The organism is Acinetobacter sp. ANC_7682 (assembly GCF_056779795.1).
The window spans coordinates 1-47495 of record NZ_JBWYIQ010000024.1; the positions used below are offsets into that span (position 1 = coordinate 1).

Annotated in this window: 41 protein-coding genes and 1 riboswitch; of the genes, 23 read left to right on the forward strand and 18 right to left on the reverse strand. The window is 38.8% G+C overall.

Going from position 1 to position 47495, the window contains the following annotated elements; all coding sequences use genetic code 11:
* Positions 1-520 precede the first annotated feature (520 nt).
* Positions 521-1321 carry a tetratricopeptide repeat protein gene (locus tag AC1M9D_RS10050; RefSeq protein WP_092767509.1) on the forward strand — a complete coding sequence of 267 codons (801 nt, stop codon included), beginning with the start codon at positions 521-523 and terminating at the stop codon, positions 1319-1321.
* A 108-nt stretch (positions 1322-1429) separates the two neighbouring features.
* On the opposite strand, the gene AC1M9D_RS10055 is transcribed toward AC1M9D_RS10050, so the two are convergent.
* Together AC1M9D_RS10055 and AC1M9D_RS10060 are read right to left on the reverse strand one after the other, a co-directional pair.
* Entirely contained in the window at positions 1430-2353 is a 924-nt protein-coding gene (locus tag AC1M9D_RS10055) for an AEC family transporter (RefSeq protein ID WP_481612091.1), read from the reverse strand.
* Positions 2354-2450: 97 nt separating this feature from the next.
* Positions 2451-3569, reverse strand: a complete 1119-nt coding sequence (locus AC1M9D_RS10060; protein WP_481612092.1) for an NADH:flavin oxidoreductase/NADH oxidase — start codon at positions 3567-3569, stop codon at positions 2451-2453.
* A 247-nt stretch (positions 3570-3816) separates the two neighbouring features.
* Between AC1M9D_RS10060 and mutM the strand changes: the two genes are divergently transcribed.
* Positions 3817-4671, forward strand: coding sequence for a bifunctional DNA-formamidopyrimidine glycosylase/DNA-(apurinic or apyrimidinic site) lyase (gene mutM, locus AC1M9D_RS10065; RefSeq protein ID WP_481610141.1), 855 nt, complete (start codon positions 3817-3819; stop codon positions 4669-4671).
* Complete coding sequence (locus AC1M9D_RS10070) at positions 4668-4952, forward strand: peptidylprolyl isomerase (RefSeq protein ID WP_180028291.1); 285 nt, start codon at positions 4668-4670, stop codon at positions 4950-4952. Before mutM ends, AC1M9D_RS10070 begins: the two co-directional genes overlap by 4 nt.
* 170 nt (positions 4953-5122) lie before the next feature.
* Here AC1M9D_RS10070 and mscL read toward each other — a convergent pair whose 3' ends face one another.
* Together mscL and typA are read right to left on the reverse strand one after the other, a co-directional pair.
* Positions 5123-5557 carry a large conductance mechanosensitive channel protein MscL gene (gene mscL / locus AC1M9D_RS10075; RefSeq protein ID WP_035270698.1) on the reverse strand — a complete coding sequence of 145 codons (435 nt, stop codon included), beginning with the start codon at positions 5555-5557 and terminating at the stop codon, positions 5123-5125.
* Positions 5558-5790: 233 nt separating this feature from the next.
* The gene (gene typA, locus AC1M9D_RS10080) at positions 5791-7623 is read right to left on the reverse strand and encodes a translational GTPase TypA (protein WP_035270590.1); all 1833 of its coding nucleotides are present in this window, start codon (positions 7621-7623) and stop codon (positions 5791-5793) included.
* Between the two features lie 177 nt (positions 7624-7800).
* Between typA and AC1M9D_RS10085 the strand changes: the two genes are divergently transcribed.
* The 3 genes from AC1M9D_RS10085 to AC1M9D_RS10095 all read left to right on the forward strand — a co-directional run bounded on the left by AC1M9D_RS10085 (position 7801) and on the right by AC1M9D_RS10095 (position 11717).
* Positions 7801-9165 (forward strand): uracil-xanthine permease family protein, encoded by a 1365-nt coding sequence (locus tag AC1M9D_RS10085; protein WP_035270592.1) that lies wholly within the window; start codon positions 7801-7803, stop codon positions 9163-9165.
* Positions 9166-9226: 61 nt separating this feature from the next.
* Positions 9227-10252 carry a methyltransferase gene (locus AC1M9D_RS10090; RefSeq protein ID WP_481612093.1) on the forward strand — a complete coding sequence of 342 codons (1026 nt, stop codon included), beginning with the start codon at positions 9227-9229 and terminating at the stop codon, positions 10250-10252.
* A gap of 10 nt (positions 10253-10262) precedes the next feature.
* On the forward strand, positions 10263-11717 hold the full coding sequence (locus AC1M9D_RS10095; RefSeq protein WP_481612094.1) for an amino acid permease: 1455 nt from the start codon (positions 10263-10265) through the stop codon (positions 11715-11717).
* Positions 11718-11766: 49 nt separating this feature from the next.
* Here the strand turns inward: AC1M9D_RS10095 and AC1M9D_RS10100 are convergent, their stop codons facing one another.
* Both AC1M9D_RS10100 and omp38 read right to left on the reverse strand, forming a co-directional pair.
* A complete protein-coding gene (locus tag AC1M9D_RS10100; RefSeq protein WP_481612108.1) occupies positions 11767-11997 on the reverse strand; it encodes an OmpA family protein in 231 nt (76 codons plus the stop codon).
* Positions 11998-12333: 336 nt separating this feature from the next.
* On the reverse strand, positions 12334-13386 hold the full coding sequence (omp38, locus tag AC1M9D_RS10105; protein WP_481612095.1) for an outer membrane protein Omp38: 1053 nt from the start codon (positions 13384-13386) through the stop codon (positions 12334-12336).
* 372 nt (positions 13387-13758) lie between these two features.
* On the opposite strand from omp38, the gene AC1M9D_RS10110 reads away from it, so the two are divergent.
* Both AC1M9D_RS10110 and AC1M9D_RS10115 read left to right on the forward strand, forming a co-directional pair.
* A complete protein-coding gene (locus AC1M9D_RS10110) occupies positions 13759-14289 on the forward strand; it encodes a GspH/FimT family pseudopilin (protein WP_481612096.1) in 531 nt (176 codons plus the stop codon).
* 101 nt (positions 14290-14390) lie between these two features.
* Positions 14391-15566: a thiolase family protein gene (locus AC1M9D_RS10115; RefSeq protein WP_481612097.1), complete on the forward strand. Its 1176-nt coding sequence runs from the start codon at positions 14391-14393 to the stop codon at positions 15564-15566.
* A gap of 164 nt (positions 15567-15730) precedes the next feature.
* On the opposite strand, the gene AC1M9D_RS10120 is transcribed toward AC1M9D_RS10115, so the two are convergent.
* From AC1M9D_RS10120 to AC1M9D_RS10145, 6 genes are all read right to left on the reverse strand, one after another.
* Positions 15731-16717 carry a diaminopimelate dehydrogenase gene (locus AC1M9D_RS10120; RefSeq protein WP_092767536.1) on the reverse strand — a complete coding sequence of 329 codons (987 nt, stop codon included), beginning with the start codon at positions 16715-16717 and terminating at the stop codon, positions 15731-15733.
* Between the two features lie 401 nt (positions 16718-17118).
* Positions 17119-17604 (reverse strand): DUF934 domain-containing protein, encoded by a 486-nt coding sequence (locus AC1M9D_RS10125; RefSeq protein WP_481587188.1) that lies wholly within the window; start codon positions 17602-17604, stop codon positions 17119-17121.
* Positions 17597-19240 carry a nitrite/sulfite reductase gene (locus AC1M9D_RS10130; protein WP_481591714.1) on the reverse strand — a complete coding sequence of 548 codons (1644 nt, stop codon included), beginning with the start codon at positions 19238-19240 and terminating at the stop codon, positions 17597-17599. The genes AC1M9D_RS10125 and AC1M9D_RS10130 overlap by 8 nt, the downstream gene beginning before the upstream one ends.
* 230 nt (positions 19241-19470) lie before the next feature.
* A complete protein-coding gene (locus tag AC1M9D_RS10135) occupies positions 19471-19983 on the reverse strand; it encodes a DUF1543 domain-containing protein (RefSeq protein WP_481612098.1) in 513 nt (170 codons plus the stop codon).
* A 553-nt stretch (positions 19984-20536) separates the two neighbouring features.
* Entirely contained in the window at positions 20537-21781 is a 1245-nt protein-coding gene (trpB, locus tag AC1M9D_RS10140; RefSeq protein ID WP_035265544.1) for a tryptophan synthase subunit beta, read from the reverse strand.
* Positions 21762-22406 (reverse strand): phosphoribosylanthranilate isomerase, encoded by a 645-nt coding sequence (locus AC1M9D_RS10145; protein ID WP_481612099.1) that lies wholly within the window; start codon positions 22404-22406, stop codon positions 21762-21764. Before AC1M9D_RS10145 ends, trpB begins: the two co-directional genes overlap by 20 nt.
* Positions 22407-22548: 142 nt before the next feature.
* A riboswitch (cobalamin riboswitch) is annotated at positions 22549-22764 on the forward strand.
* A 37-nt stretch (positions 22765-22801) separates the two neighbouring features.
* Between AC1M9D_RS10145 and AC1M9D_RS10150 the strand changes: the two genes are divergently transcribed.
* From AC1M9D_RS10150 to AC1M9D_RS10180, 7 genes are all read left to right on the forward strand, one after another.
* Positions 22802-24649 carry a TonB-dependent receptor plug domain-containing protein gene (locus tag AC1M9D_RS10150; protein WP_481612100.1) on the forward strand — a complete coding sequence of 616 codons (1848 nt, stop codon included), beginning with the start codon at positions 22802-22804 and terminating at the stop codon, positions 24647-24649.
* 96 nt (positions 24650-24745) lie between these two features.
* The gene (locus tag AC1M9D_RS10155) at positions 24746-25330 is read left to right on the forward strand and encodes a cob(I)yrinic acid a,c-diamide adenosyltransferase (protein ID WP_481612101.1); all 585 of its coding nucleotides are present in this window, start codon (positions 24746-24748) and stop codon (positions 25328-25330) included.
* 139 nt (positions 25331-25469) lie between these two features.
* Positions 25470-26183: a glycerophosphodiester phosphodiesterase gene (locus AC1M9D_RS10160; protein WP_180028285.1), complete on the forward strand. Its 714-nt coding sequence runs from the start codon at positions 25470-25472 to the stop codon at positions 26181-26183.
* A gap of 230 nt (positions 26184-26413) precedes the next feature.
* The gene (locus tag AC1M9D_RS10165; RefSeq protein ID WP_035265557.1) at positions 26414-27580 is read left to right on the forward strand and encodes an acyl-CoA desaturase; all 1167 of its coding nucleotides are present in this window, start codon (positions 26414-26416) and stop codon (positions 27578-27580) included.
* A gap of 147 nt (positions 27581-27727) precedes the next feature.
* The gene (locus AC1M9D_RS10170; RefSeq protein WP_481612102.1) at positions 27728-29173 is read left to right on the forward strand and encodes a protein adenylyltransferase SelO; all 1446 of its coding nucleotides are present in this window, start codon (positions 27728-27730) and stop codon (positions 29171-29173) included.
* Positions 29174-29242: 69 nt separating this feature from the next.
* Positions 29243-29611: an MmcQ/YjbR family DNA-binding protein gene (locus AC1M9D_RS10175; protein WP_481589239.1), complete on the forward strand. Its 369-nt coding sequence runs from the start codon at positions 29243-29245 to the stop codon at positions 29609-29611.
* A gap of 384 nt (positions 29612-29995) precedes the next feature.
* Positions 29996-30409, forward strand: coding sequence for a DUF6988 family protein (locus tag AC1M9D_RS10180; protein ID WP_481612109.1), 414 nt, complete (start codon positions 29996-29998; stop codon positions 30407-30409).
* A 148-nt stretch (positions 30410-30557) separates the two neighbouring features.
* Here the strand turns inward: AC1M9D_RS10180 and AC1M9D_RS10185 are convergent, their stop codons facing one another.
* Together AC1M9D_RS10185 and baeS are read right to left on the reverse strand one after the other, a co-directional pair.
* Positions 30558-31244, reverse strand: coding sequence for a response regulator (locus AC1M9D_RS10185; RefSeq protein ID WP_092767563.1), 687 nt, complete (start codon positions 31242-31244; stop codon positions 30558-30560).
* An 18-nt stretch (positions 31245-31262) separates the two neighbouring features.
* Positions 31263-32924 carry a sensor histidine kinase efflux regulator BaeS gene (gene baeS, locus AC1M9D_RS10190; protein WP_035265564.1) on the reverse strand — a complete coding sequence of 554 codons (1662 nt, stop codon included), beginning with the start codon at positions 32922-32924 and terminating at the stop codon, positions 31263-31265.
* 133 nt (positions 32925-33057) lie between these two features.
* Here baeS and AC1M9D_RS10195 point away from each other — a divergent pair, with 133 nt between their 5' ends.
* From AC1M9D_RS10195 to AC1M9D_RS10210, 4 genes are all read left to right on the forward strand, one after another.
* Entirely contained in the window at positions 33058-33684 is a 627-nt protein-coding gene (locus AC1M9D_RS10195; RefSeq protein WP_481612103.1) for a hypothetical protein, read from the forward strand.
* Positions 33685-33994: 310 nt separating this feature from the next.
* The gene (locus AC1M9D_RS10200; RefSeq protein ID WP_180028280.1) at positions 33995-35797 is read left to right on the forward strand and encodes an acyl-CoA dehydrogenase C-terminal domain-containing protein; all 1803 of its coding nucleotides are present in this window, start codon (positions 33995-33997) and stop codon (positions 35795-35797) included.
* 170 nt (positions 35798-35967) lie between these two features.
* Positions 35968-37749: an acyl-CoA dehydrogenase C-terminal domain-containing protein gene (locus tag AC1M9D_RS10205; protein WP_481612104.1), complete on the forward strand. Its 1782-nt coding sequence runs from the start codon at positions 35968-35970 to the stop codon at positions 37747-37749.
* Between the two features lie 160 nt (positions 37750-37909).
* On the forward strand, positions 37910-38407 hold the full coding sequence (locus AC1M9D_RS10210; RefSeq protein WP_035265636.1) for a phosphate-starvation-inducible protein PsiE: 498 nt from the start codon (positions 37910-37912) through the stop codon (positions 38405-38407).
* Between the two features lie 33 nt (positions 38408-38440).
* On the opposite strand, the gene AC1M9D_RS10215 is transcribed toward AC1M9D_RS10210, so the two are convergent.
* Entirely contained in the window at positions 38441-38908 is a 468-nt protein-coding gene (locus AC1M9D_RS10215; RefSeq protein WP_481593538.1) for an RcnB family protein, read from the reverse strand.
* A gap of 199 nt (positions 38909-39107) precedes the next feature.
* Between AC1M9D_RS10215 and AC1M9D_RS10220 the strand changes: the two genes are divergently transcribed.
* The gene (locus AC1M9D_RS10220; RefSeq protein WP_035265570.1) at positions 39108-39554 is read left to right on the forward strand and encodes a hypothetical protein; all 447 of its coding nucleotides are present in this window, start codon (positions 39108-39110) and stop codon (positions 39552-39554) included.
* A 31-nt stretch (positions 39555-39585) separates the two neighbouring features.
* Here AC1M9D_RS10220 and AC1M9D_RS10225 read toward each other — a convergent pair whose 3' ends face one another.
* Positions 39586-41049, reverse strand: a complete 1464-nt coding sequence (locus AC1M9D_RS10225) for a phospholipase D family protein (protein WP_481594989.1) — start codon at positions 41047-41049, stop codon at positions 39586-39588.
* 87 nt (positions 41050-41136) lie between these two features.
* Complete coding sequence (gene znuD, locus AC1M9D_RS10230) at positions 41137-43284, reverse strand: zinc piracy TonB-dependent receptor ZnuD (RefSeq protein ID WP_481612105.1); 2148 nt, start codon at positions 43282-43284, stop codon at positions 41137-41139.
* A 180-nt stretch (positions 43285-43464) separates the two neighbouring features.
* Here znuD and AC1M9D_RS10235 point away from each other — a divergent pair, with 180 nt between their 5' ends.
* The 3 genes from AC1M9D_RS10235 (at position 43465) to AC1M9D_RS10245 (ending at position 46490) form a co-directional block, all read left to right on the forward strand.
* Positions 43465-44235, forward strand: a complete 771-nt coding sequence (locus AC1M9D_RS10235) for a DUF4184 family protein (protein WP_481593535.1) — start codon at positions 43465-43467, stop codon at positions 44233-44235.
* 147 nt (positions 44236-44382) lie between these two features.
* Positions 44383-46167, forward strand: coding sequence for an aspartate--tRNA ligase (gene aspS, locus AC1M9D_RS10240; protein ID WP_481612106.1), 1785 nt, complete (start codon positions 44383-44385; stop codon positions 46165-46167).
* Positions 46168-46274: 107 nt separating this feature from the next.
* On the forward strand, positions 46275-46490 hold the full coding sequence (locus tag AC1M9D_RS10245; protein WP_035265580.1) for a hypothetical protein: 216 nt from the start codon (positions 46275-46277) through the stop codon (positions 46488-46490).
* A gap of 114 nt (positions 46491-46604) precedes the next feature.
* On the opposite strand, the gene AC1M9D_RS10250 is transcribed toward AC1M9D_RS10245, so the two are convergent.
* Entirely contained in the window at positions 46605-47321 is a 717-nt protein-coding gene (locus AC1M9D_RS10250) for a hypothetical protein (protein ID WP_481612107.1), read from the reverse strand.
* Positions 47322-47495 lie beyond the last annotated feature (174 nt).

The following is a 47495-nucleotide window of genomic DNA, read 5'->3' on the forward strand; positions in this document are numbered from 1 at the left end:
CATTGAGATGTGTCATAGTATTCGTCGTTAGAAAACAATTATTGTGACATTATTTCAATGAGTTATCTATTTTTGTCGTGTACAGAGGGAATACATACACTCTATTCTCCTGACTCACCAAATACTGCTCCCCAAGTTTCAATAAGAGCGCATCTATCTTTTGTTCATCTGGGATTGAATCATCTTGAAAAACTTTATCGTAATTACGTTTAATGCCTTTTATAAACATCGTTGACCACCTCATTGCACAATGCGTATTTAAGCAAAACCATCGAAGAACTACTAGTGGATTAAAATTTTGGTTAAATCCATATATTCAAGGCTGAACAACATAAATCCAGTGTCGTTTATATGCTTATACTGCAATACACACACTTTATTCACAAAGCGAAGATAAATTTGAAGGATGTATACATATTCTATATTTACATTCACATAATTCGGACTATGATGAAATGGTATAAAACTCTATTTACATCAAATAAATAGGGTTGCTTTTTAAGATAGGTATAAAACAATTATGAAAAAAATATTATGTGGTGCTTTACTCGCTGTTGCCACCTCATTTAGCTTCGCTGCCGCACCAGTCGATCCTGCATTCAGCAAAGTACAGGAACTGATTCAAGCAAAGAATTACAATGCGGCCTACCAAGAGCTTGAACGCTTATCAAAAGCAGGGAATCCTCAAGCGACTTATAACTTGGCATATCTCACTCAAGCTGGTCAAGGAACCAAACAAGACAACAAAAAAGCAGTACAACTCTATGAACAAGCTGGCACTGCAGGCTATCCTTTAGCCAATTATGTATTGGCGCAAAACTATGCCACTGGCGGCTTGGGTCTGACCAAAAATGAAAAAAAATCTCGTGAATACTTAGATAAAGCTGCAGCTCAAGGTTTTGAAGATGCGATTGTTGAATCTGCTGTTCTACTGTTCTCTGAAGGTAAAGAACAATCTGATAAGCTCGCTTTGCAAAAACTTGATCCTTTAATTAAGAAAGGAAGTTATCCAGCCATTCATGCTCGTGCTTTATACGATATTTCATTAGGCTTCAAAACCAAAACTGAAGCGCCTGTGAAAAAAGGTTTAGCGAGCATTCAAGATTTAGGTAAAAAAGGATACATCCCTGCGCTTATGGCCATTGGTAACATGTTCGTAAACGGAAATATCGTTCCGCAAAACCTACCTGAGGCAAAAAAAATATTTAGTGCTTTAGCAGATGAAAATATTCCTCAAGCCAAAGAAAATCTAGCGATCGTGAACAAACTGATAGCTGAGAATGCAAAAAAACCTGCAGCAAATACGAAAGCTAAATCTTAAGCATTAATTTAAATTTTAAACCGATGCTCAAATACAAAAACCCTATCGCAAGATAGGGTTTTCTTATATGAAAAGGAGATTTATGATTAAATTCTAAGTTTTATTCAATTACCACCATAAAATAATTAATCCAGCAGTCACAATAAATCCAATCACTGTACTCATCAATAAAGGTGTAATTGCACGATCATTGAGCCCATACTCTTGTCCCAACATTCCAAATAATGCAGGTGTAGGTAAAGCTGCAATCAATGTCCCTACATACACGATATCCATCGGTGCTTGAGCAATAAATCGTAGAGTCAAATACATGAGTATTGGAAAAATAAAGTTGGATGATAGAACAATATAAAGACTCTGCTGGTTGACATATTTTAAGGTTAAACCTGCGACGCTCCCGCCAATCACAAATAACGCCAAAGGAGATGCCGTCTGACCAATCATTAAGAAAACTTGATCTATATAATGCGGCAGTTTAATCTGAAAAACCGCGCACAAAATTCCGATTAACACACCAATAAACAATGGATTTTTACATAGGTTTATAAAGTTATTTTTTAATGTATTGAGTAGTGCTTGCTGATTTTGAGCTTGCAATCCCGCAATAAATAAAGCTGCTGGAACAAGAAAAACACTTTCGATAATTACAATTAAAGAAGTAAAAGCAAGCGCAATATGACCAATCAATAGACTTAAAATGGCCGTACCAAGTAGTCCAGTATTAGACATTGACGCTCCAATCGAGAGGATGGCAGCATCACTTAAATTGTTTTTAAAATGCTTTACCAAAATCCCTAAAGCGATTGCAAATACAAAGGCGGTCACCACAATATAACTGTAAAAAAGTTCAGGTTGCCATATCGCATCAAGATCTTTTGATGAAAGCGCTTGTAAAAATAGAGCAGGTAAAGCGACTCGAATGACGAATGTACCGACAATGGAGACTTGCTCTTTGCTAAGTAAATTCAGTTTAACCGAAGCATATCCCGAAAAAAGCAGTAAAAAAATCGGAATAATGACCGATAAAACCATGACTTAGCATCCCTAGCTATTGTATGAGTTAGTCAAATTATCATACAACAGCCGTCATTACCCAAGATGACTTTTTAAGTATACCTTTATGCCTATTTTATCTATCAGCATATGGCTTAAATAATGATTTCACATCATGCGGTTGGCATCGTAAATATTGCGGACTAATTTCGACCTCTGCTTTTAATTGAGCAGCAGCATGCCATGACCATCTAGGATTGAATAGTATTGCCCGTGCGAGCCCGATTGCATCAGCTTTGGCTTGTTGTAAGATATCTTCCGCCTGTTGAGGTTCAGTGATCAGCCCAACAGCAATCACTGGAATGTCTACGTGTTTCTTGATTGCTTCCGCAAATGGAACTTGGTAATTAGGACCAATCTGAATATTTTGATCGACATGTAATCCACCAGATGATGCATGGATATAAACTGCACCAAGTTTTTCTAATGCCTTTGATAACCCAATTGAGTCATCAATATTCCATCCCTTTTCTTGCTCCATCCAGTCTGTTGCAGACAAACGAACACCGATTGGATAGTTGTCTGGAACAGCATTTTTGATCGCCTGAAAAACCTCTAAAGTTAGACGAATGCGATTCTCAAAACTTCCACCATATTCATCTGTTCTTCGATTAGATAAAGGGGACATAAATTGATGTAATAGATAACCATGAGCCGCGTGGACTTCGATGAGATCAAAACCTGCATCTACAGATCTGACTGCTGCAGTTGCAAAGTCATCGATAATTTTTTTGATTTCCTCGATACTTAATTCATGAGGAGCCTGATCATCTGGATTAAATGGTAAATCACTTGCAGATACCGTTTGCCAGCCATGTTCATGATTCGATGAGAATTGACCACGTCCCAACCATGGTTTATCAGTTGAAGCTTTACGTCCCGCGTGCGCTAACTGAATGGCGATTGGCGTTGGAGCAATCGATTTTACCTTATCAATCAATGCTTTTAATTGTGCACGTTGTAAATCATTCCATAACCCTAAATCTGCAAAGCTGATACGACCTACAGCTTGTACCGCAGTTGCTTCAATAATATATAATCCAGCACCCGACAATGCATAACTCGCCCATTGTTGCTCATGCCAAAAACTATGCTCCCCTGCTTCATTCGCAGAATACTGACACATGGGAGCAATAATAATTCTATTTTTGAGTGATAAATTTCCGAATTGAATTGGCTCAAATAATTTTGCCACACTGAATCTCCCTGATTTTAAATTGATTTATTTGTAGCAGTGTACAACGCATTTACGTGATAAATCATCTAAGTTCATTTCATCATTGAATGCTTTAAAAAACATTTTAAAACTTAACCATGAAGGCACTAGATGGATTGTGTATCATATTCTGCTCAAGCGTAATATCTTGTAGTTCACTCGATGCTGCTTGCAATATCCTCATTTAACCCAATATTTTTCTACTCGCCCATTTAACAGAGTTTCCATGCCTGAATTACCTGAAGTTGAAACCACGAAAACCAGCTTGCTCCCTTTGCTGAATCAAAAAGTACTTTCTGTTCAAGTCAATAATTCAAGTCTGAGATGGCCTATACCAAATGATGTAAATCAATTGGTCGGTCAACGACTGATAGGGCTAACACGTCGATCCAAATATATTTTGGCACAATTTGAAAATGTGACCATGTTATGGCACTTGGGAATGTCTGGAAGCTTTCGTTTGAGTGATTCACGTGATGCGTTGAGAAAGCATGATCATTTTATCATTCAATTCGATGATATCCAATTACGCTACCACGATCCTCGTCGTTTTGGTTGCATTTTATGGCTGGATGATCATGCTCAATCCAAACTTTTAGATACGCTTGGACCTGAACCTTTAAGTGAATCTTTCAATGCTGACTATCTAGAGCAGAAATTTAAAAATAAGAGTGTTGCAGTCAAAGTTGCAATTATGGATAACCACATTGTTGTGGGTGTTGGAAATATTTACGCAACTGAAAGTCTGTTTAATTTGGGCATTCATCCTGCACAACCCGCCTCTAGTCTTACACGGTCACAAATTGAAAAATTTGTCATTGAAATCAAACGAATCCTTAAACAAGCAATTGATTTAGGCGGATCTACTTTACGTGATTACACCAATGCCATGGGCGAAAATGGCTACTTTCAACAAACGCTATTGGCTTATGGGCGCGCTGGTGAAATGTGCATCAACTGTGAAACAACTTTAGAAAATATTAAGCTCGGGCAACGTGCTTCTGTTTTTTGCCCTGAGTGTCAACCGCTTAAGCGACCTCAAGCCTCAAAGAATCCTGTATCAAAGGTAAAATCCAAATGAAATCAGCAATTGTTCGGCATATTTTAGTCAAAGATAAAGACCTGTGTATCCAACTTAAACAAAAGCTTAAAGACGGTGCTGATTTTGCTAAAATTGCTAAGCAACACTCAACTTGTCCCTCAGGAAAAAAAGGAGGGGAATTAGGTGAGGTTAAGAAAGGACAATTGGTTGGTCCTATCGATAAGGCAGTTTTTAGTTTGGCTGAACGTGAATTACATGGACCAATTAAGAGTCAATTCGGCTGGCATTTACTCGAAATTAAATTTCGTATGGATTTTTAAACTTCCTGGATTTCCCTCTCCTTTTAGGAGATGAGAAGCATCGCTTCGCAAGAAAGAGCTAAGAATCAATCCCTCCCAGCCTCCCTTTGACAAAGGGGGATTTCGGGCGATTTAAAAAATGATGAGATATAAAAAACGGCGCATTTAGCGCCGTTTTCGTTGTAAAAGCATTAACCTTTACGTTTTAATTCGTCACGAATTTCACGAAGTAATTCGATATCTTCTGGAGTAGCTTCAGGTGCTGGAGCTTCCTCCTCTTGCTTACGACGCATTTTATTCATCAATTTCACTAACCAGAATACCACCCATGCAAGCAGGATAAAGTTGATGAGAATCGTCAAGAAATTACCGTAAGCCAAAACATTTAAACCCGCTTCTTGAGCGGCAGCAAGCGTTGTAAGGTTATTTGGATTATCGCCTAATACAACAAACCAGTTTGAATAATCAACATCACCGCCTAAGATCCAACTGATAATTGGCATGATGACATCTTTAACCATTGAATCGATGATTTTACCAAACGCCCCACCAATGATCACACCGACCGCCAGATCCATTACATTGCCTTTCACGGCAAATTCTTTAAACTCTTTAATAATGCTCATTTTTTCTCCAAAATTTTTCTATGCATTAATGTGACATAATATACATTATTCTTAATGATATTTCCGTCTAAACTCGTTGGTTTTCCACCAAAATCATAAGTATCTCTGTTTAAATAAACAAGATCTTGTCCAAATCAACTACAACAATTCAACAACTTTTATTTCATATCTTAAATGATGTAGTCAAGATATAAAAAAACCGCTCTTTTGAGCGGTTTTTTTATTTAAATCAATTAAGATTTATTACGTTTACGTTCGTTTTCAGTCAACCAACGCTTACGAATACGAATTGATTTAGGTGTAACTTCAACAAGCTCATCATCTTGAATAAATTCAAGTGCTTGTTCTAACGTATATTCAATCGCAGGAACAAGTGTTAATGCATCATCAGTACCTGATGCACGAACGTTTGTTAATTGTTTCGCTTTAGTTGGGTTTACAACCATATCGTCAGAACGAGAGTTAATACCAATAATCATACCTTCGTAAACTTCTAACTGAGGTTTAGCGAATAGACGACCACGGTCTTGTAAACTGAACAATGCATAGCCCAAGCATGTACCTTGAACCATAGAAATCAACACACCGTTTTGACGTTTTGCAACAGAACCTTGTTTCATTGGTCCATAGTGCGAGAAACTTGAGGTCATGATACCAGTACCTGAAGTCATGGTCATGAATTCTGAACGGAAACCAATCAAGCCACGTGAAGGTACAGTTGCTTCAATACGAATACGACCTTTACCGTCGACTTCCATATTGGTCATTTCACCTTTACGGTTACCCATTTGTTCCATTACAGCACCTTGATGCTGTTCTTCTACGTCAAATGTTACGTTTTCGTATGGCTCTTGCATTTCGCCGTCAATCTCTTTCAAGATTACTTGCGGACGAGATACACCCATCTCGAAGCCTTCACGACGCATGTTTTCGATCAATACCGAAAGGTGAAGTTCACCACGGCCCGACACTTTAAAACGGTCAGGACTGTCAGTATCTTCTACACGAAGTGCTACGTTGTGAATTAATTCGCGATCAAGACGTTCACGGATGTTACGTGAGGTCACAAACTTACCTTCTTTACCGGCGAATGGTGAGTTGTTAACTTGGAATGTCATCGATACTGTAGGCTCATCTACAGAAAGCGGTGGCAATGCTTCAACATGTTTAGGATCACAAATCGTGTCAGAGATATGAAGTTCGTCCATACCTGTTACACATACGATGTCACCTGCAGAAGCAGATTCAACGTCGATACGCTCTAAACCATGGTAACCCATGATTTTTAAGATACGACCGTTACGTGTTTTACCATCTTTGTCGATTACCGTTACAGGTGTGTTCAATTTCACTGAACCACGTTGGATACGACCAACACCAATAACACCAACGAAGCTGTTATAGTCAAGTGAAGACACTTGCATTTGGAATGGACCATCAACATCCACTGCTGGCGGCTCAACGATGTCTACGATTGTTTGGAACAACGGAGTCATGTCTTCAGCCAATTCTTCTGGTGAAGGACCTGCTACACCACGAAGACCAGAAGCATAAACCACAGGGAAGTCTAACTGTTCGTCAGTACCACCAAGGTTATCAAATAAATCGAATACTTGATCGATTACCCAGTCAGGACGCGCATTAGGCTTGTCAACTTTGTTGATAATTACGATTGGTTTTAAACCACGTGCGAACGCTTTTTGCGTTACGAAACGAGTTTGTGGCATTGGACCTTCTTGTGAGTCTACCAAAAGAAGTACACAGTCAACCATCGACATTACACGTTCAACTTCACCACCGAAGTCGGCGTGTCCCGGGGTATCCACGATGTTGATACGGTATTCAGTATCAGTACGTTTATCTAACCATTTGATTGCAGTATTTTTTGCAAGAATGGTAATACCACGTTCACTTTCAATAGCGCCTGAATCCATGACACGCTCGATCTCACCCGCGCGTTCACCCAAAGCACCTGATTGTTGTAAAAGTTTGTCGACAAGAGTCGTTTTACCATGGTCGACGTGTGCGATGATGGCAATATTACGGAGAGTTTTAATATCTGACATGTAAATTCGATACGCTTTAAATTTGAGGGCAAATTATACAGAAAAATCCTAAACTTTTATAGTGACTGTTTCTTTACAATTTCATTTTTTTTGACGAATGGTTATGTTTCGGTTTTGTAAACGCATGTAACTCGATTAGAATGTCGGCACTTTCGCTTAATCTAGATGGTATAGACCATGTCTGCTCCCGACCAATCTCAAGAACCGAAACTCGATCTTGTTTATGGTTTAGACGATAAACCAAAACCGTTCATCGCTTTTCTCGCTGCCATTCAGCATTTACTTGCCATTATTGTTCCGATTGTTACTCCTGGTCTATTGATCTGTTTGGCTTTAGGTGTTTCTAAAGAAGATACAAACATGATCCTCTCCATGTCATTGGTGATTTCAGGTATTGCGACATTCTTACAAAGTAAAAAGGTTGGTCCTTTCGGTGCAGGCTTACTAATTGTTCAAGGTACAAGTTTTAACTTTATCGGTCCTATTATTGGGATTGGCTCAGCAATGGTTGCCGCGGGAACTCCAGTTGAAACTGTTATGGGTTCAATTTTTGGTGTCGTGATTGCAGGCTCATTCATTGAAATGGGAGTTTCACGCATATTACCATGGGTGAAAAAACTCATTACTCCACTTGTGACTGGTATTGTTGTACTTCTCATTGGCTTAACCTTGATTAAAGAAGGTTTAATCTCAATGGGTGGTGGTTACCAAGCGATGGGGAATAACACTTTTGCCAATACAGACAATCTCATTATGTCTTGTACTGTTTTGGCATTAATCATTCTCTTAAACCGCTTAAATGTTACATGGGTTAAGAGTAGTGCGATATTAATTGCACTGATCGTAGGTTATGCGCTAGCAGGCTTCATGGGCCATTTAGATTTTTCTGGCTTAGAAAATGCACCTTTGGTTCAAATCCCTACACCAATGCACTTTGGCTTAGACTTCTCTTGGAGTTTATTTATACCAATGGCATTTATTTATCTGGTTACTTCATTAGAAGCGATTGGTGATATCACCGCGACTTCTAAGTTATCTAATCAACCTGTTGATGGTCCGAAATGGATGGAGCGCATTAAAGGTGGTGTACTCGTCAACGGTGCAAACTCCTTACTCGCAGGCTTATTTAATACTTTCCCGAGTTCTGTTTTTGCTCAAAACAACGGAGTAATCCAATTAACTGGTGTCGCTAGTCGCCACGTGGGTATATGGATCGCCGCGCTATTAGTTATTTTGGGTTTACTACCTGCAGTGGCTGCCATCATCCAAGCTGTTCCTCAAGCTGTACTGGGGGGCGCTGTCATGGTGATGTTTGGGGCTGTTGCAGCATCAGGGATTAATATCCTTTCTGGTATTCAGCTTGACCGCCGTGCATTGCTTATTATTGCAATTTCACTTGCTCTTGGTTTAGGTGTTGCTCAAGTTCCACAGATTCTTGAACATATGCCTGAACTCATTCGTAATATATTTAGCTCTGGTGTAGCAACTGGCGGCATTGCAGCCTTGATCTTGAACTTCGTTCTACCTGAAGCAAAGAAATAATTTAGATTGAATCAAAGACTGCCCAGCATTGTCTGGGCTCTTTTATTCTGTGGAGAAATATATGGTTCCTCAAAGTGAAGTTGTTATTCGTCAACATAACTTTCTGAAAGGTCGAATATTATTAGTCAATGCACCAACTGATGACTTAACTACTCAGCTCGATAAAAACATTCAGGCTTCAGTATGGACATGGAATTATAATGACTTTCTATTTTTCCAAAATCAAAATATTCCTGTTCATTTTGGGACGGATATCCCTGAAGCAGAATATGATCAAGTCATTGTTTTTGTGCCTAAAGCCAAAGAGCTTTTGAATTACTTACTACACAGTGTGGTATTAAAACTCGGTCTTGGTGGATCAATTTTTCTTGTGGGTGAAAAGAAAGGTGGCGTTGAACGAGCAGCAAAACAACTCGTTCCATTTGGCAAATGTGTCAAACTAGATAGCGCTCGTCATTGTCAAATGTGGCAATTAATTATCGATCAGACTCCTACGCCTCGAGCTTTAGAAAATTGGGCTCAACAATATACAATTCAAACACCGAATGGCGAATTACAGATTTATGCTTTACCTGGTGTATTTAGTCAAAATAAACTTGATATTGGTACAGCTGTATTTCTCCCCTACCTCAATCGAGTGAGTTCAGGTAAAATCGCTGACTTCGGTTGTGGTGCTGGCATTATCAGTGCATATTTAGCCAAATTGAATCCCAAAAATCGTATTTTTGCGCTTGATGTGGATGCTTTTGCGCTCGCCTCCACCCGCCTAACATTTGAAAAAAATAATTTGTCACCAGAACAGCTCGAAATCAAAGCTGTGACTGGCATTGAAGATGCGCCACTATTTTTACATGCCATCGTCAGTAACCCTCCTTTCCATCAGGGTATATACACTGATTACAATGCGAGTGAGAATCTTTGTAAGACATCACGTCGCCATCTAAAGTCTGGTGGTGAACTTTGGATCGTGGCAAATCGTTTTTTAAACTATCCAACTCTCATTGAGCAAAATTTTGGTCAATGTGAAACTTTGACTGATCAACATGGCTTTAAAGTACTATTTGCAAGTACTCAAAAGAAATCATAAGGAACTTTCGATGAGCGAAACCGGTCAACTTAAGCGAAAGCTTGGAGCACGCCATCTTAATATGATCGCCATTGGTGGTTCTATCGGTACAGGACTATTCCTAGCTTCGGGTGCAACAATTGCCAATGCTGGCCCTGGTGGTGCATTACTTGCCTATTGTTTAATTGGCGTAATGATTTACTTCCTCATGACCAGCTTAGGCGAACTCGCAACACACAATCCAACATCAGGTGCTTTCTTCACCTATGGCACCAAATATGTCGAAGGTGGATTTGGATTCGCACTAGGCTGGAACTATTGGTACAACTGGGCGATAACCGTCGCATTTGAACTTGTTGCAGTTCAATTCATCATGAAATTTTGGTTTCCTGATATCCCAGGTTTCTATTGGAGTGCTATTTTCCTTGCTATCGTTTTTGGTATTAATGCCTTAACAGTCAAAGGTTTTGGTGAGTCAGAGTTCTTTTTCTCACTCATTAAAGTTCTTGCCATAATTGCATTCATCATCATTGGTATTTTCATGATTGCCAAAATCATGATGACACCCAATGTTGCAACTTTCGCAAATTGGTCAAAGGGAGAAGCGCCATTTGTAGGTGGTTTTTCGGCATTAATTGGTGTTGCGATGATCGCAGGATTCTCATTTCAAGGTACTGAAATGGTTGGTGTTGCCGCTGGTGAGTCGAAAGATCCGAAGAAAACCATTCCTATTGCGATTAAACAGATCTTCTGGCGTATTCTCTTATTCTATATCGTTTGTATTTTTATTATCGGTACATTGATTGCATATGATGATCCTCGTCTAATGCAAGCCGCATCAGATGAAAATATTGCATTATCACCTTTTACACTACTCTATGAACAAGCAGGCTTCGCTTTCGCTGCAAGTGTCATGAATGCGGTCATTCTTACGGCTATCCTTTCTGCCGGAAATTCAGGAATGTACTCTTCCACGCGAATGCTGTTTGATATGGCAAAAAATGGCAGTGCACCTAAAGTGTTCTCTAAACTTGATGGTCGCGGTGTTCCAATGAATGCACTTTATGCTACGACAGTAATTGCAGCACTATGCTTCTTGACGACATTTATTGGTGAAGAGGAAGTATTTAATTGGCTTCTAAATATGTCTGGTATGTGTGGCTTTATCGTATGGCTTGGGATTGCAATCTCTCATTACCGATTTAGAAAAGGCTATTTGGCTCAAGGGTATAAGTTAGAAGATCTAGCATATCGTGCAAAGTTCTTCCCTTTTGCACCATGGTTCGCTTTTGTTTTGTGTGCAATCGTGGTGTTAGGTCAAAATTATCAAGCCGTACTAGATGGTGAATGGATTGCCGTTATCTCTACTTATATTGGGATCTTCTTATTCTTAGCAATATGGTTAGTTTATAAGTTTAAGTACAAAACCAAGTTGATTGAATATCAAGATATGGATGTGAAACCGATTCAAGTCGAACAAGACTAATAAAAAAACAGCTCAAATTGAGCTGTTTTTTTATTATTAGATTCTGATCTTATTGTATTTTTAAGGTTAAATTCACTCGACGATTCAATGCTCGACCCTCTTCTGTCGTGTTATCAGCGATTGGCTGATTTGGGCCATAACCTTGAGTCGAAATTTGTTTAGGATCAACATTATATTGCATCACCAATTCATTACGGACAGCATTTGCTCGCTCAAGTGATACTTTTTGATTCGCTGCTATAGACCCTCGATTATCTGTATGCCCATCTACTTGAATTATAAAACTTTTATTCTACGCCAGAATTTTTGAAGCTGCTGTTAAATAAGGTTCATATCGGACATCTATTTGACGGGAATTGTGATTAAAATACAGCGGTAGACCTTGTTTTAATTCAATTAGTATCTTTTGATCCAAGTCTTGTACACTATTAGTTGATTGTATCTTTGTCGTTGCACAAGCTGTCAAAGTTAAAGTAATGCATAGGCTTGCTATTAAACTATATTTCATCTTTATTCTCATTGTGTTGTTGATTATATTTTGTGAAATATATCACATTTATAAAAAATGGGTAAAAAAAACAGCTCCGAAGAGCTGTCTTTTATAATCTAGTAAAGATTATTGAGCTGCTGCTTCAGGTTGAGCAACTACTGTACGGCTACCAGAAATCGTAGCGAATACACGACGGTTCATCGCACGACCTTCTTTAGTTGCGTTGTCAGCAATTGGTTGATCCCAAGCGAAACCTTGAGTCGCTAAACGAGAAGCGTCAATGTTGTATTCGCTTACAAGAGCAGATTTCACAGAGTTAGCACGAGCTAAAGATAAACGTTCGTTCAACGCACGCGGACCAGTATTATCAGTGTGACCTTCAATACGAGCAGTTGCATTTGGATATTCGTTTAATTTTTCAGCTACTTTAGCAATTTCAGGCTTGTACTGATCTTTGATGTTAGACTTGCTCGTATCGAAGAATACGCGAAGTTCCATGTTAAGATCTTCAGTCAACTCTTGTGGAGCTGGTTGAACTGGAGCTGGAGCTGGTTGAACTGGAGCAACTTCTACTACTTCAGCAGCTGGCTTCAAGTGACCGCCTAAAACTACGTTAAGACCAGCAAGTGCTGTGTAGTTCCAGAAATCTTCGTCGATGTTATAAGTTGCACGAGCTTCTGTACGAACAGATAGAGCATCGTTCAAGCGCCAGAAAGCACCCACACCCGCATTACCTAAAGTACCTTCATCATCTTTAAGATTTACACCATCGTATTCATATTTGTAGTGACCAGCACCTAAAAGAACGTATGGCTTAATTTTGCTGTCATAGTTCTTAGTGATTAAATCAGAAGTAACATAGAAGTTACCATTGATTTGAGTTTGCTTGTATTCGCCAACATCAGTACCAGTAATTGTGCCTTCGATATCACCTTTTACTTGGTTATATTCAGCTTCAAAACCTAACCATGGAGTAAGCTCAATACCTAACGCAGCACCAACGAATAAATCGTCTTGTAATTCGATATTACTGTCAGATAAATGATCAGCAGCACCGTTATTATGTTGAGTGTCTTGGAATGTGTAACCCACTAATAGTGGAGTAACAGTTACACCAGCATTAGCAGCAGCGAATGGAGCAGCAACAAGCATAGCAAGTGCGATACGACTCAATTTCATGGATATCCTCCAGAGATAACAATTGTTTTTCAAGCTCAGCCTAAAATAATTATGGCTTCCTGAGATAGGCTTTTTTATACCCCAGTATTTTTTTTAAGCTACTCATGTTGAATCATACAAACACTTAAAGTGAATTCCAAGTGTTTGATTACTTTAATCAAGTAAATTATTGACAAAATTACTTACAATTTCCGTTGTAATTCGGTAATTTTTTACTCAATTTATCAGCATGAATAACTTATCTTTTCATTTTTGGTATATTAACAGCATTCAAAGGTGAGAGTAATCATTTTTTAGCACTTCAGCTTATAATATAACTTCACCAAGATTATCTATAAATTCAAATAATTAACAAATACTAGAAGCTTTAAAATGTATTCCTATTGTAAATCTCTTGCTTTTACCCTTTTAGAACTCATTTTCACGATCGTCATTATTAGTATTCTTGTGATGATAGCACTCCCTCATTATCATGAATTTCGTGAAAATCAAGAAAGGGCGCAAATTCTTAGCACGGTACGGCAGGCCATCAGCCAAGCTAAAGCCAATGCTGTAAGTTACCGAAGCCCTGTGATTATCTGTGCTTCTCAAGATTTAAAATCGTGTACGAACAGTCAATGGCATAAAGGGTTTATCATCTTTCTAGATCAGAATCACAATCAAGAATTCGATCCTCACGAAAAGCTTATTCAAGCAACCTCGACAGATTACCAATATGGTGATTTCAGTTGGAAAGATGGTGTTACCAGCAAGAATACGATCACCTTCCAACCAGACTCTGGTTTACCACGTGGATCAATGGGACATTTTAAATACTGTGCACATTCAAATAAATCAAATCTAATCGTTAGACTTTCAATGATGGGACAGACTCGTCTTGAAGAAACTAAGACATGTGAATGACAACTTATCAGTCACATTTTACACACTATAGCCAATATTAATTGGCCTGATATTACATATACTCAAGCTGTAAAACAAAGCTAAATAAATTGGAGAGAATAATGACTGATATCGTCATCCTTAATGGTGCACGTACAGCAATGGGCGGCTTTCAGGGAAGTTTATCAAGTGTGACTGCACCAGAACTGGGTGCAGTGACCATTAAAGAGGCTATCTCACGCTCGGGTTTGCAGCCAGCAGACATTGAAGAAGTCATTATGGGTTGCGTTTTGCCTGCAGGTTTAAAACAAGGCCCTGCTCGCCAAGCTATGCGCAAAGCTGGACTACCTGACTCGACAGGTGCAGTGACAATCAATAAATTATGTGGGTCAGGCATGAAAGCTGTGATGCAAGCAGCTGATATGATTAAAGCTGGTTCAGCAAATTTTGTGGTTGCAGGCGGTATGGAGTCTATGACCAACGCTCCTTACGTCTTACCTAAAGCACGTGGTGGTTACCGCATGGGTCATGGTGAAATCAAAGATCATATGTTCTTCGATGGTTTAGAAGATGCTGAAACTGGTCGTTTGATGGGCTCATTTGCTCAAGATATGGCCAACACTAAAGGCTATACGCGTGAGCAAATGGATGACTTTGCAATACGTTCATTAAGACGCGCTCAAACTGCGATTACTGAAGGTTACTTCAATGATGAAATCGTTCCTGTGACTGTTTCAACTCGTAAAGGAGATGTCATTGTAGATAAAGATGAGCAACCTTTTAACGCAAACATCGATAAAATCCCAACTCTACGTCCTGCTTTTGCTAAAGATGGTACGATCACTGCTGCCAATGCCAGTTCGATTTCTGATGGTGCTTCAGCCTTGGTTATCAGCTCATCTGAGCAAGCACATGCAAAGGGTTTAAATCCTTTAGCAAAAATTGTGGCATATGCCTCTAATTCACAACATCCCTCTGAGTTTACGATTGCACCAGTCGGTGCAATCCAAAAGGTTCTCGATAAAACAGGTTGGAATGTTGAAGAAGTCAACCTTTGGGAAATCAACGAAGCTTTTGCAATGGTCACGATGTGTCCTATTGACGAGTTCAAACTTGACCCTGAAAAAGTAAATATCAACGGCGGAGCATGTGCTTTAGGACATCCAGTAGGATCTACAGGTTCACGGATTATTTTAACGCTAATCCATGCACTTAAACGCACAGGTGGTAAACGTGGTATTGCTGCGCTTTGTATCGGTGGTGGTGAAGCAACTGCAGTGGCGATTGAGTTAATCTAAAGCGTCTAAAGCCCCTATTTTTCAAAGAGGGGCTTGAGGGAGATTTAAATCATCAATCCTCCCCTAAACCCTCCTTGACTAAAGGAGGGTAAATAAAAAAGCCTCTACTTAGCTAGAGGCTTTTTTATAATCTCAATTCAAAGCATAACTTTGAATTATTAGACTTAAAGAATTTCTTTACGTAGTTGCTCTGGAGATTTCATTGACAATAAGCCTGGTGCAACGTCAAATGCAGTTTTCGCGCCATATTGACCCATTTGATTCATGCGGTAGCATGCACGTGCATAAGCCACAAGTACACTTGCAGTAAACTCAGGATTGCTATCTAATTTCAACGAAAACTCCATTACTTGAGTCTGCTCTGCACTACTATTACCACTGCGAATGACAAATCCACCATGGGGCATACGATTATGCTCGTTACGAAGCGTTTCTTCATCAATGAAGTTCACAGTCGTGTTGTACTCTGCAAAATAGTCTGGCATGGTCACAATCGCCTGCTTTACGGCTTCAGCGTCAGCACCATTTTCAAGCACAACATAACATTCACGAGTATGCTTTTCTTTAGTGGTTAATACAGGACGTGAACCACTACGAACTTTATCAATCGCATCTTGTGATGGAATAGTATATTGAACACCTGCTTTAACACCCGCCACACGGCGAATCGCATCTGAGTGACCTTGACTCAAACCCTTACCCCAGAAAGTATAGGTTTCACCATCTGGTAATAATGCCTCACCAAATAGACGATTAATTGAGAACATGCCTGGATCCCATCCAATCGAAATCATTGCCGTTTTTTTGTTAGCAAGTGCAGGCTCATTCACTGCTTCAAAAAACTCAGGAATACGTGCATGCGTATCAAAACTATCTACTGTGTTGAATTTACTTGCCAATTCAGGTGTTTGTTTTGGAAGATCATCTTTAGATCCACCACATAAGATCAACACATCAATTTTGTCTTGAAGGTCATTTAAGTCATCCATATGAAAAACTTTCGTGTCACTAAAGCAAGGAGACACTGATTCAGGTGCACGGCGTGTAAAAATTCCCACAAGCTCTAAATCTGGGTTCTTTTGAATTGACGTTTCAACGCCACGACCGAGGTTGCCATAACCGACAATACCAATACGAATCAAATTTTGCATAACAACTGCTTCACTATTTAAATGATGGCAAGATCACTAGACTGAGTACTAAACATATACCGCAAAACAGTCTGATTGAATGGAGAAAAACCCGCACCAAAAATGATCAAATGAATACTAACATACTACAATAAACTGCACTTTTTTGGAGCAAATTTATCATTTAAATCAGTGTTAATCGATCAATTGAATCATATAAAAAACCGCTGCACTAAAGGCTTTGTCGCTATATATTTCTGAATGAATTAAAAAATTCTGCTCTAAATAGACATATGATTAAACTTTGACCTTCTATGTGTCATTTTGAATAGCGCTTAGGCTGAACTATGAATACCTAAATCTTGTTTCCATTAAATAAAAAAAGCTGAACCTAAGTTCAGCTTTTTTATCACTTAATAAAATTAAGCACCCGTTTGATAATTTGGTTTTGGTACAGCAGTCGACGCTTGGTAAGGCTGAGTAAAGTCGTTTAAACCTGCCGCTGCTTCTGCAATGTCTTTACCTTCTTTAATCACGAAAGTATCGAAACCAGCACGCTTCATGTAGTTCAACACGTCTTTGAATACATCACCTGTTGCACGAAGTTCGCCTTGGAAGCCTTGGCGACGTAACAATGCGGCAAATGAATACCCACGGCCATCATTAAAACCTGCAAACTCAATAAAAATTGCATCAAGCTGATCAAGTGGGAATTCATTGTTTTCAGGTGAGGCATCTACGGTTAGGTAAAGTGCTTTTTTACCTGAAACATTGGCAAGCTGGTCTAACTGCTCCACCGTTAAAACCACATCACCTTGTGGCAATACGCCATCTTCACCAATCAGTTGATAAGTATTGTCTGCAATCGTGCCATCCTTAGAGAGCACTTGTAGTGCGGTATTAAGCATATGCACGCTCCTTAAATGGTTGAATTCCTACACGACGGTAAGTATCAATGAACTCTTCACCTTCTTGACGTAAATCAAGATAAGTGTTCAAAATTTCTTCCACCACATCTGGTACTTTTTCAGCAGCAAATGATGGTCCTAAGATGTCACCGATTGAGGCATCATGGTCTGCATTACCACCCAATGTAATTTGGTAGAATTCTGCGCCTTTCTTGTCGACACCTAAAATACCAATATTACCCACATGATGATGACCACAGGCATTCATACAACCTGAGATGTTCAAGTCTAATTTACCTAAGTTGTAAATCGTATCTAAATCATCAAAACGGCGTGAAATCGCTTCAGAAATCGGAATAGATTTCGCATTTGCCAACGAACAGAAATCACCACCTGGACAGCAGATAATGTCAGTTAAGAAACCAATGTGCGCGCGAGCCAAGTTATTCTTTTCAAGAATCGTCCAAAGCTCAAATAAATCTTTTTGCGGTACATCGACAAGGGCAATGTTTTGCTCATGCGTGGTACGCAATTCACCAAAAGTGTACTTATCTGCAAGATCAGCAATCAAGTTCATTTCTTCAGTGGTCACGTCACCCGGTGCAACGCCTGCACGTTTCAATGAAATTGTTACGATGCGGTAACCTTTCACTTTGTGTGCATTGGTATTGATGTTAAACCATTGTTTGAATTTCGGATGTGCAGCAAACAGTGCTGAGAAGTCTTCATCTGCATAATCTTGGTACGCAAATGGTGTGAAGTTCTGGTCCATTTTCGCCAGAGTGTCTGCATCAACTTTTAAAGTTTTAATCGTATGTGCAAATTCAGCTTCAACTTTTTCAGCAAAAACCTCAGGTGTTAAAGCTTTTACCAAGATTTTGATACGAGCTTTATATTTGTTATCACGACGACCGTGTAAGTTATACACACGAAGCACTGCTTCTAAGTAAGCAATAAGGTCTTCACGTGGCAACCACTCTTTGATCACAGCACCAATGATCGGTGTACGACCTAAACCACCGCCAACCATGATTTTATAGCCCATTTCACCCGCCTCATTGCGAACGATATACACTCCGATATCATGAAATGCTGTTGCAGCGCGGTCGATTTCAGCAAGTGCAGAAACTGCGATCTTGAACTTACGTGGCAAGAATGCAAATTCTGGATGGAAAGTTGACCACTGACGAATCAATTCGCATGTCGGTCTTGGATCTTCAATTTCACCAGCAACGACACCTGCATATTGGTCTGTTGTTGTATTACGAATACAGTTACCAGATGTTTGAATCGCATGCATTTGAACTGATGCCAACTCTTGCAACATGTCTGGCACATTTTCTAATGCTGGCCAGTTAAATTGAAAGTTTTGACGAGTAGAAACGTGTGCATAACCACGGTCATACGCTTTAGCGAGTTCAGCAATTTTACGAAGCTGTTTAGAGTTCATCAAACCATAAGGTACAGCGACGCGAAGCATCGGCGCATAACGCTGAACATATAATCCATTTTGTAAACGTAATGGACGATATTCATCTTCAGTAAGCTTTCCAGCTAAATAACGTTCCGTTTGATCACGGAATTGTGCAACACGTTCATTGATCAGTTGCTGATCGAAATCAGTATATAAATACATGGCGTACAGCTAGTAGTTTAATTTTAACGAAGCACAGCATAGCTTTTATTCATCTATCAATAAAATGCGTTTTTTACATATTTAATAGCGGTTTTATTGATATGTAATCACTCGAATCACTGATATATAGACAAGCTCTGGATTCCAGCACTTATTCCACATAAAGATTTTATTTAGCTATTCTTAGCACATAAATTCATATAGATAGTAAATTTGTTCTTTATTAAAAATTATCCGATCGTGATGTATGTATTTTCCCAGTACCCTTCTTTAAATTGACCCTCAATCAATTGCACATAACGACCATGCACATGATCAATGGCAATACAATCATCAACGTCCAAAACCCGATCTGTATGCTGTTTTTGCCAATCTTTTCCAAAGAATGATTTTCCACGCTCTTTAGCCGATGCAGTATTTAAAGCTGGTACTAATACATAACGATGTAACTCTCCGAACTCATTAACGTGGTACCCACCTAAATTAATCAACCAGAGTTTCATTTCGTTTTCATTAGGAGCTGCATCTGTAAAATGGATTTGGAATTGCTGCTCATTATATTCCACTCCATTTACCTTCGCCCAAGCATCAATATGTAAGCCTTTCTGCTCACCAAACCAAGCATTTTTGAGTTGAGGATAGACTTCTTCCAGTGATTCCCCAACAGCCAAGACCACATCATGCACTTCAGTATTGGCATGTGCATGACGACCACCGAGCATTACAAGAAATAGGCTTGGCATGGTTGATTTCCTTTGGCTTTGACAAGACCATTAATCATACCTGAATTTGGATTTGCCACTACTGAAAAGAATGGATTGGCTGTGTTACTGATTTTTATACAGGGTTTAAAGATTAACCTGACTAATTCAACGATATTGGATACGTGGTGGCGACATGGATGCCCCCCGTTGAGCAGTATTACAAGAATGTAATATCTGCTCAACAGAAAGCCTTCGGTTACTTTGGGCTTTTCCAAAGTAACGTAAAAGTAAGTCCACGAAATACGTCTTCAAACCTGAATCTCAAATAGATTCACCCTCCAAAATGCCTTACTTTTTTCGGTAAAAGTAACAAAACCATTTTGTATTTCTGATGATACTTCCCTGTATCACAGAAATACAGGCTACATCCATGTCGCCGATCCAAAAATCAAATTTTAGGAAAATGTTTTAGCTTTTCTAGAGCGCATAAAAAAAATCGCATCCAATGGCTTAAATGCTATTTTCTAAATAGCACCTCTCCCCCTTACGAAGCAGTGCTTCTCATTCCAAAGGGAGAGACTTAAAGGGTGAATTACATTTCTACCATTTCCACGCCATCAATGCGTGCAACTGTCATTAAGTCTTTATCACCACGACCTGAAACCGTCGCAATAATAATTTGATCTTTAGACATCGTTGGAGCCAACTTAGTCACATATGCCATCGCATGCGAACTTTCAAGTGCAGGAATAATACCTTCAATCTTAGTTAAGTCACGGAAGCCTTGTAATGCTTCATTGTCATTAATTGGAACATACTCAACACGCTTCATATCTTTTAAGAAGCTATGCTCTGGGCCTACGCCAGGATAGTCCAAACCTGCTGAAATTGAGTGTGTTTCAATAATCTGACCTTGTGCATCCGACATCAGATAAGTACGGTTACCATGCAGCACACCAACATGACCAGCATTTAATGGAGCAGAGTGTTTACCAGTTTCAATACCGTAACCAGCTGCTTCAACACCGTACATTTTCACATCTTGATCATTCAGGAATGGATAGAACAAGCCCATCGCATTTGAACCACCACCGACACACGCCACGAGGGCATCAGGTAAGCGACCGGCTTGTTCCTGAATTTGACGACGTGCTTCACGACCAATGATCGATTGGAAATCACGTACCAATTGAGGATATGGATGTGGACCTGCAACTGTACCAATCACGTAATAAGTAGAATCGACATTTGTTACCCAATCACGCATGGCTTCGTTCATGGCATCTTTTAATGTTTTAGAGCCACTTTCGACAGGAACAACAGTCGCGCCCAATAAACGCATGCGATATACATTCATCGCTTGGCGTTTCACATCATCTGCACCCATGTATACGACACATTCAAGCCCTAATCGCGCTGCGATGGTCGCTGTTGCCACACCATGTTGACCTGCACCAGTCTCAGCAATGATACGTTTTTTGCCTGATAACTTCGCCAGCAAAGCCTGACCAATCGTGTTATTTACTTTATGGGAGCCAGTATGGTTCAAGTCTTCTCGTTTTAAATAGATTTGTGCACCACCCAACTCCTTTGACCATCGCTCAGCATAATAAAGCGGACTTGGACGACCTACATAAAAAGCGAGGTCACGGTCGAATTCTGCCAAAAACTGTTCGTCATTTTTCATTCGGAAATACAGTTGCTCTAGATCTTCTAGTGCAGCCATTAGAGTTTCTGACACAAAACGTCCGCCATGGATACCGAAATGCCCTTTTGCATCAGGGTATTGGGTATAGTCAATCACTTGATCTTGTTGATTAACGGTTTGCTGATCCACGATGGACTCCTTGCATAAAGCGTTCTACGAGTTGTTGGTCTTTTATACCTTTTGCGGACTCTACACCGCCGCTCACATCCACAGCATATGCTTGTGTTGTAAGAATTGCTTGCTCGATATTGTCAGGGTTTAGTCCTCCTGCCAAGATCAATGGAATATTTAATTTTGGAAATATTGTCCAATCAAAGCTGTGGCCTGTTCCGCCCTTTAAATCTGGATGCCATGCATCCAACAACACAGCACTCGCACCAAACTTTTGATATTTATTGATTTCTTCAACGATATCAAGTTCTGGTTTTACTTGAATTGCTTTATACCAGCGGCGACCCACTGCTTGAGCAATTTGTTTGCACTGTTCTGGACTTTCATCGCCATGAAACTGCAAAATATCTAAAGGGACTTTTTTAAGTATGTTTTGGATCTCTTCGGCTGAACTATTAACAAATAATCCAACTGATTGAATATAAGCAGGAATCGCTTGAACCAACAGTGCTGCTTGCTCAACATCTACGTGTCTTGGACTTGGTGGAAAAAACACAAGTCCTATGGCATCCGCACCAGCTTGCACAACAGCTTGGACATCTTCTAATCGGGTAATCCCACATATTTTTGCACGAGTTCGCATCTATTCTAGCTCTAATCCACCCTCATCATAGCCGATCTATCATTTTTGGGCGCTTCATTGTAAAGCAATTTTTTCATCTTGCGTAAAGTTCACTCAGAATATTCGGTGTGAAGATTGTTTAAATGAGAAGCGCTCTTTATACTGCGCTCAAATTGCAACAAGTCAAAGCAATCGCTTTAGGGAAGTTGGTGAAAATCCAACACTGCCCCCGCAACGGTAAAAAATGAAAAGCATTTCTCAATAGATTTCTGATTTTTAGAGATTTACACCACTGCATGTCATATGTGGGAAGGTGGAAATGTAAGTAATCCAGTTACTACATTTGAGTCCGGATACCTGCTTGTTGTGTTCTTCCACTCAATCATTCACGGGGAAGTGAATGTATGGAGCATGTTATGTCTATTCAATTTCAACCAACAGCTTTGGTTGGTGCAATCGCTATTGCGATGGGTTTTTCAACGTCTGTAACAGCAACGACTGAAGCTCAAACTTCTGCAAAATCTTCTTTAAGCACGATTGTGGTTACAGCTTCTCGTAGTGAACAAAATATTGAAAATGTGCCTGCGCGGATTTCAATTATTGAGCCTAAAGTTTTAGATCAATCCCCTATTGTATCTTTACCTCACTTATTAATTAATGATGCATCAATCAATATGGTTCAGACTGGCGGATATGGACAGCAAGCTTCTATTTTTTTACGTGGAACTGAGTCTGACCATACTTTAGTCATGCGTGATGGTGTTCGTTTAAATACACCCTCTCAGGGTTCAGCATCAATTCAATTTATTGACACAACAGACCTGAAGCAAATTGAAGTTCTTAAAGGACCGGCATCTGTACTTTATGGTACTGATGCTATTGGTGGTGTCATACAACTTGTATCTAAAACACCGGTAAAAACAGGTGCATTTGTTACAGGCGAAATTGGTGAAAACAAAACTTATAAATCAATTGTAGGTGCCGACTTTGCTGAAAATGGTTTGTATACACAAATTCGCGGTCAACGTTTAGAATCTGATGGCACTGAAGTATTAAGCAACAGTAATCAAAAATATGCATATGATCAAAAAGGATACAGCGCAAAATTTGGTGTCGACAAAGAAGCTTTTTCTGCATCTTTAGATTACAGCCAAAATGAAGGAAATGGTGCTTACAACTTAAACGGCAATTTAGTTTCACAAGATTTTCAAAATGAAATTGTGAACTTAAAGGGTAAGGTTAAAATCACATCAGATCTTGAATTAAATGCCCGTTTATCACAGTTTAAAGATGATTTAGACCAAATGGACAAGCCTGACTTTGTTCACAATACCTCTAAAGAAACTGAAGTTTATGGAAAATGGCAATTCACACCTTCTCAAAATATTCTAATGGGGGTAACTCATAAAAATATTGAAGCAGATATTTTATCTAAAAGTGATTGGGATCCTATGTACGATGTTGAATATAGTCGTAAAAACAACAGCACAGGCTATTTTGCTCAACATCAATACCAAGCAAATAATATCGATGCGCAATTTGGCATTCGCTTAGAAGATGATGAACGTTTCGGCTCACATACCGTTGGTCAAGGGGCTGTAAGATATCACTTTAGCCCATCTACAAGTATCTATACCAATATTGGTAGCTCATTTAGAGCACCAAGTATGAATGATTTATATGCAAAAAATTGGGGTGGCAACCCAAACCTAAAACCTGAAGAAGGCTTTTCATATGAAGTTGGTTTAGATCAGAAAGTTACAGAAAACTCTTTAATTTCTTTATCTGTATATCGTAATGAAGTAGACAATCTGATTACTTCAAAAAATAGCACCCTCATAAATGTAAATAAGTCTAAATTTACAGGTGGTGAAGTTTCTTATAAATGGAATACAGATGATTTATTCTTAAATGCTTCTTACGCTTATGTGCAAGCAAAAAACTTAGAAACAGATGAAGATTTGCAAAAGCGCCCTCGTCAAAAAGCAACACTATCAGCAGGCTTACAAAATGAGGTTTACGGAATTAGCACTTCTATAGTTGGTAGCTCTAAGTCTAAAAGTTACAGCACTCAATACAATAATCCTGGTTATGCAACCATCGATGTAAATGCTTACTGGAATATAAACCCCAATATTAAACTATTCACTAATATTGAAAATATTGGTGATGTTCAATATGAAACTGAATACTCTAGTGGGAATGGTATTTATTACATCAATGGTGGTCGCCAAGCTTCCGTTGGTGTTACGTTCAAGTACTAATTTCATCAACCTATAGCTAAATACTTTTTGAGGATAATGTCACAGCTGTGGCATTATCCTTTTTAAATTGCGATATCTAAATATTAAGGAAATAACATGGGACACCGTTTAAGTAAAATTTACACACGCACAGGTGACTGCGGAACGACTGGACTAGGCGATGGTTCACGTGTACCTAAAGATGATTTACGTATCGATGCGTTAGGTGATGTCGATGAACTCAATGCGACCATTGGTGTATTACGTTCGTACATTGCTTTAAGTAGCATTGAAGACAAAGCTCAATGGGATAAATCACTCAGTCTGATTCAACATTGGTTATTTGATTTAGGCGGCGAAGTCTGCATTCCTGGATTTAACTTGGTTCAACCAGTATGTATTGAATTTTTAGAAAATGATATTGATCGTATGAACGAAGCATTACCCATGCTAAAAGACTTTATTTTGCCAGCTGGTACATTAGTCTGCAGTTTTGCTCATCAAGCACGTGCTGTCTGCCGTAGAGCTGAACGTAGCGTGATGTCTGTTCATCAACGTGATCAAAATATCCAAGCCACATCATTACAACTTTTGAACCGCTTATCTGATTGGTTATTCGTCGCATCTCGTACCTTACAACGTGCTGAAGGTGGCTCAGAAGTGCTTTGGCAAAAGAATATCAATGAGACAATTGAGCCCTGACCTTAAAAGTGTAAAAAAGGTCTTCATGTTGATTGCCCCATCCACTTAAAATGCTTTTTTGATCAAAATTTTGATTTAAAATCGTCATATTTCATTCATGATTTAGCACTAAAATCACCCTGAAATTTCAGGGTGTTTTATGAAAATAATTGGTCATCGTGGTGCGCGTGGGGAAGCACCTGAAAACACCCTCGGTGGATTTCAATATATTCAAGATATTGGTATCCGCGCTGTAGAATTTGACGTTCGTCAACTCAAAGATAATGCGCTGATCGTGATGCATGATGATGACTTTATTCGTACTACAGGCCAAGCTAAACATTTATACGAATGTGATGAGCAAGATTTAGCGCAGTATAATCATGCCGTAACGTGGTCTGAATGGAATAAAGTCGAAGCTACACCGCTACTCGACCAAACCCTCAAAATTATTCATAATTTTAATCATATTGAAGTTGAGGTCAAAGCTGTTGAATCGATGAAGGCCGCAGAAAAGATTGTCGAAGCCTTAGATCAACAATTAATAGGCTTTGAAGATTCCGCCATTATCACCAGTTTCGATCCTAAAATTCATCAAGCCCTTCAACAGCAAAAATCAAGGTTTAAGCGTGGATTACTGGTTGAAACCGATATAAAGCATGCAGCCATTGATCAAGCTTTGAAATTTGAATGTTGTCAAATTGGTTGGATGAACGAACTTGCTACAAATGAGATCATTGCCTCCACACTTTCCGCAAATTTAAATATTAGTATTTGGACAGTCAATCATATAGATCGTGCTAAACAGCTTAAGGATTTAGGAGTTCAAGGCTTAATTACTGATTATCCCAAGTTAATGATGTCTCACCTATAATACTTTCAAATTCAAAAACTTATTTGATTATTTTTTCTAATTTATTTTTTGGAATTCGTCCAAAGTCGAATTTATACAATGATGTATTCTGTTACGGTTTAAACAATACAACTGTACAATAATGCTAGTGAACACATGTTCGCCCATGTTAGTATTAACGAGTCTAACCTCACAAATTTGTGAGTGGATTTAGTTTTAACCTATTAAAGGTTCTAGGAGTGCTGTTGGAGATGAATGCTCCCCTACCCAAAGCCCCAATCAACTGGATTGCAGTATTTGCATTGGTGTTTTTACCTATTGTCGCCGTTATTGCGATTCCACTTTATGCTTATCATCATGATTTCTCGCTTGCTGCGTGGATCAGTATGTTTGCGCTGTTGGGTCTGAGCAGTCTTGGCATTACCGCAGGTTATCACCGCTTATGGGCACATCGTGCTTATGAAGCGACTGTACCACTCAAAATCATTTTAATGATTATGGGAACCTTTGCTGTACAAAACAGCATTTTGTATTGGGCCTCAGGTCACCGTACCCATCATCGTCATGTTGATGATGTAGAAAAAGATCCCTACTCAATTAACAATGGCTTCTGGTACGCGCACATCGGTTGGATGCTACGCAACTATCCAGCAGCTGAAGCAAATTACAAAAACGCCCCTGATTTATTGGCTGACAAAATTGTCATGTTCCAAGATAAATATTACATCCCTCTCGTGATTGTCGTTCATGCCGCTATTCTTCTTCCTATTGGATGGGCAGTTGGTGATGTCTGGGGAGTGTTATTGTTGGGTGGTTTAATGCGCTTAATTTTAAGCCATCATGTGACTTTCTTTATCAACTCGCTATGCCATATGTGGGGCAAACGTCCGTACACAGATGAAAATACTGCACGTGACAACTTTGTTCTTGCTATTGCGACTTGGGGTGAGGGTTATCATAACTACCATCATATCTTCCAATACGACTATCGCAATGGCGTAAAATGGTGGCAATACGACCCAACTAAATGGTTGATCTGGACGTGTTCAAAACTAGGGCTAGCAAAAAACTTACGACGTATTCCAAGCTTTAATATTAAAAAAGCTGAGCTTGCAATGAAGTTTAAATATGCGCAACAAGATCTCGCTGTCTACGGACATAACGTGAATGATGATATCGTGACAGTTAAAACAAAAATTGCTCAAGAATATGAAGCATTTACGCAAACTCTAAATGATTGGGCGAAGCTTAAAGAGCAAGAAATTAATGCCAAAAAAGCAGCTGTTGCTGAAAAAATTCACCTAATGGATAGTAAACTGAAAGTTGAATTCCAATTGGTTGAACAACGTTTATCTCATCATAGAGAGACATTGAACTTATTGGTTCGTAATTTAAAGAAATCACCAGTATCTGAATAACTCATTCAAGAGACTCTTAGTTACTCCAAAGCTCCGTTGATCGGGGCTTTTTTTATTTTTTCGATACCATTTCCAATGTAGCAGTCACAGTTTTATGTATCGAATTTTGCTATAGTCAAAGTTGTTCATCACATTTTGAAAAATTATATGCAGTTCAATTCTCGCTATAACACACTACCCGCTCGACTGTATCATCATCAACAACCTCTTCCTCTAAAAGGGGCTAAACCTGGTCATTTTAATGAAGCACTTGCAGATGAGTTACTGTGGACTCAAGAAGATAAGATAAACTGGGTAGAAATCTGTAGCGGGCAAAAAACTTTTGCTGAGTTTGAACCTTTGGCGATGGTATACGCGGGTCACCAATTTGGACAATGGGCTGGACAGCTTGGTGACGGTCGCGGTTTACTCATTGCTCAAATCCTAGATCACAATAACAACACGGTCGATTTACATCTTAAAGGTGCTGGCTCTACCCCCTATTCTCGGAGAGGCGATGGTCGTGCAGTGTTACGTTCCGTTATTCGTGAATATTTGGCTGGACACGCCCTCAATGCCCTAGGTGTTCAATCCAGTAATGCGATTGGTTTTGTATCATCAGATCAAGGTGTACAACGAGAAAAACTTGAACGTGGCGCGATGATGTTGCGTACGTGCGAGACACATATTCGCTTGGGTCACTTTGAATGGATTAATCAATTTCAGCCAGATCTACTGCAAGAATTTACGCAAAAGTGCATTGAATGGCACTACCCTGAATGTTTGGAGACAGAACAACCTGTTCTTTCTTTTGCAACTCAAGTCATTCAACGTACTGCGATCATGATCGCCAAGTGGCAACTGATTGGTTTTGCGCACGGGGTCATGAATACTGACAACCTGAATATTACCGGCTCAACTTTAGATTTCGGACCTTATGGTTTTATGGAGCGTTTCCGTCCTAATTGGATCAACAATCATTCTGATTACCAAGGACGCTATACGTATCAGAACCAACCGAGTATCGGGCACTGGAATTTATGGACTTGGTTAAATAGTCTCATTTATCTTTGTCCAGAAAATTATGATCGAGAGCAATGGAAACAAGACTTGTCTTACTGTTTAGAACACTATGAACCAACGTTCCTGGAACACTATAAACTTGGTTTAAGTCAAAAAATGGGATTACCAAGTTTTCATAAAGATAGCTTTGATTGTGGTATGGCTTTTCTACATATTTTACAAACAGAACAACTTGATTACACCCAAAGTTTTATTCGTTTACAGAATAAAGCGTATGAACAAATCAAAGATGATTGCCTTGATCGTATCGCATTTGAGCGGTTTCTTCACCAATATCTCTCAATACGAGAAAATCAAGACACTGACGATCTCGATCAAGCGATGTTAACAGCCAATCCACACTACGTTCTACGAAACCATATGGCACAGAAAGCAATTGAACTTGCTGAACGTGATGATTTCTCTGAAGTTGATCGCTTGTTCAAACTTCTTCAAACACCATACACCAAACAAGAACCTCTTGAACAACCAGAAGACTTAGGCCCTTTAGCTAGTGATGTCCCTGAAATTCAAGTCAGTTGTTCATCATAAGTTATTCACAAACCTCTCTCATTCTGTGGATAATTTAATCATTATCCACAATAACCATTCGTTTTGACTATGCATTTACATCAATTGGCAGCATCACAAGCTTTAAAACTTCCTGAAGTCACTGTCAGTCAACCGTTTGGTGAGGGATGTGATGTTTATAAAATTATGGATAAAGTCTTTTTGCTCGCATTTCATTTACAAGGCAAAGCTGCGATTAATTTAAAAGTCGAACCAGATCATGGACATATGTTAAAAGATATTTATCCTTATATTCGATCTGGATGGCACATGAATAAACGACACTGGGTTTCAATCTATGATGAATCTGAATTGGATGAAGAGCTTATCAAAGATTTGATCTCCAATTCCTATAATCTTGTGGTATCGAAGCTTAAAAAAGCCGAACAAAAGCATATCGCTTTACTCAGAGTCATTTGAATAAAGTTAAAAATTGCTTTTCTATAACAATAATTACGCTAAATTAATAAATAGTAGTAATACGAAAAACTTATTCTATATTTGGGTTATATCATTACAACTCTATGAGTACGATATTCATTATGGATATAGAACAACTTTTTGGATTATCAACTCAGATGATCTTAGAGCTAAAACAAGAAATTATTAATAGTGACATTATCGATTGTGGGGCCGCGTTTGGACTTAGTTAAACAATGTATTTACATCTCATTTGAGCATGGGCTTGGAGTAAGTGGTTTATTATCTTCAAATCTACCAACACAAGCTATGATTCTACTTAGATGACAATTTGAAGCTGTAGTCAGAGCATATTGGTTATTATTTCTTGCAAGTAATCATCAAATATCAAAATTGCAATTTAGTTACACATTTGAAGAGCAATTTGAATCCGACACATGTCCAATGATTTCTGAAATGCTTGATAAGCTTGGTGCTGCAAACTTACCTGCTCAGCCAATAATTCAGACCCTTTGTGATTTCAAAAAATATCATTTGAAGCAACTTAACTCCATAGTACATACTGGAAAACAGTCATTTACTAGAGATGTTATGGGATATGAAGATGAGATGCTGATCACCTTGATGCGCCAATCAAATAACTTAATAACCGTAGCTGCACAGATAATGTTAAAGCACACAGTTCCTGATAAACAAAAATATATTAGTGTTTTGATCGAAAAATATAGATATTGTTTTTATATGGTTGATGATGTTAATCCTATAGTAAAAGCTAGAGTCGAAGCTTACTTTAAATAAAAATACGATAGCCACCTCTAATAAGCTCATATCCTAACAAAGTTACATGAAAGTTGCATATGAAATGGCCAATTGTAGAGACCCTAACCAAAACCAACGCACCAAAAAAAAAGCGAACTTCTAGATTCGCTTTTTTTATCACAAAGAATCAATCTTCAGGATATTCGAAACGATATCCCACCCCATAAACAGCTTGAACCCATTCATGGCGATTACCTGTTTCCGCGGCATCCGAGATTTTACGGCGCAAGTTTTTGATATGGCTATCAATCACACGATCTGCCACTTCAAAACTGTCTGGGTTGATATGATCCAATAATTGCGCACGAGAGTACACCTGACCTACGTGTTCTAAAAATAATTCAAGAAGTCGAAATTCTGTAGGTGTCAAATTCAAAGATTTATTTTGATACCAAATCCGTTGTTGACCTTTATCCATACGGAATAAATTATTTTCTTCTGGTTCTGCTTTACGATCTAAACGTCGCAACACTGCTTGAACACGAGCAACTAACTCTTTAGGGCTAAATGGTTTACACACATAATCATCCGCCCCCATATTCAAACCAAGTACACGATCAATCTCTTCCGTACGTGCTGTCACCATGATAATAGGCAAATCAGACTGCTCACGGACTTTACGGGTGATCGTGAGACCATCCATACGAGGTACCATCAAATCTAAAACCATTAGACTTGGTTTACGTTGTAAAAAGCTATCATAAGCCTCTTGACCATCGTGAAACATACTGACTTCAAAGCCAGCTGCTTCAAGATAATCTCGCACCAATTGAGCAAGTTCTACTTCATCTTCAACCAGCATCACATGTTTCATATGTCACCCTTCTTCAATTTAAAACGATTTCTTTGGAAATGTAAGGATGCAGCGCAATCCACCCAATGGTGAGTGGTCAAACTTCAAGGAGCCCTTCATGCCTTGTGCAATTTTGCACGATAATGCTAGTCCTAATCCAGTTCCGCCAGTACTACGTGTTCTAGAATCATCCGCTCGATAGAAACGCTCACCTAAATGAGCCAATTGCTCATCAGTAAGACCTAATGGGCTATCGTCAACAATCACCGACCAAGTCTTATCGTTTTCGATCGTATGCACATGAATTCTTCCACCGGCTTCCGTATAGCGAATAGTATTACCGAGTAAGTTGACCATAATTTGTTTAAAACGATCTACATCTAATTGTAATTTCGTTCCATGCCCCTCTGCGCTAATCGTGAGATCGGCTTGTTCAAATTTAGGTTTGAAATTTTCAATCTCATTTAACACGACACTCCAAGGGTCAATTTCATTGAAATCAAAATTGAGTTGTTGTGCTTCAGCCTGTGCTAACGCAGCCAAATCTTGTGTTAATTTTTTCAGACTCGAAACTTGTGCCAACATTGAAGCAAAATGTTCAGGCGTTGGTTTACGTATTCCATCTTGCATTGCTTCAATTTGTGCTTGCAAAACAGCCAGCGGCGTTTTTAACTCATGCGAAGTGTCTGCAACCCACTGCTTTCTAGAGTTTTCATGCTGATCTAGAATCACAGCTAACTGATTAATTTCAGTCGAAAGATCGCCAAGCTCATCGTTACGATTTACTTTCACCTGATGCTGAAAATTTCCTTTGGTTAATTCTCGTGTTGCATTTAATAAGCGTTGAATTGGCTTTCTAAAATAAGTTGCTAATAATAAGGCAGCAACCAAACTCGAAATAAATGTCAGAATATATATTAAAAATAAATAACGCTTTTGATTGCTAAAGAAATTAATACTTAAAGCATCATCTTGATCTAAAACAGGTCTTAGCCCGAGATACCCCACAATATTGCCATCAACTGTGATCGGTCGATACGACACCATATTCTCTGATGGTTCACCCAAGATAAACTGTTGTTTTGCATCATATAAGGAAAGTCTAGAACTTAAACCCAAGTGATCAGACATAGATATAAATAGTTTCTTGCCCTGCTGGTATTCAGAAGTTCTCAAACTAGAAAGCTTATTTTCATGTGATTTATCAGAACTGTTCGTGGTTCTTGTCTGATTCTGATTTGAACTTAATGGGAAACGCAATCCTTCAAATGGCTGAAATGCAGAAGGTAAATTTTCTTCTAAGACTTTCAGCTCTTCAGGACTAATAGTTTGCGTTCTTTGTGACTCAATTTCGCTAATTAATGTATGTTCTTTGAAATAACGCTGTTGCAATGCAATATCATATTGGCGACGTAACCACCAACGTGATAGTCGATCATAATCATCGGGTGCAGCTTCACCTTCAATTTGTAAAATCTGAGCTTGAACGGCATTGCCCCAATCTTGATAAACAGAGAATACGCCCGCTAAATTATCGATCAGATGATCAAGCTTTTGCATTTCTACATCAGCTACATATTTGGTGAAGTTTTTTTGCATCGTCCAATGCAGCACACTTAAGCTAACCGTCGTAATGAGCAATGTCGTTAACAGTACTGTAAAAAATAAGCGTAGTGCGATTGGTACGCGACGTATATTCAAATTGAACTCACATTATTTCTTCGTTTTTCAGTATTGTATCTAACACTGATTCAAAAAACTCTCCATTGTTTCTTCATCTTTATTATTTAATCTTTACCTATACCGAATCCAAACAACTTTGGGGATAAACATAATGAAAGCGATGAACAAAATTGTATTGGTGACCACTGGCTTAATCAGTATGGGCGCACTTACAGCATGTCAAACAACAACTCAAGCACCTCAAGAAGTTAAAAAGGGTCACTATGATAAAAAACATCATCATAAAGAACGTTTAACACCTGAACAACGCGAGCTATTCAAACAAGCGCGTGCTGACCGTAAAGCGATGATGCAGCAAATTCGTCAAGCATGCGATGGCAAAGCTGTAGGTCAAACTGTTCAAATCAAAACTAATAAACAAAATATTGATGGTACTTGTCATATCCGTTTCATAGCGGATCGTGCTGATATGAAAAAAATGCATGAGCAAGCACGTGCCCAATTTAAAGCTGAAAAGCCAACTTCGGCCCAAACTAACCGTTCACAAAAAGGTGAACCGCTCACAGATGCCAAACGTGCTGAGCTTGTTCAAAAATTTGATCAACGTTTGATGCAACAGCAAGTTAGTCAAAATGCAAAACTTCAAGCATGCAATGGACAAACTGACGGTAAAAAAGTTCAAATCAAAGTGGGTGAACAGAATATCAACGGTGTATGTAAAGTTTATTTCAAACCAAATCAACCACTCGTTAAACCAGACTTAAAAAAATCCGCATAATCCAATTCAACTCACTACTAAGTGATTGAATATTAAAAAGGCGCATGTTGCGCCTTTTTTTATGTCATAACTTATTACGTTTTTGACTATTCTGTTCACATATAATTCACGAAAAAACTTTATACTCTAAACACTTAGCCAAAATTAATATTTTTTCTTTGACTTTACAGTCACACAGAATATGGCTATAAAACTTGTACCAAGCAATAACTTATTGCACGATGTAATAGAACAAAATAGGTGTCGTAGATGACACGACATTTTTTATTAGGATTATAAATCTGGTTTAACCAGTATTGAGGAACCCGATATGCCACAATACAAAGCGCCCTTACGTGATATGCAATTCGTTTTGCATGAATTATTAAATGCTGAAGAACACTTTTCAAAACTCCCTGCATTCCAAGAAAACGTAAGCCGTGAGTTGGTTGATCAATATTTAGAAGCTGCTGCAGATTTCTGTGAAAATGAATTATCTCCACTCAACCAAGTAGGCGACCGTGAAGGTTGTACTTGGAATGATGGTGTAGTCACTACTCCAACAGGCTTCAAAGAAGCATATAAAAAATACGTAGAATTAGGATTCCCATCTTTAGCTGCTGAAGAACAATATGGTGGTCAAGGCTTACCAAACTCTTTAGGCATTATCATTTCTGAAATGATCGGCTCTTCGAACTGGGCATGGGGTATGTACCCAGGTCTATCTCATGGTGCAGTTCGTACAATTGAACACCATGGTACGGAAGAGCAAAAAAATACTTACTTACCAAAACTGATTTCAGGTGAGTGGACAGGTACCATGTGTTTAACAGAATCTCATGCGGGTTCTGACCTTGGTATTATCCGCACAAAAGCTGAACCTAATGCAGATGGTAGTTTTGCAATTTCAGGTGAGAAAATCTTTATTTCCGCTGGTGAGCATGACATGGCGGACAACATTGTTCACATCGTTCTTGCGCGTTTACCAGGTGCTCCGAAAGGAACTAAAGGGATCTCATTATTCATCGTACCTAAGTTTAACTTAACTGCTGATGGTGAAGTTGGCGAGCGCAACGCTGTTCGTTGTGGTTCGATTGAACATAAAATGGGTATCCATGGTAACGCCACATGTGTGATCAATTTTGATCGCGCAACAGGTTACTTGATTGGCCCTGAAAACCGTGGTCTGAATGCAATGTTCACCTTCATGAACACTGCACGTATTGGTACAGCTGTACAAGGTTTGTCTGCTGCTGAATCATCTTTCCAAGGTGCTTTGGCATATGCGAAAGATCGTTTAGCAATGCGTTCACTTTCTGGTCCTAAAGCGCCTGAAAAAGAAGCAGATCCTATTATTGTGCATCCAGCAGTTCGTAACTTAATCTTAACGCAAAAAGCATTTGCTGAAGGTGGTCGAGCTCTAGTGTATTACCTCGCTCACTATGCTGATATCGTTGAGAAAGGCGCGACTGAAGAAGAACGTAAATTTGCAGATAATATTCTGTCATTATTAACGCCAATTGCTAAAGCATTTTTAACTGAAGTTGGTTATGAAGCTGCAAACAAAGGCGTACAAGTATTTGGTGGTCACGGCTTCATTTCAGAGCATGGTATGGAGCAAATTGTTCGTGATACACGTATTGCTTGCTTATATGAAGGTACCACTGAAATTCAGGCACTTGATTTGTTAGGTCGTAAAGTACTGCAAACTCAAGGTGCGATGTTGAAAGATTTCACCAAAATCATTCATAAATTTGCTGAAGCAAACAAAGATAATGCAGACTTGAAAGAGTTTGTTGAACCTTTGGCTGCGCTCAATAAAGAATGGGGTGATTTAACTATGCAGATCGGTATGCGCGCGATGCAAAACCCTGATGAAGTCGGTGCTGCTGCAGTAGATTACCTATACTTCTCTGGTTATGTAACGCTAGCATTCTTATGGGCTCGCATGGCTCAAGTTGCTCAACAACAACTTGCAGCAGGTTCAACTGAAGTTGACTTCTACAATGCGAAAATCACGACAGCTCGCTTCTACTTCAAGAAGATCCTTCCACGCGTTCGCTCACATGTTGACGTAATTGCAGGTGGATTAGAACCATTAATGACTTTAGATGCTGAACATTTTGCATTCTAATGATCCACATTAAATATGTGTAAAAGAAAAAGGACAGTCATAGATTTGGCCGTCCTTTTTCTTTATAAATAAATTCGAGATATTAACCTTTAGTCGTCTAACAAGTCCTAATATGCTTCGATAGACTGCTAAGAACTAAAGATATTTAAACAAAAAAAAGGTGACCGAAAATGCCAATCTATAATGCGCCTCTTACAGATATGAAGTTCATTTTGAATGATGTATTTCAAGCTGAACAATTTTGGCAATCAAATGAGAATTTAGCTCATGTTGATGCTGCGACAGCTGAAGCTATTTTAGAAGAGATGGCTAAATTCGCTCAAAACGTAACCCTTCCCCTAAATCGCACAGGTGATGAAGAAGGCGCAACTTATAATAATGGATCTGTTACCACACCAGCGGGCTTTAAAGAAGCGTTCCAACAGTATGCAGAAGGTGGTTGGATTGGCTTAGGTGCTGACGAAGAATGGGGCGGTCAAGGCATGCCAAAAATGCTGACTGTGCTTGCAGATGAAATGCTTTTTGCAACCAACCCATCATTTATGCTTTATCCACTTCTTTCTGTGGGTGCGGGTATGGCATTAAATAGCTATGCTTCTCAAGAACAAAAAGAAACTTATCTTCCTAAAATCTATTCAGGTGAATGGTCAGGTACGATGTGTCTCACAGAGCCTCACGCAGGTACTGATTTAGGCATTATTAAAACTAAGGCTGAACGTAATGAAGATGGTACTTACAACATCACGGGTACGAAAATTTTTATTACCGGTGGTGACCATGATTTAGCTGAAAATATTATTCACCTTGTATTAGCAAAAACGCCTGATGCTCCTGCTGGTTCACGCGGTATTTCTCTGTTCATTGTACCTAAATTCTTAGTGAATGAAGATGGTACCTTGGGTGATCGTAACCCTGTAGGCCCTGGTTCTATTGAACACAAAATGGGGATCAAAGCCTCTGCAACATGTGTGATGAACTTTGACGGTGCAAAAGGCTATTTAGTCGGTAAAGAAAACGAAGGTCTTGCTGCAATGTTCGTGATGATGAACTATGAACGTTTGTCCATGGGTATCCAAGGTTTAGGCGCTTCTGAATTTGCTTATCAAAATGCTGCTCAATATGCCACTGATCGTTTACAAGGTCGTAGTGCAACAGGTGTGAAATCTCCGAATAAACCTGCTGATAGTATTCTTGTACACGGTGATGTACGTCGTATGCTCTTAAATGCTCGTGCGAACAATGAAGCTTCACGTGCATTTGCAGTATATGTAGGTCAACAACTTGACATTACAAAGTTCTCGACGGATCCAGAAGCAGTTGCAAAAGCAAATAATCGTGTTGCTTTGCTCACACCAATCGCAAAAGCATATTTAACAGACACTGCTTTCAATGCGACACTAGATGCCCAAATGGTCTTTGGTGGTCACGGCTATATTCGTGAATGGGGTATGGAACAATGTATCCGTGATCTTCGTATCTCACAAATTTATGAAGGAACGAACGGCGTTCAATCACAAGATTTAATTGGTCGTAAAACGATTAAATGTAATGGACAATTCATCGCAGAATATATCGAAGAAATTCGTGACTTTGCAAATGCATTAGATGCGGACTTAAATTACATCAAAGATGCCACTCTTGATGCTGCAACTGAACTTGAATCGATTACACAAGTTGTTCTTGAACGTGCTGCGGAAAATCCTGATTATGCGAATGCTGCTGCGGTTGATTATTTACATGCGGTAGGCTTACTCAGCTTTACCTATATGTTTGCTAAAATTGCTAAAGCTGCGAGTGAAAAATCAGGTGAGTTCTATGAGAACAAATTATCTTTAGTGAACTACTACATCCAACGCGTTTTACCTGAATTAAATACATGTTTAGCTCGCATCAAAGCTAGCTCTGAAATCGTGATGGGATTTAGCGAAGATTACTTCATAAATCAATCATAAGTTTTATCTTAAAAAAGCCTGATTCTTCAGGCTTTTTTTACCTGAAATTTGCTTATTTTCAAAGCAACTCATAATAGTCTTCCCTGCTTAGACATAAGATGAGCATGAATTTTGCATCACTCCAATGAAACCATCAGGTTTTTTCAAAGGAGGAGATGTCATGAGTAAAAAAGATATTAGCGTAGAAAAAATCGAATCCTTATTAGATCGTTTTGGAAATCTAGCAGTTGAGAGCTTCCACTATATTGCGCTCTTTATTATTGGCTGCATGGTAATTTGGTCTGCAGGACATACCGTGATTGATATTCTTACGGTAAAACAATATGCAACGATTGATGACATTCTGTTGTTATTTATCTATTTAGAGCTAGGTGCGATGGTAGGTATTTATTTTAAGACCAATCATATGCCCGTCAGATTTCTAATCTATATCGCCATCACTGCCCTGACACGTCTGTTAATTTCAGATATTCAACATGACCATAAAGCTGATATTGATTTAGTCATTATTACAGGATCAATTTTAATCCTAGCATTCGCTATATTGGTCGTGCGTTTTGCTTCTTGGAATTTTCCATCAGTGATCCGAGATAAACACCAAGATAAACCTTTACCACTTGGAAAAACACCACGCCCTGAAGATGATGAGTTGGCTTAGATAAAGATGGCTTAGACAAATTGGATTAAGCATCTAACGATCATTTGGCATCTGGATATATCGACCATTTTGGTATATCCAATGCATTCCAACTTGTGGTGCAGGAAGACCATAACGACGCCAATCTGAAATCAGCATATACTGACTCATTTCAATAGTACCACCCTGCCCATTTACGAAACTTGACTGCTTGCTAGAATATGTCGTCGTGGTCGGTAAAGACTGTTGATAGATCACTGTAATCCCATTCTGCTGCGGATACGCTGGATAAGGAGGATATGGTCGCTGTAATTGAGGTCTATTCTGAGCAAAACGTGGTTGTTGCAATGGGACTGGCTTACTTAGACGATCTGCATTACCAGTATATATTGGAGTCTGTGTTGGTTTTACAGGTCGAACCTTAGAACCTTGGTAATTAGCCCAACTATCTGCAAAAGTATGACTCGTTATTAAAAGAATCACTGAACCCAATAGAGTCTTAACCAATAATGTATTGTTCATCTCTATTACCTCATTCCAAATTTAAGATTACTTTTATTTTCAAAATTCATTCTAAAGCTTAAATATAGATCAATCATGTAGAAATCTTGAACATTATTTAAAATTTTAAATTTAATACTTTAGACCTTTTATTTATCTGCATGAGTCTGTTTGTAAATCTGCTAGACTAACCATTTTTAACTTTGCGAGATTATCCACCGTGCCTGAAATGAGTTTTGATCGCCTGCACCAATTTTTTTGTAAAGTTCCGAGTGTCCAAGAAAACTTTATCGATTCTTATGGCACTGATGGTGAACATGCATGGTGGTTTAAATTTCAAATCAATATCGACCATGCCTTAGCTTGGCAAACGGTTCAAGAACTTGGTCATGTATTGAATTACATTTCTAAAAATGAACGCCTACCCACTCAGTTTTTACCTGTGTCTCCTCCACCCTATATGAATGGTGAGGCGAAACAATTCTTATCTTGGGTGATTCAGTGTAATCATCCTGATTTTACGCCAGATGTGGTTTGTGATTGGTTAGAAGCACGTTTACCTCAACCTGTTGAGGATGAGTCTAAGTGGAAAATTAAAACTGACATTAAAGAGCTCGATCAGATTGATGATAAGGAACTCGATAAATTAGTTCCACCGAATCCATAAATGAAAAAATCCCTCTTTAGAGGGATTTTTTTTAGAAGGTTGAGAGACCACTCCATTCCATGAATCGATAAATGGCATATTTCATTTTTGAATCTTCTGCATATTCTGAGTAATCAACACTCATTTGCTTACCCTCTAAATTCATCCAAGCAGTATCAAAATACTGTACTGCATCTTTAAAAACTTGCTGATTTGAAGAGCCAATAACACGTAAATCAGTTTCTAAATTATAATTTTTCAAATTACGAGCAGTAAAATTAGCCGACCCCAAAATCAGTTCAACCTGATCTGAACTACGCTTAATAATCATTTTTGAATGGCACTGCTCACCTTGTGTATTACACCAGCGTACGTCTATTCCAGCTTTATAGAGCTCTGTCGCGACAGGACGATTTGGAATACCATTTTTAGTACGTCCAAATGCATCTTTGTTCGGGTCTAGTAATACACGAACTTCAACACCGCGTTGGTGAGCTTCAATTAAGGCTTCAATAATTTTTCGCTCTGATAAATAGAACATTGCCAAATCTATTTTTGCATCAGCACCTTGAGCAGATTCAATCAGTTTCAGCAGTTCATCATATATTGCCTTTTCTGTCAGTACTTGAACTTGCGGCAACTGTTTATCTTCTGGTACATCTCCCACAATAACCATTGGAATATTTGCTTTAGAAAATAAAGCCACTGATTGTTCAGTTTTTAAAATATCGACAGCTGTATGCCCTTCGACCACAAGTGCTACATTAGAATGGCTTGAGCTTCCATCATGCGGGTTCATTGAAGTCACTAGTGTTTTCCATCCCTCGGATGTATCCACTATGATGGTTTTACGATGGTTCGCTTTAAAATTAAAAAGATTTAAATAACTTCGAATGGTAATTTTTTCTTCCCCGAAAGGATTACTTAACCAACCTTTCTCAGCATTATTTCCTAAACTCTGACAACAAAAATACCAAATGCCCGACCACAGTGGATTCGATGCGCGTAATGGTGATAAATCTGTTTCTATGACATCAATTCCTGCTTGTCTGAGTTGTCGATAGTGCTCTGGGATTATTCCACCATAAACTGAATTTATAGGATCAGTGATTAATTTAATTTCAATATTCGGTGTTAGACGCTTTTTTTGAATGAGTGCTTGGGTCAGTTCTTGTGTTAAGGCGCGATGTTGATTTTGAGACTGACCAGTTTCAGGATTGAACAGAAACATATCTAACACAATTGTGGTTTGCGCTTGCTCAATAAGATTGAGAATTTCATCAAAAATCTGATGCTGCTGTCGCTGACCCGCCGTATCTATATAAGTTTGGTCTGCTAGGAATTTCACATTTGCATGCCGTAATTTACCGGAATAATTAAGCCCTTCTGGTAATGGTTTATAAATATGATAAAGCGCTGAGGCTAAATAGCCGATGGTCAGCATACCTAGAATCAGACCAACATAACGTCGGTTTGACCAATTTAATTTTTGGTGAATTCGTTTAAATAGACGCATAACAAAAAACCTAGTCCGATACTTTCAGACTAGGTTTTAATTTACGTTTTTTCAAGCATTAAACTGTTTTTAACACGTTGAATTAAATTAGAACCCGTATTCAACGCCGACGGTAAAATTACGTCCAATTTGTGGAATATTCGACAAAAATGAATTGTGCGAATAAACCTGATCATCCAATAAGTTGTGTGCTTTTAAATAAACGCGATAATCGTTGCGATTGTTTAACTGCCTAGCATAAGACACACCAACATTGACCATGTTATAACCTTGGGTTTCTTTTTCAAAGTCAGCAAATTTATCTTGCGTGAATACATGATAATACTCAGCTAAACCAGACCAACCATCAGCAAAATTGGTTTCCACCTTTGTACCAAGTCGTCCAGCAGGAACACGTGGAGCATTTTCCCCCTCTATCTTGCCTCTTACATAATCACCAAACACACTCACCTTGTAAGTATCATTAATTTGATAGCCTAGCTGAGCCTCAGTTCCATAAAAACGTGCCTTATCCTGCGTATATTTAAGTCCACGTAAATTGCCTTGTTGAGCTACAGTTGCACCATAAATATAGTCATCAAACCAATTGTGATAAACATGAACATGATAATCGAGCTGATCACCTTCATAATGGAGACCTAACTCTAGATTATTTGATGTTTCCTTATCAATATCTGGATTACCTAGCTCATATGTGTTTGTTGCAAAATGAAGACCATCTGCATATAACTCTTGAGCTAGCGGTAAACGTTGTTGATGAGACCCCACTAGAGACAACTTATAATTTGGCGCGAACTCCCAATTAGCTGCAGCTGATCCTGAAACAGCAGTCCCTGAGTAGTTCTTTTGATTGGAATCGACATCAATTTTTTGATGGTCTACACGAGCGCCCAATTCGACATGCACAGGACCAACCTGTTTATGTTCTAGTGCAAATAAACTGTACTTATTGGTTTTTGTATCCGCCATCAGCACATCATGACTATGACCATGATGTTCATGATCGTGATCACTATGATCATGGTCACCATGATCAACTTCATCATGGTCATGTCCCTCAGGCGCATTAAGTTTTATTTTTTGCTGAGATGCTTGTACACCTACAACACCCTCCCAACCTAACAACGGTATATGAACCAACTCTAAACGACCATCATAACCCTTACTTTTAAAGTTACTAATAACTTCATTTTCTTCTAGTTCATCATGCTCGTAATCTGTAAAACTTAAATGAGCTCGCAGCTTTTCAAATCCTTTTAATGGATCATTTAATTCAGTTCGCAAATCATAGCGTTCAGATTTTAAGTCAACCCATGGACCTGCAGCATTTTCGTGTTCATGGTCGTGCGCTGAATTAGGTGGTGGACAATGGAAATGATCTCCATGCAATTCACATCCATGATATTCATGACTATGACCTGGTAATCCATATTTATCTTGTCGATTACTATATGACAGCCCCACAAAACCTCGATCATGGATCCATGAGCCGCCGACATTAACTGTTTGACCTTCTGAGAAAGTATTTTCTACACGTTTAGCACTTTCACGATGAGGCTCTGTCTCACCCTCATGATGATGTTCAGTGAAGTAACCTTTGAAAGGGATATAATCATTGGCTTTATGCTTCGTGCCTTCAACACGAAGTGCAAAATTTTCACCTATAGCTGCTGTTACACCTGCACTCGAAAGTTTTTCATCACTCCCAGAGTTGTAGCGGACGCCCACTTGCCCCTCTAGACCATTAGCTGGCATTTGTGTCGGTATTTTTTGATCAGTCACGTTGACTAAACCACCCACAGTTCCAGCTGCGTACAGTAATGTTGAAGGTCCTCGGATAACTTCCACTTGCTTCGCCAAAATAGGATCAACCGTTACGGCATGGTCAGGAGAAAGTGTTGATACATCAGCAGTTTCAGAAGCATGCTGTAAAACTTTTACACGCGGTCCATCTTGGCCACGAATCACAGGACGACTTGCACCTGTTCCATACTGATTAGAATAAACACCCAACTCATCGGCTAACGCATCACCTATGGTTGTTGGTCTTTCAGATAATTTTTTTTGATCAATCACATGATCTGCTACAGCGAAGTCAGCAGCTGTTTGAACCAAGGGATGTGCGGTAGAAGAAATTGTATCTAATTGAACATTTTTTTGTTTTTGATCAGCATGTGCTGCGGATGCTATCACTGCTAAGACGGAGGCAGTGATGATATTTTTATGAAAGTTCATACGACAAGCTCAAAATTCGAGAATTTACAATTATTGTTATAATATAACATTTCAACCAAACTTCAATCATATTTCATTCATTTCCTCCAAATTAATCTACTTCATATAATTAAACCAATGGGTTACATATCAATGTTAATCTATAAAATTCGGATAGCATTTTTTTGATATATTTCAGCAATGCCCTTTACAATTTCACATGCTGTACTCGCACCAATTTTGCATAAAGCATCGAAAGGAACACTTCCTATTTCTGCTCTAGCAATTGGTTGCATGGTCCCTGACTTATTTCGTCTTTTTACAGACGAACATATCCTAATCTCACATCAATGGAGCGCATTGCTATATCCCAATTTATTGGTGGGAATGGCATTCTGTCTATTGTGGTATGCACTATTAAGACCTACTTTTTTTAGATGGATTGGTATTTACAACCCCTTAAAACTCTCGAACTTTAGATCTGTCTTTCAGTTCTTGGTGCTGATCAATATTTCATTAATCTTGGGTATCAGCAGTCATATCCTTTGGGATGGTTTAACTCATGTTGATTACAGAACCTTTGCTTTTCATGACCTATTAGCTAAGCAAATCAATCTTTTCGGGCAACACTATCCCCTCCATCGAATTTTACAGGTCGGTACCTCTATTATCGTTTTGCCCTTTATTTTATGGTTTGCAAAACAGTATTTTTGTACTTACCGTCAACCATTCAGAGTAACTCGTTCTATCACTATTTTTGCTGTGGTATCCGTGCTAATTTCAATATTAGGTGGATTATTTGGATTTATTCATTTCCACTCTAATTACAATATAGCCATTTTAAATGACCTATATGGTTACATTGGCTTCTCAATTAATTATTTCTTTAGAGGCTTTCTATTGACGTTTGCGATTTGTGCGCTTGTTTTTCAAATCCTAGATCAATTGGAATTATTCGAAGGATCGTCTTAATTTTAAATTTGCATTAAATAATAGGGCTTTCATAATCTTCTCCTTGTGACTGTAGTCTCAAAGAGGCATAATTCACCCTTTGTATAAAGGCGTTACGCTGTTTACGTATACGCTTTCATTAACCCATATAGTTGGATTTTTAACGCTATGATGCGAACTCATTACTGCGGTTCATTAACCGAAGCTCAAATTGATCAAACCGTTACACTTTGCGGATGGGTACACCGTCGCCGTGACCACGGTGGTGTAATTTTCCTTGATATGCGTGACCGTGATGGTCTAGTTCAAGTGGTTATTGATCCTGATACACCAGAAGCTTTCGAAACAGCTGATAAAGCTCGTTCTGAATTTGTATTAAAAATAACTGGTCGCGTTCGCCGTCGTTATGCTGGTACTGAAAATGCCAACATGGTGAGTGGTCAAATCGAAGTATTAGGTAAAGAAATTGAAGTTCTAGCAGCGTCTGAAACTCCACCATTCCCATTAAATGATGATAATACTAATATTTCAGAAGAAATTCGTTTGAAATATCGTTTCTTGGACATTCGTCGTCCAGAAATGTTAGAGCGTTTACGTTTCCGTTCTAAATTAACAAACCTTATTCGTAACTATTTCGAAGAAAACGGATTCTTAGACGTTGAAACACCTATTTTGACACGTGCGACTCCTGAGGGTGCGCGTGACTATTTAGTACCAAGCCGTGTATCAAATGGTAGTTTCTACGCTCTTCCGCAATCACCACAGTTATTTAAACAATTGTTAATGGTGGGTGGTATTGATCGTTATTACCAAATTGCTAAATGTTTCCGTGACGAAGACTTACGTGCTGACCGTCAGCCTGAATTCACACAAATCGACGTTGAAACATCGTTCATGAGTGACGATGACATCATGGATTTAATGGAACGTTTAACAGTTAAGATGTTTAAAGAACTTCTTAATGTTCAATTTGATAAGTTCCCACGTATGACCTATGCAGATGCCATGCGCGACTATGCGTCTGACAAGCCTGACTTACGTATTCCACTTAAACTCGTTGACGTTGCAGATTTAATGCAAGATGTAGAGTTCAAAGTATTCGCAGGTCCTGCTAAAGATCCTAAAGGTCGTATTGTTGCGTTACGTGTTCCGGGTGCAGGTTCACTTCCACGTTCTGCAATTGATGAATACACTAAATTCGTCGGCATCTACGGTGCAAAAGGTTTAGCTTATATTAAAGTCAATGAGCTGGAAAAAGGCATTGAAGGCTTACAATCTCCTATCGTGAAATTCATCGAGCCAATCGTGCTTGATCTATTAAAACGTGTGGGTGCTGAAAATGGCGATATCGTATTCTTCGGTGCAGATAAAGCGAAAGTTGTAAACGATGCAATGGGTGCTTTACGTATCAAAATCGGTCATGACATGAAGATGGCAACTTGCGAGTGGGCACCACTTTGGGTTGTTGATTTCCCAATGTTTGAAGAAACTGATGATGGCAAATGGACCTCTGTTCACCACCCATTCACATTACCAAAATCTAGCGTTGAAGAAGTGAAGAATAACCCAGGTGCTGCATTGTCTGTTGCTTACGATATGGTACTTAACGGTACTGAAATCGGTGGTGGTTCGCTTCGTATTCATAACCTAGAAATGCAAAAAGCAATTTTTGAAGCATTAGGTATTGGTGAAGAAGAGGCAGAAGAGAAATTCAGCTTCTTATTGAACGCTTTACGTTATGGTGCACCTCCACACGGTGGTTTAGCATTCGGTTTAGACCGTCTTGTGATGTTAATGACTGGCGGTTCTTCTATTCGTGATGTGATTGCATTCCCGAAAACGAAAACTGCGGAATGTCCTTTAACACAAGCTCCTGCACCAGTTGAATCAACTCAACTTCGTGATCTTGGTATTCGCTTACGTGAAAAACCAAAAGCTGAATCACAAGAATAACGTTTTGTTGATCTAAATAAAAACCCTGCAACTGCAGGGTTTTTATTTCATTGAGATAAACGCTCAAAAATGGCATAATCTCAGAAAATATTTAAGAGTTCATTCATATGGCTATGCGTCCTGATGTTCGTCGTCATACAATCATTATTATTGTATTTTGCATCGTGCAATGGGCATTTATGCGTTATATCTTGAATGAACAATTATTTAACCTCACCACTTATCAGCGTATCGTGTTCTTTAGTACGAGTAGTTTTATTGCAGCTTTTGGTTCAATCGCCGCACTTATTTATATGGTGATTAAAGGAAATGCGGATAAATAAGCATTGAGCTTACTTCCCTCTTCATTCTTCTCTTACTTAAATTAAGTCAGTATTCATCTGACAAGATTCACCTATTATCAATAAATTATTAATTTTTAAATATAAATTAAATACTTAAGGGTTTAAAATTTTTAATAAAAACTTATGTCGATCATATTGGTGCACTATAGGAATCACAGATTGATCTTTATTGACTATTTTGCCATCTAACAAAGATATCTCTTCTTGCGAAAATAACCCTAAAGTTATTATATTGGAATCATTGGGTTGGCAGAATTGAATATTGGGTATACGACCATCGAATATCAACTTATTATGCATGGCTTGATCATAAATTCGATTCGACATGATTTTATATGGAATATTACAAAACTCACTTATCATTAACTGAATATAAGCCAGCATTGACTCTCGATCACCATAGCTTACTCCTGAACATGAAATCTGCTGCATTCCCATTTGCTCTAAGACTTCTACACCGTATGCATCTTTAATCCAGTCAGCGTTATAAGCCTCATCCTTTAATTTAACCTTTTGTTTTTCCATCCCGACATACAATCCATGTACGATGCCATCAAGTGGTGGAGCTTGGAAAATTACATCCCGAATATCAGATAAAAGAATTTTTTGAGCATTTGGACGAAGTCGAATCGCTTTTTGATACTCAAAGAAACGACCTACATGAGGATAACTCGCATAGTTCAAAGCGATTTCTTTCCAACCTTGCATTGGAATTTTAGCTACAAATTGAAAAAACAGAGTGGCGCAACGTCGTGCCAGCTTATGTTTGAGTAATCCAACATAATCATTACGATAGTGTAGCTTACCCATAGAACTAAATTGGTAATTAATAGTGTAGTGTTGAATATGCTTTAAGTGTTTTCTATATTCTTCTAATTGTTTACGATAAATGATGGCTTTGTTGCATAAAGGTTTGAAAGGCTGAGTTCCCTTAAGCTACTCAAATTTAAGAGACAACTTGGGTATGAGGGCGACCTAATTCTG

Coding starts and splice junctions, on each gene's coding strand:
- AC1M9D_RS10160 (WP_180028285.1), top strand. CDS start 25,470: ATGAAAATAATTGGTCATCGTGGTGCGCGTGGGGAAGCACCTGAAAAC.
- aspS (WP_481612106.1), top strand. CDS start 44,383: ATGATGCGAACTCATTACTGCGGTTCATTAACCGAAGCTCAAATTGAT.
- AC1M9D_RS10085 (WP_035270592.1), top strand. CDS start 7,801: ATGTCTGCTCCCGACCAATCTCAAGAACCGAAACTCGATCTTGTTTAT.
- AC1M9D_RS10245 (WP_035265580.1), top strand. CDS start 46,275: ATGGCTATGCGTCCTGATGTTCGTCGTCATACAATCATTATTATTGTA.
- AC1M9D_RS10155 (WP_481612101.1), top strand. CDS start 24,746: ATGGGACACCGTTTAAGTAAAATTTACACACGCACAGGTGACTGCGGA.
- AC1M9D_RS10200 (WP_180028280.1), top strand. CDS start 33,995: ATGCCACAATACAAAGCGCCCTTACGTGATATGCAATTCGTTTTGCAT.
- AC1M9D_RS10205 (WP_481612104.1), top strand. CDS start 35,968: ATGCCAATCTATAATGCGCCTCTTACAGATATGAAGTTCATTTTGAAT.
- AC1M9D_RS10215 (WP_481593538.1), bottom strand. CDS start 38,908: ATGAACAATACATTATTGGTTAAGACTCTATTGGGTTCAGTGATTCTT.
- AC1M9D_RS10165 (WP_035265557.1), top strand. CDS start 26,414: ATGAATGCTCCCCTACCCAAAGCCCCAATCAACTGGATTGCAGTATTT.
- AC1M9D_RS10090 (WP_481612093.1), top strand. CDS start 9,227: ATGGTTCCTCAAAGTGAAGTTGTTATTCGTCAACATAACTTTCTGAAA.
- AC1M9D_RS10110 (WP_481612096.1), top strand. CDS start 13,759: ATGTATTCCTATTGTAAATCTCTTGCTTTTACCCTTTTAGAACTCATT.
- AC1M9D_RS10120 (WP_092767536.1), bottom strand. CDS start 16,717: ATGCAAAATTTGATTCGTATTGGTATTGTCGGTTATGGCAACCTCGGT.
- typA (WP_035270590.1), bottom strand. CDS start 7,623: ATGTCAGATATTAAAACTCTCCGTAATATTGCCATCATCGCACACGTC.
- AC1M9D_RS10170 (WP_481612102.1), top strand. CDS start 27,728: ATGCAGTTCAATTCTCGCTATAACACACTACCCGCTCGACTGTATCAT.
- AC1M9D_RS10050 (WP_092767509.1), top strand. CDS start 521: ATGAAAAAAATATTATGTGGTGCTTTACTCGCTGTTGCCACCTCATTT.
- AC1M9D_RS10250 (WP_481612107.1), bottom strand. CDS start 47,321: ATGGGTAAGCTACACTATCGTAATGATTATGTTGGATTACTCAAACAT.
- AC1M9D_RS10115 (WP_481612097.1), top strand. CDS start 14,391: ATGACTGATATCGTCATCCTTAATGGTGCACGTACAGCAATGGGCGGC.
- AC1M9D_RS10135 (WP_481612098.1), bottom strand. CDS start 19,983: ATGCCAAGCCTATTTCTTGTAATGCTCGGTGGTCGTCATGCACATGCC.
- AC1M9D_RS10070 (WP_180028291.1), top strand. CDS start 4,668: ATGAAATCAGCAATTGTTCGGCATATTTTAGTCAAAGATAAAGACCTG.
- AC1M9D_RS10210 (WP_035265636.1), top strand. CDS start 37,910: ATGAGTAAAAAAGATATTAGCGTAGAAAAAATCGAATCCTTATTAGAT.
- mscL (WP_035270698.1), bottom strand. CDS start 5,557: ATGAGCATTATTAAAGAGTTTAAAGAATTTGCCGTGAAAGGCAATGTA.
- AC1M9D_RS10145 (WP_481612099.1), bottom strand. CDS start 22,406: ATGCGAACTCGTGCAAAAATATGTGGGATTACCCGATTAGAAGATGTC.
- omp38 (WP_481612095.1), bottom strand. CDS start 13,386: ATGAAATTGAGTCGTATCGCACTTGCTATGCTTGTTGCTGCTCCATTC.
- AC1M9D_RS10195 (WP_481612103.1), top strand. CDS start 33,058: ATGAAAGCGATGAACAAAATTGTATTGGTGACCACTGGCTTAATCAGT.
- AC1M9D_RS10130 (WP_481591714.1), bottom strand. CDS start 19,240: ATGTATTTATATACTGATTTCGATCAGCAACTGATCAATGAACGTGTT.
- znuD (WP_481612105.1), bottom strand. CDS start 43,284: ATGAACTTTCATAAAAATATCATCACTGCCTCCGTCTTAGCAGTGATA.
- AC1M9D_RS10055 (WP_481612091.1), bottom strand. CDS start 2,353: ATGGTTTTATCGGTCATTATTCCGATTTTTTTACTGCTTTTTTCGGGA.
- AC1M9D_RS10185 (WP_092767563.1), bottom strand. CDS start 31,244: ATGAAACATGTGATGCTGGTTGAAGATGAAGTAGAACTTGCTCAATTG.
- AC1M9D_RS10150 (WP_481612100.1), top strand. CDS start 22,802: ATGTCTATTCAATTTCAACCAACAGCTTTGGTTGGTGCAATCGCTATT.
- AC1M9D_RS10225 (WP_481594989.1), bottom strand. CDS start 41,049: ATGCGTCTATTTAAACGAATTCACCAAAAATTAAATTGGTCAAACCGA.
- AC1M9D_RS10235 (WP_481593535.1), top strand. CDS start 43,465: ATGCCCTTTACAATTTCACATGCTGTACTCGCACCAATTTTGCATAAA.
- AC1M9D_RS10175 (WP_481589239.1), top strand. CDS start 29,243: ATGCATTTACATCAATTGGCAGCATCACAAGCTTTAAAACTTCCTGAA.
- AC1M9D_RS10125 (WP_481587188.1), bottom strand. CDS start 17,604: ATGCTTAATACCGCACTACAAGTGCTCTCTAAGGATGGCACGATTGCA.
- mutM (WP_481610141.1), top strand. CDS start 3,817: ATGCCTGAATTACCTGAAGTTGAAACCACGAAAACCAGCTTGCTCCCT.
- AC1M9D_RS10095 (WP_481612094.1), top strand. CDS start 10,263: ATGAGCGAAACCGGTCAACTTAAGCGAAAGCTTGGAGCACGCCATCTT.